The following is a 57,671-nucleotide window of genomic DNA, read 5'->3' as shown; positions in this document are numbered from 1 at the left end:
TCGTCCTGACGGCCTCCGGCGGACCGTTCCGCACCTGGAGCCGGGCGCAGATGGCCGATGTCACCGCCGATATCGCCCGCGCCCACCCCAACTGGTCGATGGGGCTGAAAATCTCGATCGGCAGCGCCTCCATGTTCAACAAGGCGCTGGAGATGATCGAGGCGAAGCACCTCTTCGACGTCAGACCGGAGCAGATCGAGGTGGTGGTGCATCCGCAGTCGATCATCCATTCGATGGTCGGTTATGTCGATGGATCGGTGCTGGCGCAGCTTGGCGCGCCGGACATGCGCACGGCGATCGGCTACGCGTTGACCTATCCCGAGCGTTCGCCGCTCAATGTCGACCGGCTGGATTTCGCAAAGCTGTCGCGGCTCGATTTCGAGGCGCCGGATGAAGAACGCTTCCCGGCGCTGCGGCTGGCCCGCACGGCGCTGACGCGCGGCGGCCTGCAGGGTGCGGTGATGAATGCGGCCGAGGAGGTGGCGTTCCACGCCTTTGTCGGCGGGCGCATCGGCTTCCTTGCCATGGCCGATATTGCCGAGGCGGTGATGGACAGGCTCACCCATCTGCCGCCGGCCGCGTCCATGGACGATGTCTTTGCCGCGGACGAAGAAGCCCGGCGGGTGGCCGCCGGGCTCATCGGATAGTCCTGGCTTACGCCGCGCTGTCAGGCGACGGCGCGGGCGAGCGCACAGCGCGACCAGAGCGAATGCAGGGCGCTTACAAGATGCTCGATATCGGCATCCGTGTGCAGCGGGGTCGGCGTGATGCGCAGGCGTTCGGTCTTCTTCGGCACCGTCGGGTAGTTGATCGGCTGGACGTAGATGCCGAAATTGTCGAGCAGCAGGTCCGAAATCCACTTGCACTTGGCCGCGTCGCCCACCATGACCGGCACGATATGGCTCGGATTGGGCATATGCGGAATGCCGTTGCGGTCGAGCAGGCTGCGCAGCTTGCGCACGCGTTCCTGGTGGGCAAAGCGCTCGACCTGGCTTTCCTTGAGATGGCGGATGGCAGCAGCCGCGCCGGCGGCGATCGTCGGCGGCAGCGAGGTCGTGAAGATGAAGCCGGAGGCGAAGGAGCGCACGAAGTCGCAGAGCGCCGCCGAGCCGGCGATGTAGCCGCCCATGACGCCGAAGGCCTTGCCGAGCGTGCCCTCGATGAGAGTGAGGCGGTGCATGAGGCCGTCGCGTTCGGCAATACCGCCGCCGCGCGGGCCGTACATGCCGACGGCGTGCACTTCGTCGAGATAGGTCATCGCGCCATATTTGTCGGCGAGGTCGCAGATCTCCTTGATGGGGGCGATATCGCCATCCATGGAGTAGACCGATTCAAAGGCGATCAGCTTCGGCGCCTTCGGGTCGGCGGCGGCAAGCTTGGCTTCGAGATCCTTGAGGTCGTTGTGCTTCCAGATCACCCGCTCGCATTTCGAGTGGCGGATGCCTTCGATCATCGAGGCGTGGTTTCCGGCATCGGAAAAACAGATGATGCCGGGGATCTTGGAACAGAGCGTGCCGAGCGCGGCCCAGTTGGACACATAGCCCGAGGTGAAGAGAAGCGCCGATTCCTTGCCGTGCAGGTCGGCGAGCTCGCGTTCGAGGAGGACGTGGTAGTGGTTGGTGCCGGAGATGTTGCGGGTGCCGCCGGCACCGGCGCCACAGTGATCGATGGCGAGCTTCATAGCCTCGGTCACCTTGGGGTGCTGGCCCATGCCGAGATAGTCGTTCGAGCACCAGACCGTGACGTCCTGCGGGCCGTTCGCCGTATGGCGGGTCGCTTTCGGGAAGTTGCCCTTCTGGCGTTCCAGGTCGGCGAAAACGCGGTAGCGGCCTTCCTGATGCAGGCCGTCCAGCTCGTTCTTGAAGTAGGTCTCGAAGTCCATCCAGAGTCTCCTGTCCGGCGGGAACCCGGACATCATCGTCGTTGGCGGTCGTTCAATCGGCTATATCAGGCGCCCGTTTCCCGCAACGGTATATGCTGCGGCAAATCGGCGCCACCTTTGAACCATTCCAATGTATCATAAGCCCCCAAAGGCCATTTCCTGTTGATGCATGTCAAGTCTGCATGAAAAAAGGACGGCCTCAACCGTCCTTTTAATCGAACAGTTTCACGTTTTTCGAGGGGTCAGGCGGCGGCGACGGCGCGCTTGGCCATGACCTTCACGAGATTGGCGCGGTATTCCGCGCTGCCGTGGATGTCCGAGAGTAGCTCGCCGGCATCGACGGTCATGATTGCTGCGGCATCGGGCGACCAGTTGGCGGACAGCGCCGCTTCCAGCCCGGCATGGCGGAAGACGCCGTTGGAGCCGGCACCCGTCACCGCCACCCGCACGCCGCCATCCCCCGCCTTCGCCACGAAAACACCGGCCATGGCGTAGCGCGAGGCCGGGTTAGGAAATTTGGAATAGGCGGCTCTTGCCGGTGCGTCGAAGGTCACGGCTACGACGATCTCACCGTCTTCCAGTGCGGTCTCGAAGAGGCCGGTGAAGAAGTCGTCGGCTGGGATCTCCCTGGCATTGGTGACGATCGTCGCACCCAGCGCCAGCACGGCGGAGGGATAGTCGGCGGCGGGGTCGTTGTTGGCGATGGAACCGCCGATCGTGCCCATATGCCGCACATGCGGGTCGCCGATATGGGAGGCGAGCTGGCAGATCGCCGGGCAGACGGCCTTTAACTCCGCCGAGGTCGAGACCTCGTAGTGCGTCGTGCCGGCGCCGATCCTCACCCGGCCGCCGTTGACGGAAATCCCCTTGAGGTCGGCTATGTGGCGCAGATCGACGAGGTCGGACGGTGCCGCCAGCCGCTGCTTCATGGTGGGGATGAGCGTCATGCCGCCGGAGACGTACTTCGCCTCGTCGGAGGACGACTGCAGCTTGACGGCCTCGGCGACCGAGGAGGCGCGATGGTAATTCGTGGCGTACATGGCTTCCTCCGTCAGTTGCCGGCTGCCAGCGCCGCTGCCCAGACCTTCTGGGGCGTTGCCGGCATGGTGAGGTCGTTGTTGCCGATGGCGTCGGTGATGGCGTTCATCAGCGCCGGCGGCGAGCCGATGGCGCCGGCCTCGCCGCAGCCTTTGATGCCGAGCGGATTGTTCGGGCAGGGCGTCACCTGGTGGGAGACCTGGAAAGAGGGCAGATCGTCGGCGCGGGGCATGGTGTAGTCCATGTAGCTCGCCGTCAGGAGCTGGCCCGTCTCCGGATCGTAATGCACGCCTTCGAGCAGGGCCTGGCCGATGCCCTGGGCGATGCCGCCATGCACCTGGCCCTCGACGATCATCGGATTGATGATGTTGCCGAAATCGTCGGCGGCAACGAACTGGATGATCCTGGTCTTGCCGGTTTCCGGATCGACCTCGACCTCCGCGATGTAGCAGCCGGCGGGGAAGGTGAAGTTGGACGGATCGTAGAAGGCGCCTTCCTTCAGGCCCGGCTCCATGCCGGAGGGCAGGTTGTGCGCGGTATACGCGGCAAGGGCCATCTGGAACCACGGCACCGACTTGTCCGTGCCGGCGACCTTCAGCGCGCCGTTCTCGATGACGATATCGCTCTCGTCAGCCTCCATCAGGTGGGCGGCGATCTTCTTGGCCTTGGCCTCCACCTTGTCGAGCGCCTTGACGACGGCGGACATGCCGACGGCGCCGGAGCGCGAGCCGTAGGTACCCATGCCCATCTGCACCTTGTCGGTGTCGCCGTGCACGATGGAGACGCTGTCGATCGGCACACCGAAGCGCTCGGCGACGAGCTGGGCGAAGGTCGTCTCATGGCCCTGGCCGTGGCTGTGCGAACCGGTCAGCACCTCGATCGTGCCGACGGCGTTGACGCGCACCTCGGCCGATTCCCAGAGGCCGACGCCGGCCCCGAGCGAACCGACCGCCGCCGACGGGGCGATGCCGCAGGCCTCGATGTAGCAGCTCATGCCGATGCCGCGCTTCATGCCACGGCTTGCGGCCTCCGCCTTGCGGGCCGGAAAGCCGTTCCAGTCGGCAGCCGCCATGGCGGCCTCGAGCGAGGCTTCGTAGTCGCCGGCATCGTAGTTCATGATGACGGGCGTCTGGTGGGGGAAGGAGCGGATGAAGTTGATGCGGCGAAGCTCTGCCGGCGAAACGCCGAGTTCGCGCGCCGCTGTCTCCATGGTGCGCTCGAGCAGGTAGGTGGCTTCCGGTCGTCCGGCGCCGCGATAGGCGTCGACGGCGACCGTGTTGGTATAGACCGCGCGCACATTGGCGTGGATCGCCGGGAAATCATACTGTCCGGAGAGCAGGGTTGCGTAGAGATAGGTCGGCACGGCCGAGGAGAAGAGCGACATGTAGGCGCCGAAATTGGCGATGGTATCGACCTTCAGCGCTGTGACGCGGTTGTTCGCATCGAAGGCCATCTTGACGGTCGAGACGTGATCGCGGCCATGCGCATCCGTCAGGAAGGCCTCGGTGCGGTCGCTCGTCCATTTTACCGGCACGCCCGAGCGCTTCGAGGCCCACAGACAGACGATCTCTTCCGGATAGATGTAGATCTTCGAGCCGAAACCGCCGCCGACGTCGGGCGCGATGACGCGCAGCTTGTTTTCCGGCGCCACATTGTAGAAGGCGCTCATGACGAGACGCGCGACATGCGGGTTCTGGCTCGTCGTGTAGCAGGTGTAGTGGTCCTCGGCCGAATCGTAGATGCCGAGCGCAGCGCGCGGCTCCATCGGGTTCGGGGCAAGCCGGTTGTTGACGATCTTCATCTCCGTGACATGGGCGGCCGCGGCGATGGCCGCGTCGGTGGCGGCGCTGTCGCCGATCTCCCAGTCATAGATGAGGTTGCCGGGGGCTTCCGGATGGAGCTGCGGCTGGCCGGCTTCCAGCGCCTTCACCGCATCGGTGACGGCCGGCAGCACCTCGTAGTCGACCACCACGGCCTCGGCCGCATCGCGTGCCTCGCCCAAACTGTCGGCGACAACGACGGCGACGGCATCGCCGACATAGCGCACCGTCTCGTGCGCGATCGGCCGCCAGGCGCCCATCTTCATCGGCGAACCGTCCTTGGAATGGATCATCCAGCCGCAGATCAGATTGCCGATGCCGTCGTCGAGCATCTGCTTGCCGTTAAGCACGGCGATGACGCCGGGCATGTCCGCCGCCGCTGCCGTATCGATGCTCTTGATCTTCGCGTGTGCATGCGGCGAGCGCACGAAGGCCGCATAACGCATGCCCGGCACGGACATGTCGTCCGTGTAGCGGCCCTGGCCCATGAGAAACCGCTTGTCTTCCTTTCGCGCGACGCGCGCGCCGATGCCTTCGACACCCATCTTCATCTCCTCCAGAGAAATGAGGCAGCAGGTGTTGGCCAAGGGGCGTTCGGGCTTTCACCGTCGCACAATTGGCCGCCCTGCTGGCTTCTGCCTATTGCGTAACGCCTACTGCGCTGCCTGCTGGCCTGCCGCGCCCATTTCCTCGGCGGCGGCCAGGATGGCCTTGACGATGTTGTGGTAGCCGGTGCATCGACAGATATTGCCTTCGAGGTTGTCGCGCACCGTCTGTTCGTCGAGTTTCGCGCCGTAGCGGTTGATCATATCGACCGCGGTCATCACCATGCCGGGCGTGCAGAAACCGCATTGCAGGCCATGGTTGGCCTTGAAGGCGGCCTGGACGGGGTGCAGCTCGCCATTGGCCGCAAGGCCTTCAATGGTAAGGATCTCGGCGCCGGCGGCCTGGGCCGCGAGGATCGAACAGCTCTTCACCGCCTTGCCGTCCATATGCACGACACAGGCCCCGCACTGGGAGGTATCGCAGCCGACATGGGTTCCGGTAAGACTGAGCTGGTCGCGGATGAAATGGACAAGCAGCGTGCGGTCCTCGCACTCGCGGCTCACCTTTCGGCCATTGACGGTCATTGCCACTTTCGCCATGCGTTCCTCCCTGGCGGTTCATTGTCCGCTGGAACGATCGATCCGACGTCACATGCAGCTGGCGTCCTCGCGACGCGGGCCTGGGATCAAACGACACCAGCATTGTCTCTTCGCGTGCACTGCATTCGTAGCGGGATGCCGCCTGGCTGTTCCTCCAACCGCCGGTGCGACATCAACAATCATATCATTTGACGTTTTGCGGCGGCGATCAACCGGTACTTTCAGGCAATTGCGAAATTTCTCGTGACCGGTCGAAGTGTCGGGACCAATCAAACGAAACGGAAACGATATTTATTCGCGCGCCAAAAAAATACTTCAACGCCATGGACTTCCCGATTTCCGGGTATATTTTCGATCTCGGACAAACCTCACCGTTGAAGACGGCCGCGGTATGTTGCCTGAGTAGAAGGGGATAGGGCGGACCCGGCAAACGCGGCCGCCGCTCAACTTTGGAGAACATCTTCATGAAGAAAGTCATTGCGCTCGTTCTGGTCGGTCTGGCCGTGGCCGGCTGCACGCAGACGGAAAAGGGTGCGGGTATCGGCGCCGTCTCCGGCGCGATCATCGGCGGTGCCATTACGGGCGACGTTCGCGGTGCAGCCGTCGGCGCGGCCATCGGTGGCGTTTCGGGTGCCGTCATCGGGTCCGTCGCAGAACAGCCGGGCCAGTGCTACTACCGTGACCGCTACGGTCGTCGCTATATCGACCGTTGCCCGTCAGGTTACTAAGGCCTAGACTTGCAACCTATGCGAAGCCCCGGAGTGTCTCCGGGGCTTTTGCTTTGACGAGTGTGGCGTAAAATCACCGCTCCAGTGCTTCAAATCTTGTTTCCATCCGTGTAAAACCGCCGTTAACATTACGGAAAACCTAACGCGTTAGGGTCTTTTCCTGCCTGAAAGCTCCGTATGAGACGGGGCGCCTGAAGTTTGTGACGGAAGCTGTCGGTTTGCCGCGCGCACCGCACCTGAAGGAGAAAGGCGACGGATAGCTGCGGATGCGGGATAAAGTGAACCGGCCGGAAAAGAGTTTTGCGTTTCTGAGAGCTGGCACCGCGCTTGCGGTTGCGGCCTCCCTGCTGTGCGGCCCCTTGTCTGCCGGGCCAGCCTCTGCCTTCGAAATTTTCGGCATGAAATTCTTCGAGGACGACGAAGAGGCTGCCACCGCCGTCATCGATCCCGTGAACTACACGCTGACGCTCGATCCCGGAACGGATGATGACGACCTCAAGGACGCGATCGAGAACACCGCGCGCCTGAAACAGGACGAGGGCAAGCCGGTGTCCGGCGATCTCGGCCTTGTCATCAAGGCCCGCGACGACCGCGACCGCATCCTCGCTGCGCTTTATGAGAAGGCGCGTTATGGCGGTGTTGTGAATGTGACGGTTGCCGGCCAGGATCTCGATTCCCTGCCGCCCAACCCTGAATTCAACCACAGCGGCGCCATTCCGGTGACAATCACCGTCCAGCCCGGCCCGGCCTTCACCTTTGGTGACGTCGCCTTTGCCGGCGACGCAGAGGGGCGCAATCCGGCCGACTATGGACTGGTGCCCGGTGCGCGGGCCGATTCCACCCTCATCCTGAAAGCAGGCGAGAAGGTCGTCGTTGACCTGAAGGCCGAAGGCCGGCCTCTTGCCAGGCTCGTCGAACGCAATGCGACGGCGGACCACAAGACGCAGACCGTCGACGTTGTGATCTCGGCCGAAGGCGGACCGGTCGCGCCCGTCGGCGAAGTCGGCGTTTCCGGCACCAAGACGGTCGATCCGGCCTTCGTGCAGCGTTATTCGCGCATCAATGCCGGCCAGCCCTATTCGCCGGAAGCGCTCAACAAGGCGGCGGAGCGGCTGCGCACGCTCGGCGTCTTCTCCAGCGTGACGATCCGCGAGGCCGACAAGCTGGCGCCGGACGGTTCGTTGCCGATGACGATCGAGGTCTCCGAAGGCAAGCACCGCTATTTCGGTGTTGGTGCGCAATATTCGAATACGGACGGCCTCGGCCTGCAGGGCTATTGGGGGCACCGCAATCTTTTCGGGGAGGCCGAATCCCTGCGCCTGGAAGGATCGGTCAACCGCATCGGTGAGTCGGATATCAGCAATCTCGACTATTCGGCCGGCATCCTCTTCTCCAAGCCCGGCGCGTTCGGGCCGGCCTCGACCTTCAATGCCAGCCTCAAGGCCTCGATCGTCGATCCCGACGCCTACAAGGCGTTCACCACCACGGCGGCGGCCGGTGTCACCATCGAGCTTTCCGACAGGGACACGGTCAGCGCGGGCGGCGAGGTGATGTGGAGCGATGTCGAGGACGCCTTCGGCAACAACAACTATCTCACCGTCGCCATCCCGATCGAATATGTACGCGACACGCGCGACGACAAGCTGAATCCGACGGAAGGCTATCGCGCGATGATCAACGCGAAGCCCAGCTACGAGATCGATCGGGGCACCTTCTTCTCCAGCTTCGAAGGCGCGATCACCGGCTACCAGGCATTCGGCGAGGAAAAGCGCTTCGTTTTGGCCGGGAAGCTCGCTGCCGGCACGATCATCGGTGGCGACGAGCTGTCCGATATTCCGGCGACGCGGCGCTTCTTCCTTGGCGGCGGCGGCACGGTGCGTGGTTACGGCTATCAGGAGATCTCGCCGCGTGACGGCCGCAACAAGCTGCTCGGCGGCCGTTCCTATGTTGCGGCCACGGCCGAGGCGCGCATCGGCGTCACCGAGACGATCGGCGTCGTGCCCTTCATCGATGTCGGCACGGTTTCGACAGACGAAGTGCCCGACTTCAAGGATATCAGGGCTGGCGCCGGTATCGGCCTTCGCTATGCGACGCCGTTCGGCCCGCTGCGTCTCGACGTCGCGGTGCCGCTGAAGAAATATCCCGGTGGAACGTCCTTCGGGGTCTATGCCGGTATCGGCCAGTCCTTCTGACTGTCGCCCCAATTTTCGTCTAGACTCTTGATTGCTCGCGCGATTCGGATTCAAGACGTTGTGGAGCGACCCCGGCGCTCCCCCGCACGCGAAATGGATGACGCATGAACAGGCTGTCCCGAATTCTCCGCGCCACGCTCCGTTTTATCGGCTATGGCCTTGCCGTTCTTGTGGTTCTTCTTGCCGGTCTCGTCGGTTTCATCGGTTTTACCGATGCGGGTGCGCGTTTTGCCGTGTCGCAGGCGGAGAAGATCGCCGCTGCGAGCGGTCAGGTGATCTCGATCAGCGAACCCTCCGGCCTTCTCACCGGCAAGCTCCGCGCCGGCTCGATCGCGCTTGGCGATGCCAGGGGCACCTATGCGGAGATCCGCGACCTCGCGGTCGACTGGTCGCCGCTCCAGCTTCTCTTCTTCAGCTTCGAAGCCGAACGTGTCTCCGCCTCTTCCGTCTCGCTCCTGCGTCTGCCCGAGCCAAAGGCGGATGCGGAGCCTTCCGACACGCCGTTCACCCTGCCCGTGGAAGTACATGTCGGCGCGCTTGATGTGCCGGAACTCTTTGTGTCGGGCACGGTCGCCGGCCGGGACCAGCGTATCGTCGTCTCCGGCAGCGGTGATGCGACGGCCGAAAGCGTTGCGGTCAAGCTCTCCGCTTCGGAAAAGGCGCGGCCGGATGCACGCGTCGCCGCCGATATCGTCTTCAACCCTGCCGACAACGAGCTTCGTCTTGAGGCCGATGTCGCCGAGCCGAAGGGCGGGCTGCTCGCGGCGCTGCTCAAGCTGCCGAACGACCCTGCCGTCACGATCCGCCTTACGGGCGACGGTCCGCTTTCCGAATGGACGGGCCGGCTGTCTGCTGCGCTCGACGGCACGGAAATGCTGCGGGTCGACGGACGCCACGACCTTGCGACGAACGGCCTGCACACGATCGCCCTCAGTGGCGGCGGCACTTTCGACGCGCTGATGCCGCCGCAGCTTCGCCCGCTCTTTGCCGGTGAAACGGGCATCGACGTCGTCGCCGCCTTCGACGGTTCGGACATGTTGCGCATTGAGAAGGGCTCGATCTCGACGGGCGCCATGACCCTTGCCGCCTCGGGTACGGTCAGCGCCAAGGGTGCCAACGACCTCGACGTCAAATTTTCGGGCAAGGACGGGCCGGTCGATTTCCGTTGGCCGCTCGCCGAGGGCGATGCGCGCGTGCTGATCGAAGGTGCCGATCTGTCGCTGACGGGCGAGGCGACCGCGGCAGCGCTCGAAGCCAATGCAACGGTCGTTTCGGCCGAACTGCCAGCCGGGCGGGTGGAGAACATCCGCCTGACGGCAAAAAGCGAAGCGTTCAATGTGGCGAGCCAGTCCGGCCGTATCGATGCCGTGCTCGAAACCGGCATGACGGCCTTTGCCAGTGCTGATGTCGACCGTACGGTGAAGGGGCCGGCGAAGCTGGTAGCGACGCTCACCGTCTCGCCTGACGAGATCGCCTTCGATCCCGCGACGCTCGAAAGCGCCAGCATCGGCGGTACGCTGTCGGGCCGCTATGGGTTGAAGAGCCGTGAGGCCGATGTCAATTTCCGTCTCTTCGCGCTGCCGGCCGTGCTGCCGCCGGCGCTGGCCGGCAAATTCGACACGACGATTGCGATGGAGGGACGGGTCCAGCTGGCGGGCGATGGTGCCGTTCAGGTTTCCGGGCTTCAGGTCAAGTCCGGTACGCTGGAGACGGCGGGCACGGTCTCGCTCGGTAACGGTGCGCTCGATGCCGCCTTGACCGGCAAGGTACTGAACCTTGGCAGGCTGCTCGCCGATGCGGCGGGCGAAGCGGCCTTCGAGCTTTCCGCCACCGGTCCCGTTGCGGGGCTCGATGTGTCCGCCAAGGTCACGTCGAGCGGGGCAACCCTCTCCGGCCGCACGCTCAGCGACCTCGTGGTCACGCTGACCGGCAAGGCCGTTGCCGACAGCCCGTCCGGCGAATTGACGGCGACCGGTGCGCTTGATGGCCAGCCGATCAACGTGCGCTCCAGCATCACCTCGGAAGGCGGTCGCATTGCCGTGCCGGTGCTGGAAGCGGAAATCGGTCCCAACACGCTGAAGGGCTCGCTCACGCTGGCGGAGAACTTCATGCCTGACGGCACGATCCGCTTCGATTTTCCTGATCTTAGCCTTCTCGCCGCCATGGCTGGCCAGAAGGCGGCGGGCGATCTCTCCGGGCAGGTGGAAATCGCGACCGGCAATGGCCGAACGTCGGCGACCATCCAGGCCTCCGGTTCCGCCATCCGCCGCGATGCTCTCAGCATCACCAAGCCGGCGGTCGATCTCACCATCGCCGACCTCGCCACCGCGGCGATTACTGGCACGGTGCGCGCCGAGCGGGTGGCCTCGGGTGAGAACCGGCTCGAAGCGCTAAAGCTCGGTTTTTCGCGCGAAGGGCAGGCGACCAATTTCGATCTTACCGGCCGCCTCGACGGTGCGCCGCTTCTAACGAAGGGCAAGGTCATCCAGCGCGACGGTGGGCTGGATGTCGCCCTGCAGGCCTTCGAGGCCGCACCGCGGCGCATTGCCTTGAAACTGGCCAAGCCGACGACGATCGGCGTCACCAACGGCGTCGCCTCGCTCGACGGGCTGACGATCCAGGCCGGCCGCGGCTCCATTGCGGTCACGGGCCGCGCGGGTGAAGCGCTCGATCTGTCCGTTCGCCTCTCCGCGCTGCCGGCTGCGCTGGTCAACAATTTTGCCGACGGCCTTGGTGCGGAAGGCACGATCGGCGGCACGGTTACGGTTAAGGGACGCGCGGCGGCGCCCGTCGTCAACTACGCGCTGGACTGGGGCGGGGCGGTAACGAGCCAGACCCGCGGCGCGGGCATCGGCGCGCTCACCATCACTGCCAAGGGGGAATTTTCCAACAACCAGGTCCGGCTCGATACGGTGCTTTCGGGCGGTGGCGGTTTGTCCTTCCGCGGCGGCGGTACGGTCGGCATCGGCGGGGCGACGCCGCTCGGGCTCAAGTTCAACGGCACGGTGCCGTTCGGCCTGCTGCAGGGTCAGCTGTCCGCCCAGGGCTTTGTCCTGACCGGCAATGCCAATGTCGATCTCTCCATCGGCGGCACGGCGGCCGCACCCTCGATTACCGGCAGCATCACGGCCGGCGGCGCGCGGCTTGTCGATGTGCGCCGCAACCTCGCGGTGGAGAACCTGACGGTCCGCGTTACGATGGACGGGCGGCAGGCAGTGATCGAGACGGTCTCCGGCAAGCTTGCCAGCGGTGGCCAGCTGTCAGCCAGCGGGCGCGTCGGCATCGACCCGGCGAGCGGTTTTCCGGTCGACGTCGCCGTCAAGCTCGGCGACATCACCTATGTCGACGGCACGCTGGTGACGGCGAATGTCGCAGGTGACCTGACGCTGAAGGGACCCGTGGCGGGGCTTTCGCTCGGCGGCAAGGTGCGCATCAACAAGGCGAACATCACCATTCCCCAAAAGCTGCCGGCCTCGCTCTCCGAAATTGACATCAAGCACCGCAATGCGCCGGCCGACGTCAAGCGCATGACGGCGGACGTGCAGCGCGACCAGGGCAGCAGCGGCGCTTCGCGCGGCATCGCGCTCGACCTTACCATCGAGGCGCCGGGCCAGCTCTTCGTGCGCGGCCGCGGCATCAATGCGGAACTTGGCGGCAGCCTGAAGATCACGGGTACGTCCGCCTCGCCGGTCGTTTCCGGCGGTTTCGAATTGGAGCGTGGACGCATGGAGATCCTGACGCGCCGTCTCGATTTCACCAGTGCCCATATCGGTTTTGCCGGCGGCCTTGTGCCGACGGTCAATCTGGTGGCCGGCAGCACGGCCGGCTCGACGGAAATCACGGTGACGGTGGCGGGCCTTGCCAACAACCCGACCGTTACCTTCGCCTCTTCGCCTTCGCTGCCGCAGGACGAAATCCTGGCGCAGCTGATCTTCAACCGCTCCATGTCGAACCTCTCGGCGGTGCAGATCGCCCAGCTTGCCTCCGCCGCCAGCCAGCTCGCCGGCGGCAGTTCGACCGGTCTGCTTGACAGCCTGCGCAGCAAGCTCGGCGTCGACGATCTCGACATCACGACGGATGCGGAAGGCCGGGCGGCGGTCTCGGCGGGGAAGTATCTCAACGAGCGGACCTATATCGAGTTAAAGCAGGACCCGGAGACGAACGGCGCCAAGGCGGTCATCAACCTCGATGTCGGCCGTGGCCTGAAGCTACGCGGCGAGGCGGGCAGTGGCGGCAGCGCAGGCGCGGGTATCTTCTACGAGAAGGAATATTGAGGGCATTGCTGAGGCTGACGGGCGCTCCCGCCTGGATGGGATGATTGCCGGCTCCTGCAAATGGTAGGGTCGGAAAAAGTGCAAGGCTCCGTGGCGACGCGGAGCCTTTTGCATGCAGGGCGCAACAAATCGCGGCGCGTTTGAAAGATTTTAACCAGAGCGTGCATAGGATCGGGACACGAAGCAGATGAAACTGGAAAGATCCCGATGTCCTCCATCAAGACGACCGGCTTTGCCGGCGACACGCTCGAAATCATCGCATTCCGCCTGCACGATCAGGAATTCTGCGTGAAGACGACCACGATCCGCGAAATCCGCGGCTGGGCGCCGTCCACGCCGATCCCGCACTCGCCGCCTGACGTCATCGGCGTGATGAACCTTCGCGGCACGGTGATCCCGATCATCGACCTCGCTCACAAGCTCGGCATGAAGAGCACCGAGGCAAACGAGCGCAGTGCCATCGTGGTCGCCGAAGTGCACAGCATGGTCGTCGGCCTCGTCGTCGATCGGGTCTCCGACATCCTCACCATCCGCAGTGAGCAGATCCAGCCGGTGCCGGAAGTGACGACCTCCTTCGACAAAGTCTATGCGGAGGGCATCATCGCCCATGAAAACGGCATGATCTGCTTCCTCAACCTTGCGCGCATGTTCAAGGAGCGCGAAGTGGAGGACATGGCGGCCTGATCCGCCCGCTTTATCGCTGAAATCCTGAGACCGCCGTACGATTGTACGGCGGTTTTTTTATGTTTCTCGGCTTGTGCAACTTTTGCGTGTTTCAGGACTCGCCGTCTGGAGCGCCTACCTGACGTTACGTAAGCATCATGTTTTCAGGTATGCTATAAGTCATTGTTATATAATAGATCTAAAATATCGCTGTTTGTTTTTCATCAATTCTTAAGTCTGTGTCGCCATCTTTGATTGCAGATGCGCATTCCGTCGCTCTGGCATGATGCCTCTCGCGAAGATTGTACTTACCGTTGCCAGCGTATGACCGTTAAAGCGGGTCATATCTGGGCATCAACACACGACGATCACCACGCGCACAATTTTGAAGAAGACCGTGGTCATCGCACAGAGGGACAGGTCATGCTTTCATTTGCGAAATCCATGGATGCGGGCCACATCTTCGACGCGCTGTCGCGTTCACAGGCCGTGATCCAGTTTGATCCCAAGGGAACCATCCTCACCGCCAACGAGAATTTCTGCCGGGCGCTCGGCTACGACTTGAAGGACATCGTCGGTCAGCACCATCGCATGTTCTGCGAGGCGGCCTACACGGCCAGCGAGGAGTATCGCCAGTTTTGGGCACATCTCGGACGTGGCGAATACGATTCGAACAGCTACAAGCGCCTGCGCAAGGACGGCAGCGAAATCTGGATCCAGGCGACCTACAATCCGGTCTTTCGCGGCGGCAAGCCCTACAAGGTCGTCAAGTTCGCCAGTAACATCACCGAAGCGAAGAGGCGTGCGGCGGAGGATGCGAGCAAGCTCGACGCGATCTCCCGTTCGCAGGCCGTGATCGAGTTTACGCCGACCGGCGAAATCCTGCACGCCAACGAGAATTTCTGCACCGCGCTCGGTTATGATCTGTCCGAAATCCGCGGAAAGCATCATCGCATGTTCTGCGATCCGGCCTATGTGCAGACCGCGGCCTATGCGGATTTCTGGAAGAGCCTTGCCGAGGGCCGCTTCATCTCCAACGAGTTCGTGCGTTACGGCAAGGGTGGTCGCGAGATCTGGATCCAGGCGGCTTACAATCCGATCCGCGACCTTTCCGGCCGGGTCTACAAGGTGGTCAAGTTTGCCACCGATGTTACCGAGCGCATGTCGGCGATCAAGGCGCTCGGCATGGCGCTGAAGGCATTGGCCGGGGGCGATCTGACGCAAAATCTCGCAACGCCTTTCGTGCCGTCCATGGAAACGGTGCGCAGGGACTTCAACGAAGCTGTCGCCGGCCTTCATGATGCCATGCGCACCGTCGAGACCAATGCCAATGCGATCGCGTCGGGCGCACAGGAAATCCGCTCTGCCGCCGACGATCTGGCAAGGCGCACCGAGCAGCAGGCGGCCTCCGTGGAGGAAACTGCGGCCGCTCTCGACGAGATCACCACCACGGTCGGTGATTCGAGCCGGCGGGCCGATGAGGCAGGAACGCTGGTAAGCAAGACACGGGCGGGTGCGGAAAAATCCGGCGTGGTCGTCCGCAAGGCGATCGACGCGATGGGGCAGATCGAGCAGTCCTCGCGTGAAATCTCCAACATTCTCGGCGTCATCGACGACATCGCCTTTCAGACCAACCTTCTGGCGCTGAACGCCGGTGTCGAGGCGGCGCGGGCGGGCGAGGCGGGCAAAGGCTTCGCCGTCGTGGCGCAGGAGGTGCGGGAACTGGCCCAGCGGTCGGCCAGCGCCGCCAAGGACATCAAGGCCCTGATCGCCACATCGGGCGAGCAGGTCAAGAGCGGTGTGGCGCTGGTCGATGAGACCGGACGGGCGCTTCAGGAGATCCTGGCGCAGGTCCAGGACGTGCACACCAACGTGGCGGCGATCGTCGAGGCGTCGCGCGAGCAATCGACCGGGCTTCGAGAGATCAACCAGTCGGTCAATGCGATGGACCAGGCGACGCAGCAGAATGCGGCCATGGTCGAGGAAAGCACGGCCGCCAGCCATGCCATGGCGCGCGAGGCGGATGCGCTGCATGCGCTCATCCGCCGGTTCCAGCTTGCCGGCAACACTGCCCAGCCGGTCCAGCGGGCACCCACGCCTGCACCGGTATCACAACTTCATGCCGTGGCCCGCACCCTGCGGGCGCCGCGAGGCTCCACGGCGCAGGCAGCGGAGAACTGGGAAGAGTTCTAAGCGGTCCGCGGCATGAAAAACGGCCGGCAGCGATGCCGGCCGTTTGCGTTTGAGGATTGGTCAGGGGGCTGTTGGAGCCTTCGCTCCGGCCGCAGCCGGGATTTCGGCTGGCGGCGGGCGGTGGATCATCGGCACCGCCGCGAGGACGAGGGAATCAAGGCCTTCGCCGGCGTGGTTGTCGACGATATCGAAGAGTTGCCGGCGCATGCGCGGCTCCCAGAACTTGTTGATATGGGTCGCCACGCCGTTCGGGCCCTCGCTCTTGGGCTGTGAGTGGAAGAAGGTGGCGATCTGGTTCGCCATCCTGGGAATCTTGCTGCCTTCCGACATTCCTGTCTCCTAACCGTTGCCGACCTGGCGTTCCGCACCGGAGACGATGCGCTCCGCGCCGGTGAAAATCTCGAATTCTTCGCCCCGCACCAGCGCGACCAGCGTCATGCCGGCGTCCTCGGCGGTGCGGATGGCGAGCGCCGTCGGCGCGGAAATGGCGATGATGAAGGGGCTGCCGATGACTGCCGTCTTCTGCACCATCTCGACGGAAACGCGGCTCGTCACCACGACGGCGCCGGTGCCGCCTGCATGGCCTGTGCGCCGTGCAGCGCCGACGAGCTTGTCGAGCGCATTGTGCCGGCCGACATCCTCGCGCACGGCGATAAGGCCTTCGCCCGGGACATAGAACCCGGCGCCATGCACGGCGCGCGTCACCATATGAAGCGGCTGTTGACCGTTCAGGAGGCGCACTGCCTCCACCACGTCCTCCGCGCCGAGCGTGAGGGACGACGCCCGCACCGAGGGCGTCACGCGCACGGCCTGCTCGATCGATTCGATACCGCACAGGCCACAGCCGACCGGGCCGGCCATGTGGCGCCGGCGGGTGGTCAGGGCGTCGTTCTGTGCGTCCGCCAGCTGGATCTGCACATCAATACCCTTGTCTTCGGCCAGCACCTCGATAGCCTCGATCTCGCAAGGGTCGGTGATAATGCCCTCCGTCAGGCTGAAGCCGATGGCGAAATCCTCGAGGTCGGCGGGCGTTGCCATCATGACCGCATGGGTCGAGCCCGCATAGGAGAAGGCAACCGGGGTCTCCTCCGGCACGAAGCGCTCGCTTTCCGCGAGCCGCCCGTTGCGGCGGGCGATCTCGGCGACCTTGGTCGTGGTGGAAAAATCCGGCACGCCGCTATCCTACTCCGCTGCCTCCAGCTTGCCCCTGATCCGGCGCGAGCGGCGGGCCAGTTCGTCATATTCGACCTGCCAGTCGGACGGGCCGTTCGACGGCGAGATCTGCACGGCGGTCACCTTATACTCCGGACAGTTGGTCGCCCAGTCGGAGAAATCGGTGGTGATGACGTTTGCCTGCGTCGTCGGGTGGTGGAAGGTCGTGTAGACGACACCCGGCGCGACGCGGTCGGTGACGAGGGCGCGCAATGTCGTCTCGCCGGCGCGGCTGGCGAGACGCACCCAGTCGCCATCGCGGATCCCGCGGTTTTCCGCATCGTGCGGGTGGATCTCCAGCCGGTCCTCCTCGTGCCAGACGACGTTTTCCGTGCGCCGCGTCTGGGCGCCGACATTGTACTGGCTGAGGATGCGGCCGGTGGTAAGCAGCAGCGGGAAACGCGGGCCGGTCTTCTCGTCCGTTGCGACATATTCCGTGCGGATGAACTTGCCTTTGCCGCGCACGAAGCCGTTGATGTGCATGATCGGCGAACCTTGTGGGTTCTTCTCGTTGCAGGGCCACTGCACCGAGCCGACCTTTTCCAGATAGTCGTAGGAAACGAGGGCGAAGCTCGGCGTCGTTGCGGCGATCTCATCCATGATTTCGGAGGGATGGCTGTAGTTCCAGGCAAGGCCCATGGCCTTGGCGAGGTTCTGGGTGACCTCCCAGTCCGCATAGCCGTTCTTCGGCGTCATCACGCGGCGCACGCGGTTGATGCGGCGTTCGGCATTGGTAAAGGTGCCGTCCTTTTCGAGGAAGGTCGAGCCCGGCAGGAAGACATGGGCGTAGTTCGCCGTCTCGTTGAGGAAGAGGTCCTGCACGACGACGCATTCCATGGCGGCAAGGCCGGCGGAGACGTGCTTGGTGTCCGGGTCGGACTGGAGAATGTCCTCGCCCTGGATGTAGATGCCTTTGAACGTGCCTTCGACGGCGGCGTCCAGCATGTTGGGGATGCGCAGGCCCGGCTCGTTGTTGAGCGTCACGCCCCACAGCTTCTCGAAGATCTCGCGCGTCGCATCGTCGGAGATGTGGCGGTAGCCCGGCAGTTCGTGCGGGAAGGAGCCCATGTCGCACGAGCCCTGCACGTTGTTCTGGCCGCGCAGCGGATTCACGCCAACGCCTTCGCGGCCGATATTGCCGGTCGCCATGGCGAGGTTGGCGATGGCCATGACAGTGGTCGAGCCCTGGCTGTGTTCGGTGACGCCGAGGCCATAGTAGATCGAGCCGTTGCCGCCGGTGGCGAACAGGCGGGCGGCGCCGCGCAGCGTTTCCGCCGGCACGCCGGTGAAGGCTTCGGTTTCCTCGGGGCTGTGGCGCGGCTCGGCGACGAAGGAGGCCCAGTCCTCGAATTCCGACCAGTCGCAGCGCTCGCGGATGAATTTTTCGTCGAAGAGACCCTCCGTCACAATGACATGGGCGAGCGCCGTGACGACGGCGACGTTCGTGCCGGGCTTCAGCGGCAGGTGATAGGAGGCCTTGATGTGCGGCGAGGAGACGAGATCGATACGGCGCGGATCGATGACGATCAGCTTGGCACCCTGGCGCAGGCGCTTCTTCAGGCGCGAGGCGAAGACTGGATGGCCGTCCGTCGGGTTGGCGCCGATGACGATGACGACGTCGGTATGCTCGACGCTGTCGAAGTTCTGCGTGCCGGCGGAGGTGCCGAAGGCCTGGCCAAGGCCATAGCCCGTCGGCGAATGGCAGACGCGGGCGCAGGTATCGACATTGTTGTTTCCGAAACCGGCGCGGATCAGCTTCTGGACGAGGAAGGTCTCCTCGTTGGTGCAGCGCGAGGAGGTGATGCCGCCGACCGAATCACGACCGTACTGGTACTGGATGCGGCGGAATTCGGCGGCGACATGGGCATAGGCCTCATCCCAGGTCACCTCGCGCCACGGGTCCGAGATCTTCTCGCGGATCATCGGGTTGAGGATGCGCTCCTTGTGGGTCGAGTAGCCATAGGCGAAGCGGCCCTTGACGCAGGAATGGCCGCGGTTCGCCTGGCCGTCCTTCCAGGGCACCATGCGCACCAGTTCCTCACCGCGCATCTCCGCCTTGAAGGAGCAGCCGACGCCGCAATAGGCGCAGGTGGTGACGACGGAATGCTCCGGCTGGCCGATCTCGATGACGGATTTTTCCGTCAGCGTCGCCGTCGGGCAGGCCTGCACGCAGGCGCCGCAGGAGACGCATTCGGATTCGAGGAAATGCTCGTGCATGCCGGGCGAGACGCGGCTGTCGAAGCCGCGGCCCTCGATGGTCAGTGCGAAGGTACCCTGAACCTCCTCGCAGGCCCGCACGCAGCGCGAGCAGACGATGCATTTCGACGGATCGTAGGTGAAATAGGGGTTTGATTCGTCCTTCGGCATCCAGCGGGCATTGGCTTCGCCATTGTTGCGTGCCTTGACGTGGTTGTCGCCCTCGTAGCCGTAGCGCACGTCGCGCAGGCCCACGGCTCCGGCCATGTCCTGCAGTTCGCAGTCGCCATTCGCCGCACAGGTGAGACAGTCGAGCGGATGGTCGGAGATGTAGAGCTCCATCACGCCCTTGCGGATGTCCTTCAGCCGGCCCGTCTGGGTGTGGACGACGAGGCCGGGCGCCACCGGGGTCGTGCAGGAGGCCGGGGTACCGTTGCGGCCCTCGATCTCGACGAGACAGAGCCGGCAGGAGCCGAAGGCATCCACCATGTCGGTGGCGCAGAGTTTTGGCACCTGGATACCGGCCTCCATCGAGGCGCGCATGATGGAGGTGCCCTCTGGAACGGTGATCTCGTTCCCGTCGATGGTGAGCGTCACCATCTTTTCCGAGCGGGAGGCGGGAGTGCCGAAGTCGATTTCTGGAACGAGGGGCATGAGAACCTCCGGGTCAATCCGTTGCGCCGCTGATGGCGGCGACTTCATTTGTTGCTACGACTTCGTCTCGGCGAGCGTCGCCGCGACGAGTGCATTGGCATGGCCATGGCCGAGGCCGTGCGTTTCCTTGAGGAACGCGACGATCTGCATGTGCGCCTTGCCGTCCTGTGCGCGGATGATCTCCTTCCAGTGCTCGATCGGCTGACCGTAGGTCTTCTCGATCGAAGGGAAGTAGGATGCCGGGCCTTTGACCTTTTCCGGTGTGCTCATTCCGCCGCCTCCACCATCGGGGCCGGGGAAAAATCCTCCGGGAAATGCGTCATGGCGCTCATGACAGGATAGGGCGTGAAGCCGCCGAGCGCGCAGAGCGAACCGAACTTCATGGTGTTGCAGAGGTCGGCGAGCAGTTCGCGGTTCTTCTCCGGCTCGATGCCCTGGGCGATCTTGTCGGCGGTCTCGACACCGCGCGTCGAGCCGATGCGGCAGGGCGTGCACTTGCCGCAGCTTTCGACGGCACAGAACTCCATGGCGAAGCGTGCCTGCTTCAGCATGTCGACCGTGTCATCGAAGACAGTGATGCCGGCATGGCCGATGAGGCCGTCCTTCGCGGCGAAAGCCTCGTAGTCGAAGGGCGTGTCGAACAGGGCGCGCGGGAAATAGGCGCCGAGCGGGCCGCCGACCTGCACGGCGCGAACCGGCCGGCCGGTGGCGGTGCCGCCGCCGATCGTGTCGACGATCTCGCCGAGCGTCAGGCCGAAGGCGGTTTCATAGAGTCCGCCATGCTTGGCGTTGCCGGCGATCTGGATCGGGATGGTGCCGCGCGAGCGGCCCATGCCGAAATCGCGGTAGTAGGCGGCGCCCTTGTCCATCACGATCGGCACGGAGGCAAGCGAGATGACGTTGTTGACCACGGTGGGGCGGCCCATGAAGCCCTGGAGGGCCGGCAGCGGCGGCTTGGCGCGCACGATGCCGCGCTTGCCCTCCAGGCTGTTGAGCAGTGCCGTCTCCTCGCCGCAGACATAGGCGCCCGCGCCGACACGGATCTCCATGTCGAACGCCCTGCCGGAGCCGAGCACGGACGGACCGAGCACGCCGGCGGCGCGCGCGACGATAACGGCGTCGTTCATCACGGCGATGGCGTGTGGATATTCGGAACGGGTGTAGACGTAGCCCTTGGTGGCGCCGGTGGCGAGGCCGGCGATCGCCATGCCCTCGATCAGAACGAAGGGATCGCCCTCCATGATCATGCGGTCGGCGAAGGTGCCGCTGTCGCCCTCGTCGGCATTGCAGACGATGTATTTTTTGTCGCCGGGGGCATCGAGCACGGTTTTCCACTTGATGCCTGTCGGGAAGCCTGCGCCGCCGCGGCCGCGCAGGCCGCTGTCGGTGACTTCCTTGACGACATCAGCAGGAGCCATCGCGATGGCCTTTTCGAGGCCTCGCAGACCGCCATGGGCCCTGTAGTCCTCAAGCGAGACGGGATCGATGACGCCGCAGCGCGCGAAAGTGAGGCGGGTCTGGTTCTTCAGGAACGGAATCTCTTCCGTTCCGCCAAGACAGAGCGGGTGGGCCTTGCCGTCCAGCAGGCCGGCGTCGAGCAAGGAGGGCACGTCGGCGGGTTTGACGGGGCCGTAGGCGATGCGGCCTTCAGCCGTCTCGACCTCGACCAGCGGCTCCAGCCAGTGCATGCCGCGCGAGCCGTTGCGCACGATCGTGATGTCGAGCTTGCGGGCCTCCGCCTCACGGGAAAAGGCCTGGGCGACGCGGTCGGCGCCAAGCGCCAGCGCAGCGGCATCGCGGGGAACATAGATGCGAACGGTCATCGGCGTGCCTCCGCGACGAGTTCCTTCGCCAGATCCGCATCGACCCGTCCATGCACCTCGCCGTCGAGCATTGCGGCGGGTGCGCAGGAACAGAGCCCGAGACAGTAGATGGGTTCGAGCGTGACGGCGCCGTCCAGCGTCGTCTGGTGGAAATCGATGCCGAGCAGCGCCTTCACGCGCTCCGCCAGTTCATCTCCGCCCATCGATTGACAGGCCTCGGCGCGACAGAGCTTCAGCACATGCCGTCCGGTCGGGTGGTCGCGGTAGTCGTGGTAGAAGGTGACGACGCCATGCACCTCGGCGCGCGACAGGTTGAGCTCGCGGGCGATCACCGGCAGGCTCTCCTGCGGCACGAAGCCGAACTCCGCCTGAATTTCGTGCAGGATGGGAAGAAGCGGCCCTTCGAGTCCCTTCAGTTCGCTGACGATCGCCAGCGTTCTTGCGCCGACATCGCTGCCGGATACGTGCACATTCATCGTCAGGCCTCCCAACCGACACGAATGAACCGCAAGGTGTCAGGGGTTCCATCGCGCCGATACCATTGAAACTGCTCGGCGAAGACCGGAACCCTGTCGATCCACGCGCTTGTTCTAACAGCTTCTCAGCCGGGAGACGACCGGTCAATAAAGCAAAGCCGTTGGCCGATAGAAAAATCCTATTAATCGATCCCCTTTTCCGCCAGCACACGGGCCTCGTGCAGCAGGGCGGATACGAGCGGGGTAAAGGGCTCGCGATGGGTGGCGACAAGGCCGACGGTGTGGTGCGGCTCGGGATCGACGAGGGAAACTATACTTATTTCGTCAGGAAATCCAAATGATTTTGCAACATTTCGCGGCATGATGCTCGCCCAGCGCCCCGTGCGCACATGGGAGAACAGCACGATCATCGAATTGGCCTCCAGCGAGGGCTCCACCGAAACGCCGGCCTCGGCGAAGTGCCGGTTGATGATGCGACGGTTCTGCATGTCGGCGGTCAATAGGCAAAGCCGAACGCTCCCGGCCTCCTGCCAGGTCACGGTCTTGCGATCGGCAAAGGGCGTGCCGCGGGCGGTGACGAGGCAATAGTGCTCGTGCAGCAGTGGTACGCTGGTAACGCGGCCGAGCGGCTCGTTTTCGAGATAGGTGAGGCCGGCGTCGATCTCCAGATTCTCCAGGAGGCCGAGGATCTTGATGGAGGTGGTGGAAACGATGGAGAAGGTGACGTCCGGGTGCTTTTCCTGGAAGGGTGCGGTGATGCGGGGCACCATGGCGAGCGTCGTCGGAATGGCGGCAAGGCGGATATGGCCGGAAAGACCCTTGCGCGCCGCGCGCATCTCCTCACGCATGGTGCGCGTGTCGCCGACAATGCGGCGGGCCCATTCGAGCACGCGCTGGCCTTCCGGCGTCAGGCCCTGGTAGCGCGAGCCGCGCACGACCAGCATCACGCCCAGCTGGTCCTCCAGCTGGCGGATCGCCGCCGAAAGCGTCGGCTGCGAGATGCCGAGTTCTTCCGCCGCCCGGGCGAAATGTTTCTCGCGGGCGAGCGCAATGAAGTATTCGAGCTTGTCTATCATCCCGTCCCTCCGCGTCCTTGATACAAAAGAACAGTGGCGGCACCAATGCCCCGCGCCCTATATCTGGGGCGAATGGATGCGCACGAGGAGAAAGCGATGACGTTCCAGGCATTGTTGGTGGAAAAGGGGGCGGATGGCGCGGTTTCCGCATCGATCCAGGACCTGGAGGATTCGCGGCTTCCGGCCGGCGATGTCACCGTTGCCGTCGAATATTCGACGCTCAACTACAAGGACGGGCTCTGCATCACCGGCAAGGGCGGTCTGGTGCGCAGCTTTCCGCACGTGCCGGGCGTCGATTTCGCCGGCACCGTCGAAGCCTCCGATGATCCGCGCTACCGGCCAGGCGATCGTGTGGTGCTGACCGGCTGGCGGGTCGGCGAGATCTGGTGGGGCGGCTACGCGACGCGCGCGAAGGTCAAGGCCGACTGGCTGGTGCCGTTGCCGGCGGAGCTTTCGACCCGGCAGGCCATGGCGATCGGCACGGCTGGGCTTACCTCCATGATGTCCGTCATCGCGCTGGAAAAGGCCGGGCTCTCTCCGCTGAAGGGCGAGGTCCTGGTAACGGGTGCGGCCGGCGGCGTCGGTTCGGTGGCGGTCGCACTGCTGGCGCGACTCGGCTATTCGGTCGCCGGCGTGACGGGGCGGCCGGAAACGGCGGACTACCTCAGGGAACTCGGCGCCGAAACCATTGTCGACCGCGGTGAATTGTCTGGAGCGGGTAGCAAGCCGCTCGAATCGGAGCGCTGGGCCGGCGCCGTCGACGCGGTCGGCGGCGAGATGCTGGCGCGCGTGCTCAAGCAGATGAAATATGGCGGTGCGGTCGCCTCGGTGGGCCTTGCGGCCGGCGCGGCGGTGCCGTCCTTCACGGTCATTCCGTTCCTTTTGCGCGGCGTCAGCCTGCTTGGTATCGATTCGGTCATGCGGCCCTATGACCAGCGTGTCGACGCCTGGAACCGCATCGCCGCCGACCTTCCGATGGACAAGCTGGAGGCGATGGTGGTGGAGCACCGGCTTTCCGACCTGCCGGCGCTGGCCGGCAAGATCCTTGAGGGCAAGGTGAAGGGCCGCGTCGTCATCGATCTCAACGCCTGACCGGTGCCAACGGCCGGCTGGCTTCAGCAGATCAGCTGGCCGCCGTTCACTTCCAGTACCTGGCCGGTGATGTAGCCGGACAGCGCCTTCGAGGCCAGGAAGAGATAGGCGGGGGCGCAATCCTCCGCGGTGCCGAGCCGCTGCAGCGGGATGGTCTTTCGCGTCGCCTCCAGCTTGTCGGCCGACGAGTAGCGTGAATGGAAGTCGGTGGTGATCGTACCCGGCGAGACGCAGTTGACACGGATGCCATCAGGCGCGAGCTCGCGCGCCAGGCCCTTGGAATAGGTCGACACGAAAGCCTTGGTTGCCGAATAGATCGCCGATCCGGGGCTGCCCCCGGTCAGCGCCGAGATCGAAACCGTGTTGACGATGGCGGCGCCCGGTGCCCGGCGCAGCGATGGCAGCAGCGCGCGCGTCACCTCGACGACGGAGGTCTGGTTGAGGCGCACGACGGTTTCGTATTGCTCGTCCGTCAATTCGGCGGCGGGGAAGCGGCCGACCATGGTGCCGGCATTGTTGATGAGCACGTCGATATGCGGGAAGAGGCTGTCCACCCGCTGCAGGATCGCGCCGATGCCGCCTTCGACGAGGAAGTCGGAATAGACGATGTGGGCACGGGCTTCTGCGACGGCGTTTTCCAGGAAATCGGGCAGCGGGCCGGTGGGCGCTCGCCCGCCATGCAGCAGCACATGGGCGCCGCAATCGAGGAACTGCCGCGCGATCTCCAGACCGATGCCGCGCCCTGCACCCGTCACGACGACATTGGCGCCCTTGAACAAGGCTGGATGAAACATGTGCTTTCCTCCTGATGCTGGCCGCAACCTGCTGCCTGCCCAGTATCACAAAAAGTGGGGCGCACTCCAAGAAGGCGGGGCAGATCAATTGATGTGCTTTCGTTTTTGCATATTATGAAAACAAACGAAAGCAATGGGAGGAGCCGATGTTTCTGACAGGTCGCCAGGCGGAGATCCTCGATCTCGCCAAGGCCGAGGGCCGCGTGCTCGTGGAGGACCTTGCGGCGCGCTTCTCCGTGACGCCGCAAACCATCCGCAAGGATCTCAACGATCTCTGCGACAACAAGGTCCTGACGCGCATCCATGGCGGGGCGTTGTTCCCGAGCGGCAACGAGAACGTCAAATACGAGGCGCGCCGCTCCATCGCTGCGCCGGAAAAACAGGCGATCGGCCGCGCCGCCGCCGCCATGATCCCGGACAATTCCTCACTCTTCATTAATATCGGCACGACGACGGAAGCCGTGGGGGAGGCGCTGCTCGAGCACAAGGAGCTGATGGTCATCACCAATAATATCAACGTCGCCAATCGCTTGCGCGTCTATCCCTCGATCGAGGTGGTGATCGCGGGCGGTGTCGTGCGTGGGGCGGATGGCGGCATCGTCGGCGAGGCGGCGGTCGATTTCATCCGCCAGTTCAAGGTGGATTACGCGGTCATCGGTGTTTCCGCGATCGACGAAGACGGTGCGCTGCTCGATTTCGACTATCGCGAGGTGAAGGTGGCGCAGGCGATCATTGCGAATGCACGCCACGTCATTCTGGTTTCGGATTCGACGAAATTCGAAAGAACGGCGCCGGTCCGCATCGGCCACCTCTCGCAGGTCCATACCTTCATCACGGACAGCTGTCCTTTCGAGGGCATTCGCAGCATTTGCCAGGAGCATGACGTGCGTCTCGTGGAGACGGCTTCTCCCCATTGAACGGGGAAATGGCGTTTTCACCCGCATTCGTTTGACATTCGAAATGTTTTCGTTTTAACTCCACTGGCTTTCGCAACTGCGCAAATTTGTGCGATGCGAAATGGGAGGGGACTTTGAACGGCGACGTGATCCGCGATATTTTCGTTATCGGTGGCGGCATCAATGGCTGCGGCATCGCACGCGATGCGGCGGGCCGTGGATATTCGGTCGTGCTTGCCGAGATGAAGGATTTCGCGTCGGGCACGTCCTCGGCCTCCACCAAACTCATCCATGGCGGCCTGCGCTATCTCGAACACTACGAGTTCCGTCTGGTGCGCGAGGCGCTGATGGAGCGCGAAGTGCTCTGGGCCATGGCGCCGCACGTCATCTGGCCGATGCGTTTCGTGCTGCCTTTCCAGAAGGGCGGTCTGCGTCCCGCCTGGCTCATCCGCCTCGGCCTGTTCCTTTATGACTATATTGGCGGGCGCAAGCTTTTGCCGGCCACCCGCACGCTCGACCTAGCGAAGGACCCGGCGGGCGGGCCGCTGAAGAAACTCTTCCGCAAGGCTTTCGAATATTCCGACGGCTGGGTGGACGATGCGCGCCTCGTTGTCCTGAATGCCCGCGATGCTGCCGATCGCGGTGCGGATATCCGCACCGGCACGAAGGTCGTCACTGCCCGCCGCGAAAACGGCCACTGGAATGTCGAGACGGAGAATGTCGAGACGGGGGCGCGTGAAACCGTCCGCGCGCGCATGCTGGTCAATGCGGCAGGTCCCTGGGTCGACAAGGTTCTCTCCTCTGCCTTCGGTCGCAACGACGTGCACAATGTCCGCCTCGTGCAGGGCAGCCACGTCGTCGTGAAGAAGAAGTTCTCCGATCCGCGCGCCTACTTCTTCCAGAACCCGGACGGGCGTATCATGTTCGCCATTCCCTACCAGGAAGAATTCACGCTGATCGGCACGACCGACCGGGACTATCAGGGCGATCCCCGAGATGTTCGCATCAGCGACGCGGAAATCGATTATCTTTGCGCCTCGGCGAGCGAGTATTTCGCCGAACCCGTAACGCGGAACGACATTGTCTGGACCTATTCCGGCGTGCGTCCGCTCTTCGACGACGGCGCCAGCAAGGCGCAGGAAGCGACACGCGACTACGTACTGAAGGTCGAGGGCAGCGATGGTCAGGCACCGTTGCTCAACATCTTCGGCGGCAAGCTCACCACCTACCGGCGTCTCGCCGAATCGGCGCTGGAAAAGATCGGGGATGCGATCGGCGTGAAGGGGGATCGCTGGACGGCCGGCTCGCGCCTGCCCGGCGGTGATTTCAAGGCCGACGGGTTCGATGCCGAGGTGAAGGCGCTTTCCGCGCGGTTCGCCTTCCTCACTCCGGCCCATGCCCGCCGGCTCGTGCGGCTTTACGGCACGCGGGCGTCGGTGATGCTGGATGGTGCGAAAGGGATCGACGACCTCGGGCGGCATTTCGGCAGCGATCTCTATGAGCGCGAAGTGCGCTGGCTGATGACGGAAGAGTGGGCCCGGCATGCCGAGGACGTGCTGTGGCGGCGGACCAAACGCGGATTGCATCTGACGGCTGACGAAGCGGCCGCGCTGGAAGAGTACATGGCGGTCGCACAGGCGGCCCCCCACTAGCGGCCTTTTCCGGTGGCTGGGAGGAACGACGGAGACAGGAATGCTGGAACTTAAGAACATCACGAAGGTGGCGGGGGCGGAAACGCACATCCATCCGACCAACCTCGTGCTCGAGCGCGGCTCGCTCAACGTGCTGCTCGGCCCGACGCTGTCGGGCAAGACCTCGTTGATGCGGCTGATGGCCGGCCTCGACAAGCCGACATCCGGTTCCGTCTGGTTCGATGGCAAGGACGTGACGGGCGTGCGCGTGCAGGATCGTGGCGTCGCCATGGTCTATCAGCAGTTCATCAACTACCCGGCGCTGACCGTCTATGAGAACATCGCCTCGCCGATGCGCATCAAGGGTGCGGATACGGCGACGATCGATCGGGAAGTGCGCAAGGCGGCGGATCTTCTGAAGCTGACGCCGTATCTCGACCGCACGCCGCTCAACCTCTCCGGCGGCCAGCAGCAGCGCACGGCGCTTGCCCGCGCCATCGTCAAGAATGCCAGCCTCGTGCTGCTCGACGAGCCGCTCGCCAACCTCGATTACAAGCTGCGCGAGGAATTGCGCCTCGAACTGCCGAAAATCTTCGCCGCCTCCGGCGCGATCTTCGTCTATGCGACGACGGAGCCCTCCGAGGCGCTACTTCTCGGCGGCAACACGGCGGCACTCGCGGAAGGTCGCATCACCCAGTTCGGTCGCACCATCGACGTCTATCGCCGCCCGAACGATCTTCTGACCGCCCGTACCTTCGCAGACCCGCCGCTCAACACGATGCAGGTGCTGAAGACCGGCGACCGGTTCGAGATCGGCGGCAAGTCCGTGCTGCCGGTGCCGGCGCATCTTTCCGCCCTGCCGGATGGCCCCTGCACCATCGCTTTCCATCCCCATCACCTGGCGCTCACCAGCCAGCATCCGGCATCTGCAAGCCTTCAGGTGCGCACGGCGATCTCGGAAATCGCCGGCTCGGAAAGCTTCATTCACATCGAGTTCGAGGGCAGCCGCTGGGTCATGCTCTCGCCGGGCATCCACGACATCGAGCCGGACGCGGTCATCGCCGTCCATGTCGACACGCGCCACCTGATGGCGTTCGGCACGGATGGCAGGGCGATCGCGGAACCTGCGGCCGCGGCGGCCTGAGGAGGAGACCATGGCACGCATTACCCTTGACCATATCCGTCATGCCTACGGCGAAAAGCCGAAGTCCGAGGCGGACTACTCCCTGAAGGAAGTCCATCACGAGTGGAACGACGGTGGCGCCTACGCGCTGCTCGGCCCTTCGGGTTGCGGCAAGACCACGCTGCTCAACATCATCTCCGGCCTGTTGCAGCCGTCGGAGGGACGCATCCTGTTCGATGGCAAGGATGTCACGTACCTCTCGACGCAGCAGCGCAACATCGCGCAGGTCTTCCAGTTCCCGGTCATCTACGACACGATGACGGTCTACGACAATCTGGCCTTTCCGCTGCGCAATCGCGGCGTTGCGGAGCCCGAAGTCGACCGCCGCGTGCGCGAAATTCTGGAAATGATCGATCTCGCCGGCTGGGCGAAGAAGACCGCGCGCGGCCTTACCGCAGACCAGAAGCAGAAGATCTCGCTCGGCCGTGGCCTCGTGCGCAACGACGTCAACGCGATCCTCTTCGACGAGCCGCTGACCGTCATCGACCCGCACATGAAATGGGTGCTGCGCTCGCAGCTGAAAAAGCTGCACCGGCAGTTCGGCTTTACCATGGTCTATGTCACGCACGACCAGACCGAGGCGCTGACCTTCGCCGACAAGGTGGTCGTCATGTATGACGGCCAGATCGTGCAGATCGGCACGCCGGCCGAGCTTTTCGAGAAGCCGAGCCACACTTTCGTCGGTTACTTCATCGGCTCGCCGGGCATGAATGTGCTGCCGGCCGTCATCGACGGCAGCAGCATCAAGGTCGGTGAACAGACGCTTGACCTCGACTACAAGCCGCAGGTCGCTGCTGGTGCAAAAACCGAACTCGGCATCCGTCCGGAGTTCATTTCGTTGTCGCGGGACGGCATGCCGGTTTCGATCAGCAAGGTCGAGGATATCGGCCGGCAGAAGATCGTGCGTGCCGAATTTGCCGGCAAGCCGATCGCCATCGTCGTCCCTGAAGACGGGGAAATCCCGGCCGAGCCGCGCGTGTCCTTCGATCCTGCGGCCATCAACATCTATGCCGATTCGTGGCGTGTCGGCAGGGAGGGCTGACGATGAACAAGACCTGGAACAACAAGGCCTGGTTCATGGTCCTGCCGGTCCTGCTGCTCGTCGCCTTCTCGGCGGTGATCCCGCTGATGACGGTGGTGAACTATTCGGTTCAGGACACGTTCGGCAACAACCAGTTCTTCTGGAACGGCGTCGGCTGGTTTTCCGACGTGCTGGAATCCGATCGTTTCTGGCAGGCGCTCGGCCGCAACCTGCTGTTCTCCGGCATCATCCTGTCCATCGAGATCCCGCTCGGCATCCTGATTGCGCTCAACATGCCCAAGAAGGGGCTTGGCGTACCGGTCTGCCTCGTGCTGATGGCGCTGCCGCTGCTCATTCCGTGGAACGTCGTCGGCACGATCTGGCAGGTTTTCGGCCGCGTCGATATCGGCCTGCTCGGCCGCACGCTCGATGCGCTCGGCATCAGCTACAACTACGTCAACAACGTCTTCGACGCCTGGCTGACGCTGATCGTCATGGACGTCTGGCACTGGACGAGCCTTGTCGTGCTCCTGTGCTATGCCGGCCTCGTCTCGATCCCGGAGGCCTACTACCAGGCGGCCAAGATCGACGGCGCGTCGCGCTGGGCCGTGTTCCGCTACATCCAGCTGCCCAAGATGAAGCGCGTCCTTTTGATCGCCTTCCTGCTGCGCTTCATGGATAGTTTCATGATCTATACGGAGCCCTTCGTCGTCACCGGCGGCGGCCCGGGCAACTCGACGACCTTCCTGTCGATCGACCTCGTCAAGATGGCGATCGGCCAGTTCGACCTCGGCCCGGCCGCGGCCATGTCCATCATCTACTTCCTGATCATCCTGCTGCTGTCGTGGATCTTCTACACGGTCATGACCAGCAGCGACGAACAGGCGTGAGGGAGGAAACCATGACCTCACAGGCAACCACTGCAAGCTCCATCCAGGCAAGCGCCACAACCAGTGCCGGTGCAAAGGCCGGGGCCGGCTCGAAGCGCAGCCTCTCCTGGCTCGTGCCGACGCTCTACATCGTCTTCCTGATGCTGCCGATCTACTGGCTCGTCAACATGAGCTTCAAGACGAACCAGGAAATCACCGGCGCCTTCTCGCTCTGGCCCCAGTCGCCGACGCTCCGGAACTACGCGGTCATTTTTACCGATCCGGCCTGGTACAACGGCTATCTCAACTCGATCATCTACGTGGTCTTGAACACGGTCATTTCGGTCGCCGTGGCGCTGCCGGCGGCCTACGCCTTCTCGCGTTACCGCTTCCTCGGCGACAAGCACCTGTTCTTCTGGCTGCTGACCAACCGTATGGCGCCGCCCGCCGTTTTCGCGCTGCCGTTCTTCCAGCTCTATTCCGCCTTCGGCCTGATCGACACGCATATCGCCGTTGCCATCGCGCACTGCCTGTTCAACGTGCCGCTCGCCGTCTGGATTCTTGAAGGCTTCATGTCCGGCGTGCCGAAGGAAATCGACGAGACCGCCTATATCGACGGCTACTCGTTCCCGAAATTCTTCGCCAAGATCTTCGTGCCGCTGATCGCATCGGGCATCGGCGTCGCCGCCTTCTTCTGCTTCATGTTCTCCTGGGTCGAGCTGCTGATTGCCCGCACCTTGACGACGACGGACGCCAAGCCGATCGCCGCCACGATGACGCGTACGGTTTCGGCTTCCGGCATGGACTGGGGCGTGCTCGCTGCCGCCGGGGTTCTGACCATCATTCCCGGCGCGCTCGTCATCTATTTCGTCCGCAATTATATCGCCAAGGGCTTTGCCCTGGGGAGGGTCTGATGGCCGCTGTCGTAAGCCGCACCAACCGCTGGCCGGTGGCGCTTGCCGCCGTGCTTGCCACCTACGCCGTCCTCACCGGCCTCCTTGTCATGGCGATCCCCGTCAAGGACGGCGCACGCGACTGGTTCGCCTCGCTCATTCCGGGCGGCTGGATGGCCTGGTCGTTCCCGACGGCCATGTTCTTCCTGACGATCTTCACGCTGATCGCGCTGATGGCGGTGTGGGAATATGCCCGCCCGGGTGGATCCCCGCGCGTCGGCATCCTGCGCTTCGAGACGACCCGCGGCGACCGGCTCTTCGTGTCGCTGCTCGGCTCGGCGTTCATTCATCTCGCATGGCTGGGGCTCGTCGGCCCCAACCTGTGGTGGGCTCTTGCCTTGTCTGTGGTCTACGCCATCGGCGTTTTCCGCTTCGTCTAGGCAAAGAAAATGGGGGCCCCGGGGAGATAGGGGCCTTCGCAGATGCAATCGCAAAACCCCAAGGGAGGATCAATATGCGAAAGCAACTTCTGACGACGACGGCAGTCATGCTGCTGGCGTTTACCGGCTCCGCATTCGCGGACATGGATGCCGCGAAGAAATTCCTCGATGCGGAAATCGGCGACCTGTCCACGCTCGACCGTGCCGGCCAGGAAGCGGAAATGCAGTGGTTCGTCGATGCGGCAAAGCCGTTCGCCGGCATGGAGATCAAGGTCGTCTCCGAAACGATCACCACGCATGAATACGAATCGAAGGTCCTTGCGCCGGCCTTCACCGCCATCACCGGCATCAAGATCACCCACGACCTGATCGGCGAAGGCGACGTCATCGAAAAGCTCCAGACGCAGATGCAGTCGGGCGAGAACATCTACGACGCCTATGTCAACGACTCGGACCTGATCGGCACCCATTGGCGCTACCAGCAGGCCCGCTCGCTGACCGATTTCATGGCGAACGAGGGCAAGGACGTCACCAACCCGACGCTCGACCTTGATGACTTCATCGGCAAGTCCTTCACGACCGCGCCTGACGGCAAGCTCTACCAGCTGCCCGACCAGCAGTTCGCGAACCTCTACTGGTTCCGCTACGACTGGTTCAACGACGAGAAGAACAAGGCGGACTTCAAGGCGAAGTATGGCTACGATCTCGGCGTTCCGGTCAACTGGTCCGCTTACGAGGACATCGCCGAGTTCTTCACCGGCCGCGAGATCGACGGCAAGAAGGTCTATGGCCACATGGACTACGGCAAGAAGGACCCGTCGCTTGGCTGGCGCTTTACCGACGCCTGGCTCTCGATGGCCGGCAACGGCGACAAGGGCATTCCGAACGGCAAGCCCGTCGACGAATGGGGCGTCAAGGTCGATGAGAACTCCCGTCCGGTCGGCTCGTGCGTTGCCCGCGGTGGTGACACCAACGGTCCGGCTTCCGTCTACGCCATCCAGAAGTACCTCGATTGGCTGAAGGCCTACGCACCGGCAGCAGCCGGCGGCATGACCTTCTCCGAATCCGGTCCGGTTCCCTCGCAGGGTGAAGTCGCCCAGCAGATGTTCACCTATACGGCGTTCACCGCCGATTTCGTGAAGGAGGGCCTGCCGGTCGTCAATGCGGACGGTACCCCGAAGTGGCGCTTTGCCCCGTCGCCCCATGGCGTCTACTGGAAGGACGGCATGAAGCTCGGCTACCAGGATGTGGGTTCCTGGACGCTCTTGAAGTCGACGCCTGACGATCGCGCCAAGGCCGCCTGGCTCTATGCGCAGTTCGTTGTCTCCAAGACGGTCGACGTCAAGAAGAGCCATGTCGGCCTGACGTTGATCCGCGAATCCTCGATCGCCCACAACTCCTTCACGGAGCGGGCGCCGAAGCTTGGCGGTCTCATCGAGTTCTATCGTTCGCCGGCCCGCGTTCAGTGGTCGCCGACCGGCACGAACATCCCGGACTACCCGAAGCTGGCACAGCTGTGGTGGCAGGCGATCGGCGATGCATCCTCGGGTGCCAAGACCGCGCAGGAAGCCATGGATTCGCTCTGCGCCGAGCAGGAAAAGGTGCTGGAGCGCCTTGAGCGCGCCGGCGTCATGGGCGACATGGGTCCGAAGCTCGCCGAAGAGCACGATCTCGAATACTGGAACAAGGATGCCGTCGCGAAGGGCAACCTTGCGCCGCAGCTGAAGATCGAGAACGAGAAGGAAAAGCCGCTCACGGTCAACTACGACGAACTCGTCAAGAGCTGGCAGAAGTAAGGCGAACCGGCCGCGGGCGATCTTTTTGCCCGCGGCCTATCCTTTCTGGCGTTTCCGGCACGGTCGCGATGCGGCCCTGCCGGACGTGCCGTATCATCCGATCCCCTTTGCCCGCGTGCCGAAAGGTGTGCGGGCCTTTTCGTTCAGCCGAGCCGTTTCACCCAGAGCGTATCGATGATGGAGGGGAAGAGCGTATCCAGCATGTCCGTCTCGCTGGCGCATTCGGCAATGCGGGAAAGCTTCTTGTCGAGCGTCAGGTGGGCAAAGCCGTGCGCCGTCGACCAGATGCCGATCAGCACGGCCTCGCCCTCGGCATCGAGTTCCTCGCCTTCCTTCTGGCCGCGCAGGGCGAGCACGGTTCGCGCGAGCGCATTCCAGGCTGCTCCTGTCGCCTGGTCGAGCGAGGGCTGGTCGTGCAGCAGCATGTCGTGGCGGAACATCAGGTGGAAGCGTCCGGGAAAATCCACGGCAAAGCGCACATAGGCGACGCCCTGGGCCTTGAGGCGCTCGGCTGTGCTGCCGGTTTCGCCGGCAGTCGCCAGACGGCGCGCAAGCTCCGCCCAGCCGAGGGCGGCAACTTCGGTGAGAAGGCCGGCGGCGCCACCGAAATGGTGCGAGGGTGCGGCGGGTGAAACCCCGGCCCGCCGGGCCGTTTCGCGCAAAGTGAACCCTTCGAGGTCGCGTTCGGCAAGGAGTTCGTCGGCGGCGCGGATCAGCGCGTCGCGCAGGTCGCCGTGATGGTAGCCGCGCTCGGCAGTTTTTTTCTCGTTCATGGCAGGCCTCGCAGATATGTCATCTTTACAGTGTAAAGATTGTGCGCTAGCACAATGTAAACACTGTTCAGATTTCTGCGAGGTATCATAGTGCGTGTAGCCGATGTGGCAATCGCCGAGACGAGGCGGGAACCATGGACCCTTTCGCAGATGCCGGATCAGGCCGGTCGCCTTGCCGTGGTGACCGGCGCCAATAGCGGCCTCGGTTTCCTGACCGTTCGGGAGCTTGCGAGGAGGGGCGCCGACGTGGTGATGACCGCGCGGGATTCGGACCGGGGGGAGCGGGCGCTGACCCGCCTTCGCGCCGAGCTTCCCGGTGCCAAGGTCGTGCTCCGCCGGCTCGATCTTGCCGATCTCGCCAATGTCGCGGCCTTTGCTGACTGGCTCGCCGCCGAGGGCCGGCCAGTCGATCTCCTCGTCAACAATGCCGGTGTCATGATGCCGCCGCGCGGATTGACGCGGCAGGGCCACGAGACCCAGTTCGGCGTCAATCACCTTGCCCATTTTGCACTGACGCTACACCTGCTGCCGCTGCTTTCTGCGGCGCCCGGTGCACGCGTCGTCACCGTCAGTTCCGAGCTGCATCGCCGCGGCCGCATCCATTTTGAGGATATCAAGGGCGAGAAAACCTATGGCCGCCTCGCCTTCTACGCCCAGTCGAAGCTTGCCAACGTACTTTTCGCGCTGGAGCTCGATCGCCGGCTCAAGGCGGCCTGCTTGCCGCTCCTCAGCGTGCTCGCCCATCCCGGTTACTCCAACACCAATCTCCAGACCAATGCGACATCCGGCGCGCTGCGTCTTTTCATGCGCATCGGCAACCGATTCCTCGCGCAGAATGCAGAGCAGGGTGTGCTGAACCAGCTCCATGCGGCAACGGCTGCTGGTCTTCGCGGCGGCGAGTTCATCGGCCCGGATGGGTTTCGCGAGATGCGCGGTGCGCCCTCGCATGTGCATCCGCTGCCTCCCGCGACCGATCCCGCCCTTGCCGCGCGGCTGTGGCGGTTGTCGGAAGACCTTACCGGCCTCATCTTTCCTTCTGTTGTGGAGCACCAGCAATGACCGCCCTGACGATGGACGCCTATCATTTCTTCCGCGCCTGGATGCGCGATCCGCTGCGGGTCGCCTCGGCCACGCCGTCCGGCAAGGCATTGGCGGATCTCATCGTGCGGGAGATCGGGCCGCAGACCGGCCGGGTCATCGAGCTTGGGCCCGGAACGGGCGTCTTCACGCGGGCGCTGCTGCGACGCGGTGTTGCGGAGGAGGACATCGTCCTCGTCGAAATGGGGGTGGAATTCGCGGCGCTGCTGCAGCAGCGCTTCCCGAAGGCGCAGATCGCCTGCACGGATGCGGCGCGCATCGCGCGGTTCTGCCCCATGCCCGCGGGTGCGGCGATCAGCGGCCTGCCGCTGCTCTCCATGCGGCCGGAGAAGGTTTTTGCAATCCTTGCCGGCACCTTCGCGCGGCTTGGCGAGGGGGCTTCGCTCTATCAGTTCACGTATGGCCTCCGCTGCCCAGTGCCGCGCGCCGTGCTCGACAGGCTTGGCCTCTCCGCTGTCCGGATCGGGGGCACGCTGCGCAACGTTCCGCCTGCCTTCGTCTACCGGATCGGCCGCAAGGCTTAGATCTACGAAAGACCGTTTGCCGGATTCCATGCATTGCGCAGCGCGGGGTCTTCCGCTAAGAGACCCCGCGGTTTCTCCCGCGCGCTCGCGCGATTATTTGGAATAGCGGTATACACTCATGGCACGCATCGTGATGAAATTCGGCGGAACGTCCGTCGCTGACCTCGACCGTATCCACAATGTAGCCCGCCACGTGAAACGTGAGGTCGATGCCGGCCATGAGGTCGCGGTCGTCGTTTCGGCCATGTCCGGCAAGACGAACGAGCTCGTCGCCTGGGTGCAGAACATGCCGAAGGTCACGGGTGCCAACTCGCCCTTCTACGACGCGCGCGAATATGACGCGATCGTCGCCTCCGGTGAACTCGTCACCGCCGGCCTTCTTGCTATCGCACTCCAGTCGATGGGCATCGATGCCCGATCCTGGCAGGGCTGGCAGATCCCGATCAAGACCGACAACGCCCACGGCGCTGCCCGCATCCTCGACATCGAAGGCGCGGAAATCATTCGCCGCATGGGTACCGGCCAGGTCGCTGTCGTCGCCGGCTTCCAGGGCCTCGGCCCGGACAACCGCGTCGCGACGCTCGGCCGCGGCGGTTCGGACACGTCGGCCGTCGCCATTGCCGCTGCCGTAAAGGCGGATCGCTGCGATATCTACACCGACGTCGACGGCGTCTACACGACGGATCCGCGCATCGAGCCGAAGGCCCGCCGCCTCAAGAAGATTGCCTTCGAGGAAATGCTCGAAATGGCCTCGCTCGGGGCGAAGGTTCTGCAGGTGCGCTCGGTCGAGCTTGCCATGGTGCACAAGGTACGCACCTTCGTTCGTTCCTCTTTCGAGGATCCCGATGCGCCGGGCATGGGCGATCTTCTGAACCCGCCCGGTACGTTGATTTGTGATGAGGATGAGATCGTGGAACAGGAAGTCGTAACCGGCATCGCCTATGCCAAGGATGAAGCGCAGATCTCGCTCCGCCGCGTCGCCGACCGGCCGGGTGTGTCGGCCGCGATCTTCGGTCCGCTCGCCGAGGCGCATATCAATGTCGACATGATCGTCCAGAACATTTCCGAGGACGGCTCGAAGACCGATATGACCTTCACCGTTCCGTTCGGCGATGTGGAGAAGGCGCTCAAGGTTCTCGACGGCGCCAAGGAGAAGGTCGGCTTCGACGTGATCCAGCACGAGACGGGCCTGGTCAAGGTTTCCGTCATCGGCATCGGCATGCGCAGCCATGCGGGCGTTGCCGCCTCGGCTTTCCGCGCGCTCGCCGAGAAGGGCATCAACATCAAGGCGATCACAACGTCCGAGATCAAGATTTCCATCCTGATCGACGGTCCTTATGTTGAACTCGCCGTTCGGACTTTGCATTCCGTCTACGGTCTCGATAAGAAGTAAGGACCGGCCGACTCGGCGCCGATCCATGGGATCGCCGGCGTAGCCCGCGCCGGCGGAGTAACGTCATTTTCGGGAGACGCCACGCGATGAGAGACCTCTCCGCGGGTCCGCGCGTTCTTCTCAAGCGGCTGCGCGAACTCATGGCGGAGCCGCTTGAGCCGCAGGAGCGCCTTGACCAGATCGTGCGCCAGATCGCGCAGAACATGGTCGCGGAAGTGTGTTCCGTCTACGTGCTGCGCTCCGATGGCGTGCTCGAACTCTATGCGACCGAAGGTCTCAATCCCGGTGCCGTCCACCTTGCCCAGCTCAAGATGGGCCAGGGCCTCGTCGGCACGATTGCCGCGTCCGCGCGGCCCCTGAACCTTTCTGACGCGCAATCCCATCCCGCCTTCACATACCTGCCGGAAACGGGCGAAGAGATCTACCACTCCTTCCTCGGCGTTCCTATCTTGCGCACCGGCAGGGCGCTCGGCGTGCTTGTCGTGCAGAACAGGGCGAGCCGCACCTACCGCGAAGACGAGGTGGAGGCGCTCGAAACGACGGCGATGGTGATTGCGGAAATGGTGGCGACCGGCGAGCTGAAGAAGCTCACCAAGCCCGGCCTCGAGCTGGACCTGTCCCGCCCCGTCGCGATCGAAGGGGCGAGCTTCGGTGAGGGTATCGGTCTCGGTTATGTCGTGCTGCACGAGCCGCGCATCGTCGTCACGAACCTTTTGAACGAGGATTCCGAACACGAGCTCGGTCGCCTCGCCGAAGCGCTGGGGTCCTTGCGCATTTCCATCGACGACATGCTGTCGCGCCGCGAGGTGTCGATGGAGGGCGAGCACCGCGAGGTGCTGGAAACCTATCGCATGTTTGCGCATGACCGCGGCTGGGTGAGGAAGCTCGAAGAGGCGATCCGCAACGGCCTGACCGCGGAAGCGGCGGTCGAGCGCGTGCAGAGCGAGACCAAGGCGCGCATGATCCGCCTGACGGACCCGTACCTGCGCGAGCGCATGCACGATTTCGACGATCTCGCCAACCGGCTTCTGCGCCAGCTTACCGGCTATGGTGCGAAACTCTCGGCCAGCAGCTTCCCGAATGATGCGATCGTCGTTGCGCGCGCCATGGGGGCCGCGGAACTACTCGATTATCCGCGGGAGAACGTGCGCGGCCTGGTGCTCGAGGAGGGCGCCGTCACCAGCCATGTGGTGATCGTCGCGCGCGCCATGGGCATTCCGGTGGTCGGCCAGGCGGCGGGTGCCGTGGCGTTGGCGGAAAACGGCGATCCGATCATCATCGATGGTGACGACGGGCGGGTGCATCTGCGACCGCTGCCGGACCTCCAGCGCTCCTATGAGGAAAAGGTGCGCTTCCGCGCCCGCAGGCAGGAGCAGTACCGGGCGCTGCGCGCTGTCGAGCCCGTCACGAAGGACGGCCGCGCGATCAATCTCCAGATGAATGCGGGTCTGCTCGTCGACCTGCCGCATCTCAATGAATCCGGCGCATCCGGCATTGGCCTTTTCCGCACCGAGCTTCAGTTCATGATCGCCTCGACCATGCCGAAGGCCGAGGAGCAGGAGTCATTCTATCGCAACGTGCTGAAACATGCCGGCGGTCGGCCGGTGACGTTCCGCACGCTCGATATCGGCGGCGACAAGGTGGTGCCTTATTTCCGCGCGGCGGAGGAAGAAAACCCGGCGCTCGGCTGGCGGGCCATCCGCCTGTCGCTCGACCGGCCGGGCCTGCTGCGCACCCAGCTGCGTGCCATGCTGCGCGCTGCGGCGGGCGCCGACCTCCGGCTGATGCTGCCGATGGTGACCGAGGTTTCCGAATTGAAGGAGGTCCGCGACCTCTTGCAGAAGGAAATCCAGCGCCAGTCGAAGATCGGCGAGCAGTTGCCGAAGAAGCTGCAGTTCGGCGCCATGCTGGAAGTGCCGGCATTGCTCTGGCAGCTCGATGAGTTGATGGCGGAGGTCGATTTCGTCTCTGTCGGCTCGAACGATCTCTTCCAGTTCGCCATGGCGGTCGACCGTGGCAATGCCCGCGTCTCCGATCGGTTCGACACGCTCGGCCGGCCGTTCCTGCGAATCCTGCGCGATATCGTGCGCGCCGGCCTGCGCAACGACACGTTGGTGACGTTGTGTGGGGAAATGGCGAGCAAGCCGATCTCGGCCATGGCGCTGCTTGGCATCGGCTTCCGCTCGGTCTCGATGTCGCCGGCAGCGATCGGCCCGGTCAAGTCGATGCTGTTGTCGCTGGATGCGGCGAAACTCGAAGCGGTGCTGACACCGGCGCTCGACGATACCAGGCCGACGGCCTCGGTCCGCCAGATCCTTACTGACTTTGCGGCCGAGCACGGCGTTCCGCTTTGAATTTTTTGACGGGAGTTTGAACGGTGGCGAAGCTTCCCGTTGAAAAGATGCGTGAACTCGAGCGCCGTTTCGGCGAGATCGAGGCGCGCATGTCGGCGGGGCCGGATTCGGAGACCTATGTGCGTCTCGCCTCGGAATATTCCGAGCTCCAGCCGGTCGTGACGAAGATCCGCGAATACCAGAAGGTCAGCGGTGAGATCGCCGATCTCGACGTGCTGCTTGCCGACAAGGCGACGGACCGGGAGATGCGCGACCTTGCGGAAATGGAACTGCCAGAGCTGAAGGAGCGGTTGGAAGGCCTCGAAAAGGAGATGCAGATCCTGCTTCTCCCGAAGGATGCCGCCGACGAAAAGAGCGCGATCCTCGAAATCCGCGCCGGTACCGGCGGTTCGGAAGCTGCGCTTTTCGCCGGCGATCTTTTTCGTATGTACGAGCGGTATGCCGCGGCCCATGGCTGGAAGGTGGAGGTCCTGTCTTCCAGCGAAGGCGAGGCTGGCGGTTTCAAGGAAATCATCGCGACGATCACCGGGCGTGGCGTTTTCGCCAAGTTGAAGTTCGAATCGGGCGTGCACCGCGTCCAGCGCGTTCCGGAGACGGAGGCGAGCGGGCGCATCCACACCTCGGCGGCGACCGTCGCCGTGCTGCCGGAAGCAGAAGAGATCGATATCGAGATCCGGCCGGAGGATATCCGTATCGACACGATGCGCTCGTCAGGTGCCGGTGGCCAGCACGTCAACACGACCGACTCGGCCGTGCGTATCACCCACCTGCCGACTGGCCTCATCGTGACGAGTTCGGAAAAGTCACAGCACCAGAACCGCGCCAAGGCCATGCAGGTGCTGCGCTCACGGCTCTACGACATCGAGCGCCAGCGCGCGGAAAGCGAGCGCTCCGCCGATCGCAAGAGCCAGGTCGGTTCCGGGGACCGCTCCGAGCGTATCCGAACCTACAATTTCCCGCAGGGCCGTGTGACGGATCACCGCATCAACCTGACGCTCTACAAGCTCGACCGCATGATGGTCGGCGAGATCGACGAGGTGGTCGATGCGCTGGTCGCCGACTACCAGGCCGGCCTTCTGGCTCAGCTCGGCGAACAGGGCCGATGAGCGGTAAGACGCTTGCCGAGGTCCTGGCCACGGCGCGGCGCCGGTTAGCCGAAGCGGGGATCGTCGATGCTGCGGGCGACGCGCGAACGCTGCTTGTGGGCTTGCTGGGCCTGACGCCGACATCCTTCATAACGCGGGGTGATCAGCCTTTGGGGGAGGCCGAGCGGCAGACCATTGATGACGCGCTTGTCCGCCGCATCGCACGCGAGCCGGTCCACCGCATCCTTGGCCGCCGGGCCTTCTCGCGGCTCGACCTGGTGCTGTCGCCGGAGACGCTGGAGCCGCGGCCGGATACCGAAGTCCTCGTCGATGCGCTGGTGCCGCATGTGGAACGGATCGTGCGCGAGATGGGTGGTTGCCGGATTCTCGACCTTGGAACCGGAACAGGTGCGATCTGTCTTGCCCTTCTGGATCTCGTGCCAGTGGCGACCGGGATCGGCGCCGATCTTTCGGTCGGTGCCCTTGAAACGGCGCGGCGCAATGCCGATATCAATGGCATCGCCGACCGGTTTGAGACGGTCGAGAGCGACTGGTTTGCAGCCGTGACCGGGGTGTTCGACATCATCGTGTCAAATCCCCCCTATATCGTCAGTTCCGTGGTCGAAACGCTGGACGATGAGGTCCGGCTCCACGACCCGATGCTGGCACTGGATGGTGGAGACGACGGGCTCGATGCCTATCGCGCAATCGCTGCCGGCGCGGGCGCTCATCTAAAGGAAAACGGCCTGGTGGCCTACGAGATCGGCTACGACCAGAAAGACGCGGTCACGGCCATCATGCGCGAAAGCGGCTTCTCGCGGATCGACGCAATCCAGGATCTTGGCGGCAATGACCGTGTTCTTCTCTTTTCAAAGACGGCCGCCCTGTAATTTTGCTGCACAAGCGCAGCAAATTCTGCGGCTGCAAAGAAAAGGCTTGGAATCGGGAAGGAAGCGGGCTAGGTTGCGGGCACGCACTGGGCAAGCGGTCATGACACAAAGGATTCGTTCCTGCATGACCCGATCGCGAGGATTGCTCTCTCGAAGAGTTGCTAGGGTTGAAGACTGCCTAGTGCGGGTACCTGTTAATTTGACGTCTTACGGCGACAGGACCACCGACCGGCGTGGTTTGCCCGCGGGTAAGGACGCTTGATCTGGCATGGCCTGATCAAGCGTGCAGACACATGATCATCAAGACACGATACGTTAGGTGAGTGACATATGAGGCCAGGACAGCAAAACAAGCGCGGCCGCGGGCGTAACAACAACAATAATAACAACAATAACAATAACAACAATAACCACCGCAAGGGTGGCAATCCCCTGACGAGGACCTACGACAGTTCGGGTCCGGACGTGAAGATCAGGGGCACCGCCCAGCATATCGCCGAGAAATATTCAGCGCTTGCCCGGGACGCCCAGAGCGCCGGCGACCGCGTCATGGCGGAAAATTATCTGCAGCATGCCGAACACTACAACCGCATCATCGCAGCCGCTCAGGCGCAGATGCAGGAGCGCTTCCCGCGGGATGAGCGTTCGGACAATGCCGAGCGGACCGACTTTAATGACCGCGATGGTTTCGACCGGGATTCCGACGAATTCGATTCGGCGCCCGTCGATGAGCCCGCACCCGTTGCCGTCGCTGCGCCGGCTCCGGTCGCCAAGGCTCCTGTTGCCAAGGCCCCTGTCGCCGTCGAGCAGCCCGTTATCGATGGCACCGGCCCGCAGCCGGTGATCGAGGGTACGCCGGCTGAAGTTTCGCTCGAAGACGAAGCTGCAGCGCCTGCCACGGGCCGCGCGCCAGCCCGTCGCCGCAGCACGCCCCGCCCGCGCCGTCCGCGCCGCGGCGAGGCCGAGGCTGAGGCTGGCGGTGAGGGCGCACAGCCCGCCGGTGATGCCGCTCCGGCTCTCGAAGCCTCGGAATAACGGCATTTCGATACGGTAGAGGAACCCGGCCCCGTGCCGGGTTCTTGCGTTTTGCAAGGCGCCTGCGAAAAATCTCGACCGGTTGCCGGACGCTCCCTTTAATTCGGAAAAACCTCCACCATATTCGCTTCAGGCGATTGACCGGTCGCAAGGCCGGGCGGGTCGCATGTATGAAAGGTTCGCCTTGATGGGAGCCTTATCCTGAATCATCGACCGGTGCCTTGATGGGCCGGCCGAGTCCTGGAGGTAATGATGAACATTGAAAAATACTCCGAACGCGTTCGCGGTTTCCTGCAATCCGCCCAGACAAAGGCGCTTGCCGACGGCAACCCGCAGTTCACGCCTGAACACGTCCTGAAAGTGCTGCTCGACGACGACCAGGGCATGGCAACATCGCTGATCGAGCGTGCCGGCGGCAATGCGCGCGAAGCGCGGATCGCCAACGATGCCGCCCTTGCCAAGCAGCCGAAGGTGTCCGGCGGCAACGGTCAGGTCTATCTTTCCCAGCCGCTTGCAAAGGTATTCTCCACCGCCGAAGAGGCCGCGAAGAAGGCCGGCGACAGTTTTGTCACCGTCGAGCGCCTGCTTCTGGCACTTGCGATCGAAAAATCCGCGGCGACGTCCGAGATTCTTGCCAAGGCCGGTGTCACGGCGACCAAGCTCAACCAGGTCATCAACGACATCCGCAAGGGGCGCACCGCCGATACGGCGAGTGCGGAGCAGGGTTTCGATTCGCTCAAAAAGTTCGCCCGTGACCTCACCGCCGATGCGCGCGAAGGCCGGCTCGACCCCGTCATTGGCCGCGACGATGAAATCCGCCGCACGATCCAGGTCCTGTCGCGCCGCACGAAGAACAATCCCGTCCTCATCGGTGAACCCGGCGTCGGCAAGACGGCGATCGCCGAGGGTCTTGCCTTGCGCATCGTCAACGGCGATGTGCCGGAGAGCCTCAAGGACAAGAAGCTGATGGCGCTCGATATGGGCGCGCTGATCGCCGGTGCGAAGTATCGCGGCGAGTTCGAGGAGCGTCTGAAGGCTGTCCTTGCCGAAGTGCAGGCGGAAGACGGCGAGATCATCCTGTTCATTGACGAGATGCACACGCTTGTCGGCGCCGGCAAGGCGGATGGGGCGATGGACGCCTCCAACCTGCTGAAGCCCGCGCTTGCCCGCGGTGAACTGCACTGCGTCGGTGCGACCACGCTCGATGAATACCGCAAGCATGTCGAAAAGGACGCGGCCCTTGCCCGTCGGTTCCAGCCCGTGATGGTGGACGAGCCGACTGTCGAGGACACGATCTCGATCCTGCGCGGCCTGAAGGAGAAGTACGAGCAGCACCACAAGGTCCGGATCTCCGATTCGGCTCTCGTTGCCGCCGCGACCCTTTCCAACCGCTACATCACGGATCGCTTCCTGCCGGACAAGGCGATCGACCTGATGGACGAAGCCGCCTCGCGGCTGCGTATGCAGGTCGATTCCAAGCCGGAAGAGCTCGACGAACTCGACCGCCGTATCATTCAGCTGAAGATCGAGCGCGAAGCCCTGAAGAAGGAAACCGACCGCTCGTCGCAGGACCGGCTTGAAAAGCTCGAAGTCGATCTTGCCGCGATCGAGGAGGAAGCCTCTGCGCTCACCGCGCGCTGGCAGGCGGAAAAGTCGAAACTCGGCCGCGCCGCCGACCTCAAGCGCCAGCTCGACGAGCTGCGCAACGAACTCGCCATTGCGCAGCGCAAGGGTGAGTTCCAGCGCGCCGGCGAGCTCGCCTACGGCATCATCCCGAAGCTCGAAAAGGAGCTGGAGGAGGCTGAAGGTCGCGATGCCGGTGATGTCGATCCGATGGTACAGGAGGTCGTGACCCCCGACAACATCGCCCATGTGGTCTCCCGCTGGACGGGCATTCCCGTGGACAAGATGCTGGAGGGCGAGCGCGACAAGCTCCTGCGCATGGAGGACGAACTCGGCAAGTGGGTCGTCGGGCAGGGCGACGCCGTTCAGGCAGTCTCCCGTGCCGTGCGTCGCGCGCGTGCCGGCCTTCAGGATCCGAACCGGCCGATCGGCTCGTTCATCTTCCTCGGCCCGACCGGCGTCGGCAAGACGGAGTTGACCAAGGCGCTCGCCCGCTTCCTCTTCGACGACGAGACGGCGATCCAGCGCATGGACATGTCGGAATACATGGAGAAGCACTCGGTGGCCCGGCTGATCGGCGCGCCTCCCGGTTATGTCGGCTATGAGGAAGGCGGTGCGCTCACCGAATCCGTTCGCCGCCGGCCTTATCAGGTCGTGCTGTTCGACGAGATCGAGAAGGCGCATCCTGACGTCTTCAACGTGCTCCTGCAGGTCCTCGACGACGGCCGCCTGACCGATGGCCAGGGCCGCACCGTGGACTTCCGCAACACGATGATCATCATGACCTCCAATCTCGGCGCGGAATATCTTACCGCGCTCGGCGAGAACGAGGACAGTGACAGCGTGCGCGACCAGGTCATGGATGTGGTGAAGATGGCATTCCGGCCTGAGTTCCTGAACCGGGTGGACGAGATCATCCTCTTCCATCGCCTCAAGCGGTCGGAAATGGGTGCGATCGTCGATATCCAGCTGGCGCGGCTGCGCAAGCTCCTGGTCGATCGCAAGATCGTTCTCGACCTTGACGAGGAGGCTGTGCACTGGCTGGCCGAAAAGGGGTATGATCCGGTCTATGGTGCACGCCCCCTGAAGCGCGCGATCCAGAAGCATCTTCAGGACCCGTTGGCGGAAAAGATCCTCGCCGGCGACATCCCCGACGGTTCGACCGTCAAGGTGACCGCCGGTTCCGACCGGCTGCTCTTCTCCCCGCGGGGTGCCGCGGTGAGCAACGCCGCCTGATACGGCTACGATCCTTATAAAATCGAAGCGCGGGTTCTGCCCGCGCTTCTTGCGTTTCGTGTCCCTCCTGCCGGCTGTTCCCTGTCTTCGAATGCAAAATCTTTCCCTTTCTGGGGAACATGCGCTAAGGGCATCAGCCATGACCATGCCGGTATCGACAGACCCGAAATTCGTCGTCCTTCTAGGAGGCGCGCTCGCCGTGACGCCGCGTCTTCGCACGGACGTGGCTGGCGCGCGCGTTATTGCGGCGGATGGCGGCATGCGGCATGCGCAAAGCCTCGGCGTTGTGCCCGAACTCTGGGTGGGCGATTTCGATTCGACCTCGCCGGAGCTTGTCGCCGCCTGGCCGCAGGTCGAGCGCCAGCCCTATCCCGCTGCCAAGAACGAAACCGACGGGGCGCTTGCTGTTGCGGTCGCGACCGAGCGCGGGGCGCATACTATCCTGCTTGCCGGCGCACTCGGCGGGGAGCGCAGCGACCATGCGCTGATGCATCTCCTGCACGCCGTCTTCCTGGAAGAGCAGGGCTCTACCATCAAGCTCACGTCGGGCGAGGAGGAGGCCTGGCCACTGCTGCCGGGCCGCCGCGCCATCGATCTTCCGAAAGGCAGTCTCTTCTCCATTCTCGGCCTTGCCCCGCTTTCGGGCCTCACCATCGACAATGCGCGCTATCCGCTGAAGGACTTTTCGCTGCCCTTCGGTTCGTCGCGCACCATTTCCAATGTGGCGGAAGGTCCGATCCGCCTTTCGCTTGCGACCGGCCGCGCCATTCTCATCGCCCGGCCCTACGACCTTTCAGGAGCCTGACCCTTGGCACCGCCTATTCTCAAACTCGACGACATTTTCCTCAGCTTCGGCGGCACGCCGCTGCTTGCCGGCGCCAGCCTGCAGGTGGAGCCGGGCGACCGCATCTCTCTCGTCGGCCGCAACGGTTCGGGCAAGTCGACGCTGATGAAGATCGCCGCCGGCCTTGCCGAAGCGCAGTCCGGCGAGGTCTTCCGCCATCCTTCCGCGACGATCCGTTACCTGCACCAGGCGCCGGATTTCGATGGCTACGACACGGTTGCGGCCTATGCGGAGGCGGGCCTCGGGCCGAGTGACGATCCCTACCGCGTCACCTACCTGCTCGAACATCTTGGGCTCAACGGCAGCGAGGATCCCAAGTCGCTGTCGGGCGGCGAGGCGCGCCGGGCGGCGCTGGCCCGGGTGATGGCGCCCGAACCGGATATTCTCCTCCTCGACGAGCCGACCAACCATCTCGACCTTCCGACTATCGAATGGCTGGAAGGCGAGTTGCAGTCGACCCGCTCGGCCCTCGTCGTCATCTCGCACGACCGTCGTTTCCTCGAAAAGGTGTCCAACGCCACCGTCTGGCTCGATCGTGGCCAGTCGCGGCGGCTCAACCGCGGCTTCGGTCATTTCGAGGCCTGGCGCGACGAGGTGCTGGAGGCCGAGGAGCTGGAGCAGCACAAGCTGGGCAAGGCGATCGAGCGCGAGGAGCACTGGCTGCGTTACGGCGTTACCGCCCGGCGCAAGCGCAACATGCGCCGCCTCGGTGCGCTTCACGATCTGCGCGCCCGCTATCGCGGCCACAAGGGGCCACAGGGGAGCGTACAGGCCAGCGCTTCCGATGCGCAGGAATCCGGCAAGCTGGTCATCGAGGCGGAAAAGATCACCAAGACCTATGGCGAGCGCACAATTGTCGCGCCGTTCTCTATCCGCGTCCACCGCGGCGACTGTATCGGTCTCGTCGGCCCGAACGGTGCGGGCAAGACGACGCTGCTCAAGATGCTCACCGGCGAGCTCGAGCCCGACAGCGGCACGGTGAAACTCGGCACGAACCTGGAAATCGCCACGCTCGACCAGCGTCGCGAGGACCTGAATCTCGATGACACGCTTGCCCATTATCTCACGGACGGGCGCGGCGAGACACTGCTCGTCAACGGCGAGCAGCGGCACGTCACCGGCTACATGAAGGAGTTTCTGTTCCAGCCCGAGCAGGCCCGCACACCCATCCGCAACCTTTCAGGCGGTGAGCGTGCGCGCCTGATGCTGGCACGCATCCTGTCGCGGCCGACGAACCTTCTCATCCTCGACGAGCCGACCAACGACCTCGACATCGAGACGCTCGACCTGTTGCAGGAAATCGTCGCCGGTTTTGCCGGCACTGTGCTGCTCGTCAGCCACGACCGCGACTTCCTCGACCGCACCGTAACCTCGACCATCGCGCCGGCCGACCCGGAAAACCCGGATGGCCGCTGGATCGAATATGCCGGCGGCTATTCCGACATGATGGCGCAGCGTCGCGGCGCAATCGAGGAGAAACGCAAGGCGGAAAAGGCCGAGAAGGCGAGGGCCGCCGAGGCGTCATCCGCCGCGGCCCCGGCGGAAAGCAAGGGTAAGGCAAAGCTCTCCTACAAGCAGAAATTCGCCCTCGAGAACCTGCCGAAGGAAATGGAGAAGGCGGAGAAGGAGATCGCCGCGCGCGAGGCGAAGATGGCCGACCCGGCCCTCTTCACCAAGGATCCCGCCACCTTCAACAAGCTGGCGGCGGAGATGGAGAAGCTGCGCCATTCGCTGACGGCGATGGAAGAGGAATGGCTGGAGCTGGAGATGCTGCGCGAGGAGCTGGAGGGCTAGGAAACCTTGAAATCATGGATGTCGGCGCCGTGTTCCATCCGAAACAGCGCTGCGTCCTGGTCCATGAGACAGTCTGATCACTGGATGAGAGGAGTTCATCCTGTAACCCGAAAGAGATCAGGAGAGTCCCATGCGCAAGTTCATCATCTCGGCCGTCGTCGCCGTCGTCGCAGCCGTTTCCTTCGCCGCCCCGTCCGAGGCCGGTTACTATGGCTACGGCCACAAGAGCTACGGCTGGAAGAGCTATGGCCACGGCCACCACGGCTACAGGAAGCACTATCGCGTCAAGCGCCACTATGGCCACTATGGCCATCGCTGGGGCGGCGACTGGGGCGGCAAGGTCTACTACAAGAAGCGCTACTACAGCTACTACTGAGCTGCCCGACTTCTCTCAAGCAGCAAGGCCTGGATGCCAGCCGCATCCGGGCCTTGCCCGTTTCCGGGCATGGATTGATTCGTGGCGCAAGGAGCGCTATTTAAACGCCTCGTGGTGATTTGGCCGGCCGGCTTGCAGCCACGTTAAACAAGTCGCTAAAGGGCCGCGCGAGGAAAAACCTTCCGTGGGCCGGTTGCGACACTGTTGCGGCCGGTTTTTGTTTTTCGATCGAGTGAGACATGCCCATCAAGATTCCCGATACGCTCCCCGCCTTCGAAACCCTCGTTCACGAGGGCGTGCGGGTGATGACCGAGACGGTGGCGATCCGGCAGGATATCCGCCCCTTGCAGATCGGGCTTCTCAATCTCATGCCGAACAAGATCAAGACGGAAGTGCAGATGGCGCGCCTCGTCGGCGCCTCGCCGCTGCAGGTCGAGCTGTCGCTGGTGCGCGTCGGCGGCCACCGGGCGAAGAACACGTCGGAAGAACACCTGCTTGCCTTCTACGACACGTGGGAGGAGGTGCGGCATCGCAAGTTCGACGGTTTCATCATCACCGGCGCGCCGATCGAGCTGCTGGATTATGAGGACGTCACCTATTGGGACGAGATGAAGCAGATCCTCGACTGGACGAAGACCAATGTCCACTCGACGCTGAATGTCTGCTGGGGCGCCATGGCGGCGATCTACCATTTCCACGGCGTGCCGAAGCACACGCTGGAGGAAAAGGCCTTCGGCGTCTACCGTCATCACAATCGCAAGCCTTCCTCGGTCTATCTCAACGGCTTCTCCGATAATTTCGAGGTGCCGGTCTCGCGCTGGACGGAGATCCGCATCGAGGATATCCGGGCGGTGCCGGAGCTCGACATCCTGCTTGATTCCGACGAGACGGGTGTCTGCCTCGTGCGGGAGCAGGCTGGAAACCGTCTCTACATCTTCAACCATGTGGAATATGATTCCACCTCGCTCGCCGACGAATATTTCCGCGATGTCTCGGCCGGCGTGCCGATCAAGCTGCCGAAGAACTATTTCCCGCATAACGATCCGTCGTTGCCGCCGCAGAACCGCTGGCGCGGCCATGCACATCTGCTCTTCGGCAACTGGATCAATGAAATCTACCAGACCACGTCCTATGACCTGGAAAAGATCGGAACAGGAGCCTGACCCATGAGCGGTGTCGTCATTCGCCCATTGCACAAGGATGATGAAGGCGAATGGCGGCGTCTGTGGACCGCCTATCTCGCTTTCTACGAGACGGTGCTGCCGGAGGAGATCTACGCTACCACCTTTGCCCGGCTGACGGGCGAGGGGGCGGAGGGCGAATATCGCGGCCTCCTCGCCACGCTCGACGGCAAGCCCGTGGGCCTTGCGCATTACCTGTTCCACCGCTCCTGCTGGACGGTCGGCAATGTCTGCTACCTGCAGGACCTCTTCGCCGATCCTGGCGTGCGCGGCTCCGGTATCGGCCGGGCGCTGATCGAGGGCGTCTATGCCAAGGCGAGGGAAGCAGGCTCGCCTGAGGTCTACTGGATGACGCAGGAGTTCAATTCGACGGCGCGCCAGCTCTATGATCGCATCGCCGACAAGACCCCCTTCATCATCTACCAGAAGTCCTTCTGAGCAGGGCGACAGAAAAGTCATACTTTTCGATTGCGAATGGAGGGGAATTGCAGCAGGTTGCCGCGCGAGACCGGGCGACCAGCGGAGGAGAGCGGGTGTGGGCAGCCGAAATGAAATCTTCGGGCGATTGGAGAACGGCGAACCGGTCGAGCGCATCCGCCTAGTCGGCGGCGGTCTGACGGCGCATGTCCTCACCTGGGGCGCCGTCATTCAGGATCTGCGGCTCGAAGGGCATCCCGCGCCACTGGTTCTCGGTTTCGAGGACCTTGCCGGCTATCTCGACCACTCGCCCTATTTCGGGGCGACGCCTGGTCGTTGCGCCAACCGTATCAAGGGTGGGCGCTTCTCGATCGACGGCGTGGATTTCCGGCTTGAATGCAACGAAGGTGGCGTCACCCATCTGCACGGCGGTAGCGATGGCATCGCCCGGCAGAACTGGCGGATTGCCGCACAAAGTCCGGACTTCGTCACCCTGTCGATGATCGATCCAGCCGGCCGCGCGGGCTATCCCGGCACCTGTGCCATTTCCTGCACTTACCGGCTTGCCGGTGACGGCGTGCTCTCTGTCGTCTACGAGGCGACGACGGATGCGCCGACCCCCGTCAACCTCTGCCAGCACAGCTATTTCAACCTCGACGGCGGGGCAGATGCGCTCGGCCATGAGATTCGTCTTGCGGCGGAGCACTACCTGCCCGTTGACGAAAGGTTGATACCGACCGGTGACGTCCGCCCGGTCGCCGGCACGCCCTTCGATCTGCGGCAATGGACGCCGCTGGACCGGCAGACGCAGGACGGCGGGATCGCCTTCGACCACAATTTCTGCCTCTCGTCTGAGCGGCAGGCGAAACGGCCGGTGATCGAGGTCCGCAGTCCGCAGTCCGGTGTTTCGCTGGCGGTGCTGACCACCGAGCCGGGTGTGCAGCTCTATAGCGGTGCCCATGTCGCCCCGGCCGCCCCGGGGCTGGAGGGCCGCCGCTACGGGGCTTTCGCCGGTTTCTGCCTCGAAACCCAGGTCTGGCCGGATGCCGTCAACCATGGCCATTTCCCGAATGCCGTTCTCCGGCCCGGTGAAACGTTGCGGCAGGAGACGGATTACATTTTCCGCAAGGGGTGAAATCCTAGATTGTGGTGCCGGAAGGCAATAAAATCGAAACCTTTGTGCCTGAAAAACCAATCTCAGGACCCGGCATGATGCGGGGTTGTGCGGGATTGAACGCGCCAGGACAGCGCCGGTCGCCCTCAGGGGACGTTGTCCATGAAAATCTCGGATCTCTCCATTTCCAGAAAAGTTGGTCTTCTCGTGCTCTTGATGGGCATCGCCGCCGGCACGATCGCTGCTGTCGGAGGCGGGGGTCTGCGGGCACTCGGCGCGGCGTTTCAGGACACCGGCGGACGGGAGGAAGTGGCGCGGGAAGCCATGGACCTGCGCATCGACGTCATCGCGATCAGCCGCATGACCTACCAACTGGCGCTTGCACCGGAAAAGGCCGCAGACTTTGCCGCCGAGACGGAAAAGCGCGCCAAGGAAATGCTCGATCGCCTGCCGAAGATCGCCTCGACTGCCGATGCGGAGGAGGCAAAGCTGCTCGATGGCGTGCGCGCATCGCTGGCGCCCTATTTCGAAGATATCCGGGCCATGGTGGCCGTTGCCGGCTCGCCGCAGGGCCAGGACCGTGCCGTCATGCTAGCCGCGCTCGACAAGGCGCTGGAGGGGCAGAAGGCCGTTACCGTTGCGCTCAAGCTCTACACTACCCATTCGGCCGAAACGCTTTCGCAATCGCGCGCCGATGCCATCGCGCGCTCGACGACGACGCAGGTCGTGCTTCTGGCCACTGCCTTCATCTGTATCGTCGCGGGTATGCTGCTCAGCACGCTGCTCGCCCGCACCGGCATCGTCCGCCCGATCCAGCTTCTGACCGGCGTGATGTCCAATCTTGCGGCCGGCAAGCTTGACGACGCCATTCCCTGCACGGAGCGCAAGGACGAGATCGGCGCCATGGCGCGCACGCTCGATGTCTTCCGCGCCAACGAAGCGCATATGCGCGAGATGGAGGCGCAGGAAGCTGCCCTGCAGACACAGAGCAGGGACCTGCAGTCGAATATCAGCACGATCGTGGCCGCCGCCGCTGCGGGCGACTTCACCCGCCGCATCACCAAGGCCTATGAGGACGAGGACCTTCGCCGCTTCGCCGCCGGTGTCAACGAACTGGTCGAGAATGTCGACCGGGGCGTCAGCGAAGTGCGCCGCGTGATCGCCTCGCTCTCCCATGCCGACCTGACGCAGGAAATGGCCGGTCATTTCCAGGGCGATTTCGCGGAGCTCCAGGCGAATGTCAACGGCGCCATGCTGACGCTGCGCAGCACGATGACAGGCATCCTTTCCACTGCCGGCACCATTACCGGCAATTCACGCGAGCTTTCGGCCGCCGCTGACCAGCTCGCCCATCGCACGGAGCAGCAGGCGGCCTCGCTGGAGGAAACCGCTGCCGCGCTCGAGGAAATCACCACGACGGTGAAGACCTCGACGACTCGTGCGCTCGAAGCCTCCGAGATCGTGCGCGAGACCAAGCACAGCGCGGAAAAGTCCGGCGGCATCGTGCAGGACGCCATCGATGCCATGGGGCGCATCGAGCAGTCGTCGCAGAAGATCAACCAGATCATCTCCGTCATCGACGAGATCGCCTTCCAGACGAACCTCCTGGCGCTGAACGCCGGCGTCGAGGCTGCCCGTGCGGGCGAGGCAGGCCGCGGCTTTGCGGTCGTCGCCCAGGAAGTGCGCGAGCTCGCCCAGCGCTCGGCCAATGCTGCCAAGGAGATCAAGACGCTGATCAACGCTTCGGCGGGCGAGGTGAAGGGTGGCGTGGCGCTGGTGCTGTCGACCGGTGACGTGCTCTCGGAAATCAAGGACCTCGTCAATCGCGTCAACGACCATGTCGTCTCGATTACCCGGGCGGCACAGGAACAGTCTGCGGCGCTCGGCGAAATCAACACGGCCGTCAACCAGATGGACCAGATGACCCAGCAGAACGCTACGATGGTGGAGGAGACGACGGCGGCGAGCCAGGTGCTTGCCAACGAAGCCGCCCAGCTCCAGGCTGCGCTCTCGCAATTCCACATCGGCGACGGCCGGGGCAGCGCCACCTACCAGCGCCGAGCCGCATAAGGTCTTTCCGTATCATACGCCCAAGGGCCAGCGACCGGGATCGGTCCTGGCCCTTCGTCCTTGTCGGGGTGCTGGACGTCTTCTTCGGGCCGTCCCAGAGGGCACTGTTCGCGCTGTTTGCGTTCGGCGTGATGCTCGTCCACATGTTTCCTGCGCACTGGCTCGGCGGACCGGAAACAGGGAAAGAGCAGATATCGAAACCTCGGCTTGCAGGCCCACCGGTCGGTAAATCCACGCCACGATCGCACCTTCGTCATGTCCTCAATCGCGTTTGAGGTCGCCCTTGACCGCGATTGGCATCATGATGATCGCCAACAACGCCAACGGATTCATGCTGCCCCGTGCTCTTCGTTCCCCTGCCTTTCGTCGTCGCCCTCCTGCTCCTCTCCCGCTTCGTCGCGCTCCTGCGCCAGCAGGATGGCGGCAATCGGCCGTTCCTGGCCTTGATCGCCCTCTGCATCCTGCAGTCGGTCGCCGTCGGCCTGCGCTGGGGCTATGATGTGTCGGCGGCGCGATATGTCCTGCCCGTGCTGGCGGGTGGCCTGCCGCCGCTGGTGCTGGCGAGCTTTCAGAGCTTGATCCACCGCGACCGGGCGGAGATTCCCTGGCTCAATGCTGCGCCGCCGGTGCTCATCCTCGCCCTTCTGGTGTTTGCGCCCTATCTCATCGATGGCGCACTCGTCGTCATCTTCGTTGGCTATGCCATCATCCTGCTGCGGCTCGCCTATGCCGGGCCCGACGGGTTGGACGAGGCGCGGCTCGATGGCGCAGCCGGCGCCCACAAGGCGCTTCTGATTGCTGCGGGTTCACTTTGCCTCTCTGCCTCTTTCGATATTGCCGTACTGCTCGATTTCGAATGGAGCCGGGGCGAGAACGTGCCGATGCTCGTCGGCAATGCCAATCTGCTCGTTCTCTTCCTTGTCGGTGTCACTGCGACGGTCGCAGCACGCGCCCATGCCCTGCCATCTGTTCCCGAGGAAAGGGACGAGGGTAGCGGGACGAACGAGCGGGACCGAGACGTGATGGAGCGGATTGATCGGCTTCTCTCGGAGCAGAAACTGTTCCGTGACGAAAATCTGACGCTTGCGCGCCTTGCCCGACGGGCGAGCGTTCCGGCCCGGCAGATTTCCGGTGCGATCAACCGTCTGACCGGCAGGAATGTCTCGCAATACATCAATGATTTCCGCATCGCCGAGGCCTGCCGGCTGCTGCGCGACACCGATATGCCGGTGATTTCGGCCATGCTCGAATCAGGCTTCCAGACCAAATCGAACTTTAATCGAGAATTCCGTCGGGTCACCGCCCGCAGCCCCGCCACCTGGCGCGCCGAAAACCGGCCACCATCGCCGTGAGCCAGCTGACATTCTCATTGGGGAAAACACAAAAGCCTCGGCGAACCGAGGCTTTGGACCATTGGAAAGAATGGAGCGGGTGAAGCGATTCGAACGCTCGACCCCAACCTTGGCAAGCAAAGAATTATTCTGTTCGCGCATTCCGTGTCTATATCGCACAGTTCACTGGAGTGCGCAAGAGTGCGCGTTTCGGCGGGCTCGGCGATCTCGCTCCATGTTGAACTGCGCAGCACCTCTGCGAAACGGAAAGCAATCGCACGAAGCAGTAACACGGTAACCTCGCAGTGACCGGAACATCAAAGGGGCGTGATGAACAACACTCCATGCACAGGTCACATCAAAACGCCGAGTTCCATCTTACGAGCTACTCTCGTGGCCGATTAGTTGAAATAGTCATTAGGGGGTGTAGCAATCTTTCATAGGTTCATCGTACAGTTGCGCATACCTTCAATCACAGGTGCTTCATGACGACCGAAAGCCTTAAAGGAACAATCTTTTTATCCCACTCCAATAAAAATAAGAGCTTCGTGGAGAAGGTAGTAAATTCGCTTGACGCTTCCAATACGTTTTACGACATAAAGTCGATGGACGCAGGGCAGCAGACACTGGAGGCGATGAAGTCAGGCATCGAATCGACGGCGGTGTTTGTCCTTTTTCATTCGGTTGAAGGTCACAGCCCATGGGTAGACTTAGAAAAATCATTGGCAGAAATACATTCAATTATTAATCCTGCGACAAGGGTGCTTGTATGTCCACTTGGAGACGCCAGTTACCAAACTCTACCACCGTGGATGTCGAGATATTTCACCACAACCCCCGCATTCAAGCCTAACGACATCGCGCGCACGATCAGGCATCTATACCAGAAGTATTTGGATGAACTTCACCCTGACTTGGTGAGACAGCATCCTGGACGTGAAACTCTTCAACGGGAGATAAGCCTAGCGTTGATGCGATCTTCGGCGGCAACCGGTAAAGTCGTGAATGCCGTCGTACTCACAGGCGTGCAGGGAATGGGCAGGGGCACGTTGGCTGCGGACCTCGTCAGGGATGCCTACCGCGGGATGCGGCAGGCCGGCCCCGTGTTCGAGGTTCCCCCTGGTGGCGACGGAACTGATTGGCACCTCCAGTTTTTTTCTGATCTAGCTGGCGGCCTTACCAGTGATCAAGCTGAAGAGCAAAAGCTGGCATTCGCCTCTCTATCATATCAAGAGCAGGCGACATTTTTGCTTAAGTCTTTGGAGCATTGGGCAGCTCTCAATCAGGTCGTGACAATAAGACATAGGTGGGGACTAAGAAATAAGGGCAACACCCTCCCGCCTTGGTTCAAAGAACTACTCATCCAACTCCAAACGAGGCCGCAAATTAGACTGATCCTCATTTCGGAAAGGCAGTTGCCACGCGCGGAGGTTGAGGCTCTTGGAAACGTCCAGCAGTTTCATCTGGAAGAACTGGATGAAGCGACCATTCAATTTATCTTAACTCTACGTGTCACGCCAAGGTTTCTTGATCCTTTACGTCTTCCGGAGATCGCCGAGAAGATCAACGGTCATCCGGCCACAGCAAATTTCACTGCGTACTTGATTAACAGTGGAAGAAGTATGGAGTCTCTCGCGCTGGCACCGGATGCAGTCCTCGCCTTCCAAGATAAAGTCCTTCAGGAACTGTATGAAAAGAATGTATTGTCAGAAATACAGAAGAGAATATTGAAGCTATTGAGTTGGTTTCCGAGGCTTTCAACTTCAATAATCTGCGAAGCTTTCAGCGAGACCTCCAAGCAAACCGTAGTTGAAGAACTTTGGGAAATGTCAGATTTCTCGCTCGTTGATCAATCTGAGGGAGGGAAATACAAGGTTCCCGCAGTTGTCTCGAGCACATATAGGAGAAAGCAAAATACAATTGATGTAGAAATATTTGAAAAGATAGCCGCTATTTTAAAGAATCAATTCGATGAGGATCGCCTCGATTACGATCTCATTGAGTCCCTGCTTCTGGCTATCATCTCCGCTGGCGAAACTATCTCACCGAAACTCCTTCAAATTTTGACGCCAGGCCGGATAGAGCCTGTAGTTGAAAGTTTGTATTACGAGGGAATATCAGCCGGAGGAGAACTTGCGAAGGTGTCGTTTAATCGTTGCCACGCTCTTTCCAAGTTGGCGATGAGCATGAAGGGGTCGGATGACAGTATAGAAAATATTCTTTTCTTCGGAGCTGACGCGAAAGTTAGGCTTGGAGTTAGGCCGGATGATATGATTGAATTCATGAGGCGAAAAGCATTCGTTACCGCAGAATATATAGACGCAAGTTATTTATTCCATTCGAACAGAGATTTTGACACCGCCTCAAATATACTATCAAAGAGCCTGCAAGCGGCCGGCTTCAAGATACGCAATGTTAGACTGCTTACGAGGATATATCTTCGCACGGGCCAGTTTCAATCAGCGCTTGAGAGTCTGACTCGAAAAGCCTTCAACGATATCGGTACCTTGCAAGTCGCCTTGTGATCAGGCGAATGTGGGCGATGA

At 63.1% G+C, this 57,671-nt stretch carries 45 protein-coding genes and 1 riboswitch (1 of these 46 running past the window's edge); of the genes, 32 read left to right on the top strand and 13 right to left on the bottom strand.

Annotated features, from left to right (window positions below):
* Positions 1-647 carry the 3' portion of a 1-deoxy-D-xylulose-5-phosphate reductoisomerase gene (dxr, locus tag AKG11_RS26440; RefSeq protein WP_050746083.1) on the top strand. 529 nt of this gene lie to the left of the window's left edge, so the window shows 647 of its 1,176 coding nt (coding positions 530-1,176); its start codon lies beyond the left edge, outside the window; its stop codon occupies positions 645-647.
* A gap of 20 nt (positions 648-667) precedes the next feature.
* On the opposite strand, the gene hemA is transcribed toward dxr, so the two are convergent.
* The 4 genes from hemA to AKG11_RS26420 form a co-directional block, all read right to left on the bottom strand.
* Positions 668-1,882, bottom strand: a complete 1,215-nt coding sequence (hemA, locus tag AKG11_RS26435) for a 5-aminolevulinate synthase (protein WP_050746082.1) — start codon at positions 1,880-1,882, stop codon at positions 668-670.
* A 242-nt stretch (positions 1,883-2,124) separates the two neighbouring features.
* Positions 2,125-2,922, bottom strand: coding sequence for an FAD binding domain-containing protein (locus tag AKG11_RS26430; protein ID WP_050746081.1), 798 nt, complete (start codon positions 2,920-2,922; stop codon positions 2,125-2,127).
* Positions 2,923-2,933: 11 nt separating this feature from the next.
* Positions 2,934-5,285, bottom strand: a complete 2,352-nt coding sequence (locus AKG11_RS26425; protein WP_050746121.1) for a xanthine dehydrogenase family protein molybdopterin-binding subunit — start codon at positions 5,283-5,285, stop codon at positions 2,934-2,936.
* Positions 5,286-5,393: 108 nt separating this feature from the next.
* A complete protein-coding gene (locus AKG11_RS26420) occupies positions 5,394-5,885 on the bottom strand; it encodes a (2Fe-2S)-binding protein (RefSeq protein ID WP_024271108.1) in 492 nt (163 codons plus the stop codon).
* A gap of 464 nt (positions 5,886-6,349) precedes the next feature.
* On the opposite strand from AKG11_RS26420, the gene AKG11_RS26415 reads away from it, so the two are divergent.
* The 5 genes from AKG11_RS26415 (at position 6,350) to AKG11_RS26395 (ending at position 15,935) form a co-directional block, all read left to right on the top strand.
* A complete protein-coding gene (locus tag AKG11_RS26415) occupies positions 6,350-6,613 on the top strand; it encodes a YMGG-like glycine zipper-containing protein (protein WP_024271109.1) in 264 nt (87 codons plus the stop codon).
* A gap of 266 nt (positions 6,614-6,879) precedes the next feature.
* A complete protein-coding gene (locus AKG11_RS26410; RefSeq protein ID WP_050746080.1) occupies positions 6,880-8,805 on the top strand; it encodes an autotransporter assembly complex protein TamA in 1,926 nt (641 codons plus the stop codon).
* 104 nt (positions 8,806-8,909) lie between these two features.
* The gene (locus tag AKG11_RS26405; protein ID WP_050746079.1) at positions 8,910-13,079 is read left to right on the top strand and encodes a translocation/assembly module TamB domain-containing protein; all 4,170 of its coding nucleotides are present in this window, start codon (positions 8,910-8,912) and stop codon (positions 13,077-13,079) included.
* Between the two features lie 207 nt (positions 13,080-13,286).
* The gene (locus tag AKG11_RS26400) at positions 13,287-13,763 is read left to right on the top strand and encodes a chemotaxis protein CheW (protein WP_024271110.1); all 477 of its coding nucleotides are present in this window, start codon (positions 13,287-13,289) and stop codon (positions 13,761-13,763) included.
* A gap of 402 nt (positions 13,764-14,165) precedes the next feature.
* Entirely contained in the window at positions 14,166-15,935 is a 1,770-nt protein-coding gene (locus AKG11_RS26395; protein WP_050746078.1) for a methyl-accepting chemotaxis protein, read from the top strand.
* 60 nt (positions 15,936-15,995) lie between these two features.
* Here AKG11_RS26395 and AKG11_RS26390 read toward each other — a convergent pair whose 3' ends face one another.
* The 7 genes from AKG11_RS26390 to AKG11_RS26360 form a co-directional block, all read right to left on the bottom strand.
* Positions 15,996-16,265 carry a formate dehydrogenase subunit delta gene (locus AKG11_RS26390; protein ID WP_050746077.1) on the bottom strand — a complete coding sequence of 90 codons (270 nt, stop codon included), beginning with the start codon at positions 16,263-16,265 and terminating at the stop codon, positions 15,996-15,998.
* A gap of 9 nt (positions 16,266-16,274) precedes the next feature.
* A complete protein-coding gene (gene fdhD / locus AKG11_RS26385; RefSeq protein ID WP_050746076.1) occupies positions 16,275-17,108 on the bottom strand; it encodes a formate dehydrogenase accessory sulfurtransferase FdhD in 834 nt (277 codons plus the stop codon).
* A 9-nt stretch (positions 17,109-17,117) separates the two neighbouring features.
* Positions 17,118-19,997 (bottom strand): formate dehydrogenase subunit alpha, encoded by a 2,880-nt coding sequence (fdhF, locus tag AKG11_RS26380; RefSeq protein ID WP_050746075.1) that lies wholly within the window; start codon positions 19,995-19,997, stop codon positions 17,118-17,120.
* A gap of 54 nt (positions 19,998-20,051) precedes the next feature.
* On the bottom strand, positions 20,052-20,267 hold the full coding sequence (locus AKG11_RS26375; RefSeq protein WP_024271113.1) for a DUF4287 domain-containing protein: 216 nt from the start codon (positions 20,265-20,267) through the stop codon (positions 20,052-20,054).
* Entirely contained in the window at positions 20,264-21,820 is a 1,557-nt protein-coding gene (locus tag AKG11_RS26370) for a formate dehydrogenase beta subunit (RefSeq protein WP_050746074.1), read from the bottom strand. Before AKG11_RS26370 ends, AKG11_RS26375 begins: the two co-directional genes overlap by 4 nt.
* A complete protein-coding gene (locus AKG11_RS26365; protein WP_023515338.1) occupies positions 21,817-22,296 on the bottom strand; it encodes a formate dehydrogenase subunit gamma in 480 nt (159 codons plus the stop codon). Before AKG11_RS26365 ends, AKG11_RS26370 begins: the two co-directional genes overlap by 4 nt.
* Positions 22,297-22,478: 182 nt before the next feature.
* Positions 22,479-23,372, bottom strand: a complete 894-nt coding sequence (locus AKG11_RS26360) for a LysR family transcriptional regulator (protein ID WP_023515337.1) — start codon at positions 23,370-23,372, stop codon at positions 22,479-22,481.
* Between the two features lie 96 nt (positions 23,373-23,468).
* Here AKG11_RS26360 and AKG11_RS26355 point away from each other — a divergent pair, with 96 nt between their 5' ends.
* Entirely contained in the window at positions 23,469-24,464 is a 996-nt protein-coding gene (locus AKG11_RS26355) for an acrylyl-CoA reductase (NADPH) (protein ID WP_050746073.1), read from the top strand.
* 23 nt (positions 24,465-24,487) lie between these two features.
* Here AKG11_RS26355 and AKG11_RS26350 read toward each other — a convergent pair whose 3' ends face one another.
* Positions 24,488-25,258, bottom strand: a complete 771-nt coding sequence (locus tag AKG11_RS26350) for an SDR family NAD(P)-dependent oxidoreductase (RefSeq protein WP_023515335.1) — start codon at positions 25,256-25,258, stop codon at positions 24,488-24,490.
* 146 nt (positions 25,259-25,404) lie between these two features.
* On the opposite strand from AKG11_RS26350, the gene AKG11_RS26345 reads away from it, so the two are divergent.
* From AKG11_RS26345 to AKG11_RS26310, 8 genes are all read left to right on the top strand, one after another.
* Positions 25,405-26,175 carry a DeoR/GlpR family DNA-binding transcription regulator gene (locus AKG11_RS26345; protein WP_024271114.1) on the top strand — a complete coding sequence of 257 codons (771 nt, stop codon included), beginning with the start codon at positions 25,405-25,407 and terminating at the stop codon, positions 26,173-26,175.
* Between the two features lie 113 nt (positions 26,176-26,288).
* Positions 26,289-27,806, top strand: coding sequence for a glycerol-3-phosphate dehydrogenase (gene glpD, locus AKG11_RS26340; protein WP_023512859.1), 1,518 nt, complete (start codon positions 26,289-26,291; stop codon positions 27,804-27,806).
* A gap of 40 nt (positions 27,807-27,846) precedes the next feature.
* Entirely contained in the window at positions 27,847-28,929 is a 1,083-nt protein-coding gene (locus tag AKG11_RS26335) for an ABC transporter ATP-binding protein (RefSeq protein WP_050746072.1), read from the top strand.
* 10 nt (positions 28,930-28,939) lie between these two features.
* Positions 28,940-30,010: an ABC transporter ATP-binding protein gene (locus tag AKG11_RS26330; RefSeq protein WP_050746071.1), complete on the top strand. Its 1,071-nt coding sequence runs from the start codon at positions 28,940-28,942 to the stop codon at positions 30,008-30,010.
* A 2-nt stretch (positions 30,011-30,012) separates the two neighbouring features.
* On the top strand, positions 30,013-30,879 hold the full coding sequence (locus AKG11_RS26325) for a carbohydrate ABC transporter permease (protein ID WP_023512856.1): 867 nt from the start codon (positions 30,013-30,015) through the stop codon (positions 30,877-30,879).
* 11 nt (positions 30,880-30,890) lie between these two features.
* Positions 30,891-31,772 carry a carbohydrate ABC transporter permease gene (locus AKG11_RS26320; RefSeq protein WP_023512855.1) on the top strand — a complete coding sequence of 294 codons (882 nt, stop codon included), beginning with the start codon at positions 30,891-30,893 and terminating at the stop codon, positions 31,770-31,772.
* Positions 31,772-32,191: a DUF2160 domain-containing protein gene (locus AKG11_RS26315; protein ID WP_023512854.1), complete on the top strand. Its 420-nt coding sequence runs from the start codon at positions 31,772-31,774 to the stop codon at positions 32,189-32,191. Before AKG11_RS26320 ends, AKG11_RS26315 begins: the two co-directional genes overlap by 1 nt.
* Before the next feature lie 74 nt (positions 32,192-32,265).
* On the top strand, positions 32,266-33,987 hold the full coding sequence (locus AKG11_RS26310; protein WP_024271115.1) for an ABC transporter substrate-binding protein: 1,722 nt from the start codon (positions 32,266-32,268) through the stop codon (positions 33,985-33,987).
* Between the two features lie 143 nt (positions 33,988-34,130).
* Here the strand turns inward: AKG11_RS26310 and AKG11_RS26305 are convergent, their stop codons facing one another.
* Positions 34,131-34,760: a TetR/AcrR family transcriptional regulator gene (locus AKG11_RS26305; RefSeq protein WP_050746070.1), complete on the bottom strand. Its 630-nt coding sequence runs from the start codon at positions 34,758-34,760 to the stop codon at positions 34,131-34,133.
* A 90-nt stretch (positions 34,761-34,850) separates the two neighbouring features.
* Between AKG11_RS26305 and AKG11_RS26300 the strand changes: the two genes are divergently transcribed.
* The 17 genes from AKG11_RS26300 (at position 34,851) to AKG11_RS26220 (ending at position 57,650) form a co-directional block, all read left to right on the top strand.
* Positions 34,851-35,819 (top strand): oxidoreductase, encoded by a 969-nt coding sequence (locus AKG11_RS26300; RefSeq protein WP_245290248.1) that lies wholly within the window; start codon positions 34,851-34,853, stop codon positions 35,817-35,819.
* Entirely contained in the window at positions 35,816-36,382 is a 567-nt protein-coding gene (locus AKG11_RS26295; protein WP_050746068.1) for a class I SAM-dependent methyltransferase, read from the top strand. Before AKG11_RS26300 ends, AKG11_RS26295 begins: the two co-directional genes overlap by 4 nt.
* Before the next feature lie 118 nt (positions 36,383-36,500).
* Complete coding sequence (locus AKG11_RS26290) at positions 36,501-37,775, top strand: aspartate kinase (RefSeq protein ID WP_023513159.1); 1,275 nt, start codon at positions 36,501-36,503, stop codon at positions 37,773-37,775.
* A gap of 86 nt (positions 37,776-37,861) precedes the next feature.
* Entirely contained in the window at positions 37,862-40,129 is a 2,268-nt protein-coding gene (ptsP, locus tag AKG11_RS26285) for a phosphoenolpyruvate--protein phosphotransferase (RefSeq protein WP_050746067.1), read from the top strand.
* Between the two features lie 23 nt (positions 40,130-40,152).
* Positions 40,153-41,235, top strand: a complete 1,083-nt coding sequence (gene prfA / locus AKG11_RS26280; RefSeq protein WP_050746066.1) for a peptide chain release factor 1 — start codon at positions 40,153-40,155, stop codon at positions 41,233-41,235.
* The gene (gene prmC / locus AKG11_RS26275; RefSeq protein ID WP_050746065.1) at positions 41,232-42,104 is read left to right on the top strand and encodes a peptide chain release factor N(5)-glutamine methyltransferase; all 873 of its coding nucleotides are present in this window, start codon (positions 41,232-41,234) and stop codon (positions 42,102-42,104) included. Before prfA ends, prmC begins: the two co-directional genes overlap by 4 nt.
* 330 nt (positions 42,105-42,434) lie before the next feature.
* Positions 42,435-43,139, top strand: coding sequence for a DUF4167 domain-containing protein (locus AKG11_RS26270; protein WP_050746064.1), 705 nt, complete (start codon positions 42,435-42,437; stop codon positions 43,137-43,139).
* Between the two features lie 252 nt (positions 43,140-43,391).
* Positions 43,392-45,998 carry an ATP-dependent chaperone ClpB gene (gene clpB, locus AKG11_RS26265; protein ID WP_050746063.1) on the top strand — a complete coding sequence of 869 codons (2,607 nt, stop codon included), beginning with the start codon at positions 43,392-43,394 and terminating at the stop codon, positions 45,996-45,998.
* A 145-nt stretch (positions 45,999-46,143) separates the two neighbouring features.
* Positions 46,144-46,803 (top strand): thiamine diphosphokinase, encoded by a 660-nt coding sequence (locus tag AKG11_RS26260; protein ID WP_050746118.1) that lies wholly within the window; start codon positions 46,144-46,146, stop codon positions 46,801-46,803.
* Positions 46,804-46,806: 3 nt separating this feature from the next.
* A complete protein-coding gene (locus AKG11_RS26255) occupies positions 46,807-48,636 on the top strand; it encodes an ABC-F family ATP-binding cassette domain-containing protein (protein WP_023514142.1) in 1,830 nt (609 codons plus the stop codon).
* A 130-nt stretch (positions 48,637-48,766) separates the two neighbouring features.
* Positions 48,767-49,012, top strand: a complete 246-nt coding sequence (locus AKG11_RS26250; protein WP_023514141.1) for a hypothetical protein — start codon at positions 48,767-48,769, stop codon at positions 49,010-49,012.
* A gap of 101 nt (positions 49,013-49,113) precedes the next feature.
* Positions 49,114-49,191, top strand: a riboswitch (SAM riboswitch).
* A 60-nt stretch (positions 49,192-49,251) separates the two neighbouring features.
* On the top strand, positions 49,252-50,175 hold the full coding sequence (gene metA, locus AKG11_RS26245) for a homoserine O-acetyltransferase MetA (protein ID WP_024271116.1): 924 nt from the start codon (positions 49,252-49,254) through the stop codon (positions 50,173-50,175).
* 3 nt (positions 50,176-50,178) lie between these two features.
* Complete coding sequence (locus AKG11_RS26240; RefSeq protein ID WP_050746062.1) at positions 50,179-50,631, top strand: GNAT family N-acetyltransferase; 453 nt, start codon at positions 50,179-50,181, stop codon at positions 50,629-50,631.
* A 97-nt stretch (positions 50,632-50,728) separates the two neighbouring features.
* Positions 50,729-51,745, top strand: coding sequence for an aldose epimerase family protein (locus tag AKG11_RS26235; protein ID WP_050746061.1), 1,017 nt, complete (start codon positions 50,729-50,731; stop codon positions 51,743-51,745).
* 141 nt (positions 51,746-51,886) lie between these two features.
* The gene (locus AKG11_RS26230; RefSeq protein WP_050746060.1) at positions 51,887-53,794 is read left to right on the top strand and encodes a methyl-accepting chemotaxis protein; all 1,908 of its coding nucleotides are present in this window, start codon (positions 51,887-51,889) and stop codon (positions 53,792-53,794) included.
* A gap of 341 nt (positions 53,795-54,135) precedes the next feature.
* Positions 54,136-55,146, top strand: a complete 1,011-nt coding sequence (locus tag AKG11_RS26225; protein ID WP_050746059.1) for a helix-turn-helix domain-containing protein — start codon at positions 54,136-54,138, stop codon at positions 55,144-55,146.
* A 464-nt stretch (positions 55,147-55,610) separates the two neighbouring features.
* Positions 55,611-57,650, top strand: a complete 2,040-nt coding sequence (locus AKG11_RS26220) for a toll/interleukin-1 receptor domain-containing protein (protein WP_156334139.1) — start codon at positions 55,611-55,613, stop codon at positions 57,648-57,650.
* Positions 57,651-57,671 lie beyond the last annotated feature (21 nt).

This window comes from Shinella sp. SUS2 (genome assembly GCF_001262505.1).
Lineage (GTDB): Bacteria > Pseudomonadota > Alphaproteobacteria > Rhizobiales > Rhizobiaceae > Shinella.
This window is presented reverse-complemented; position numbering and strand designations above follow the sequence as displayed.

What these genes read in the sequence shown, in the direction of transcription:
- metA (WP_024271116.1), top strand. Translation starts at nt 49,252, where the DNA reads ATGCCCATCAAGATTCCCGATACGCTCCCCGCCTTCGAAACCCTCGTT.
- AKG11_RS26290 (WP_023513159.1), top strand. Translation starts at nt 36,501, where the DNA reads ATGGCACGCATCGTGATGAAATTCGGCGGAACGTCCGTCGCTGACCTC.
- ptsP (WP_050746067.1), top strand. Translation starts at nt 37,862, where the DNA reads ATGAGAGACCTCTCCGCGGGTCCGCGCGTTCTTCTCAAGCGGCTGCGC.
- AKG11_RS26330 (WP_050746071.1), top strand. Translation starts at nt 28,940, where the DNA reads ATGGCACGCATTACCCTTGACCATATCCGTCATGCCTACGGCGAAAAG.
- AKG11_RS26345 (WP_024271114.1), top strand. Translation starts at nt 25,405, where the DNA reads ATGTTTCTGACAGGTCGCCAGGCGGAGATCCTCGATCTCGCCAAGGCC.
- AKG11_RS26410 (WP_050746080.1), top strand. Translation starts at nt 6,880, where the DNA reads ATGCGGGATAAAGTGAACCGGCCGGAAAAGAGTTTTGCGTTTCTGAGA.
- AKG11_RS26405 (WP_050746079.1), top strand. Translation starts at nt 8,910, where the DNA reads ATGAACAGGCTGTCCCGAATTCTCCGCGCCACGCTCCGTTTTATCGGC.
- AKG11_RS26295 (WP_050746068.1), top strand. Translation starts at nt 35,816, where the DNA reads ATGACCGCCCTGACGATGGACGCCTATCATTTCTTCCGCGCCTGGATG.
- AKG11_RS26425 (WP_050746121.1), bottom strand. Translation starts at nt 5,285, where the DNA reads ATGGGTGTCGAAGGCATCGGCGCGCGCGTCGCGCGAAAGGAAGACAAG.
- fdhF (WP_050746075.1), bottom strand. Translation starts at nt 19,997, where the DNA reads ATGCCCCTCGTTCCAGAAATCGACTTCGGCACTCCCGCCTCCCGCTCG.
- AKG11_RS26355 (WP_050746073.1), top strand. Translation starts at nt 23,469, where the DNA reads ATGACGTTCCAGGCATTGTTGGTGGAAAAGGGGGCGGATGGCGCGGTT.
- AKG11_RS26260 (WP_050746118.1), top strand. Translation starts at nt 46,144, where the DNA reads ATGCCGGTATCGACAGACCCGAAATTCGTCGTCCTTCTAGGAGGCGCG.
- AKG11_RS26325 (WP_023512856.1), top strand. Translation starts at nt 30,013, where the DNA reads ATGAACAAGACCTGGAACAACAAGGCCTGGTTCATGGTCCTGCCGGTC.
- AKG11_RS26375 (WP_024271113.1), bottom strand. Translation starts at nt 20,267, where the DNA reads ATGAGCACACCGGAAAAGGTCAAAGGCCCGGCATCCTACTTCCCTTCG.
- AKG11_RS26250 (WP_023514141.1), top strand. Translation starts at nt 48,767, where the DNA reads ATGCGCAAGTTCATCATCTCGGCCGTCGTCGCCGTCGTCGCAGCCGTT.
- hemA (WP_050746082.1), bottom strand. Translation starts at nt 1,882, where the DNA reads ATGGACTTCGAGACCTACTTCAAGAACGAGCTGGACGGCCTGCATCAG.
- AKG11_RS26310 (WP_024271115.1), top strand. Translation starts at nt 32,266, where the DNA reads ATGCGAAAGCAACTTCTGACGACGACGGCAGTCATGCTGCTGGCGTTT.
- AKG11_RS26395 (WP_050746078.1), top strand. Translation starts at nt 14,166, where the DNA reads ATGCTTTCATTTGCGAAATCCATGGATGCGGGCCACATCTTCGACGCG.
- clpB (WP_050746063.1), top strand. Translation starts at nt 43,392, where the DNA reads ATGAACATTGAAAAATACTCCGAACGCGTTCGCGGTTTCCTGCAATCC.
- AKG11_RS26360 (WP_023515337.1), bottom strand. Translation starts at nt 23,372, where the DNA reads ATGATAGACAAGCTCGAATACTTCATTGCGCTCGCCCGCGAGAAACAT.
- prmC (WP_050746065.1), top strand. Translation starts at nt 41,232, where the DNA reads ATGAGCGGTAAGACGCTTGCCGAGGTCCTGGCCACGGCGCGGCGCCGG.
- AKG11_RS26415 (WP_024271109.1), top strand. Translation starts at nt 6,350, where the DNA reads ATGAAGAAAGTCATTGCGCTCGTTCTGGTCGGTCTGGCCGTGGCCGGC.
- AKG11_RS26240 (WP_050746062.1), top strand. Translation starts at nt 50,179, where the DNA reads ATGAGCGGTGTCGTCATTCGCCCATTGCACAAGGATGATGAAGGCGAA.
- AKG11_RS26230 (WP_050746060.1), top strand. Translation starts at nt 51,887, where the DNA reads ATGAAAATCTCGGATCTCTCCATTTCCAGAAAAGTTGGTCTTCTCGTG.
- AKG11_RS26270 (WP_050746064.1), top strand. Translation starts at nt 42,435, where the DNA reads ATGAGGCCAGGACAGCAAAACAAGCGCGGCCGCGGGCGTAACAACAAC.
- AKG11_RS26365 (WP_023515338.1), bottom strand. Translation starts at nt 22,296, where the DNA reads ATGAATGTGCACGTATCCGGCAGCGATGTCGGCGCAAGAACGCTGGCG.
- AKG11_RS26220 (WP_156334139.1), top strand. Translation starts at nt 55,611, where the DNA reads ATGACGACCGAAAGCCTTAAAGGAACAATCTTTTTATCCCACTCCAAT.
- AKG11_RS26350 (WP_023515335.1), bottom strand. Translation starts at nt 25,258, where the DNA reads ATGTTTCATCCAGCCTTGTTCAAGGGCGCCAATGTCGTCGTGACGGGT.
- AKG11_RS26315 (WP_023512854.1), top strand. Translation starts at nt 31,772, where the DNA reads ATGGCCGCTGTCGTAAGCCGCACCAACCGCTGGCCGGTGGCGCTTGCC.
- AKG11_RS26370 (WP_050746074.1), bottom strand. Translation starts at nt 21,820, where the DNA reads ATGACCGTTCGCATCTATGTTCCCCGCGATGCCGCTGCGCTGGCGCTT.
- AKG11_RS26390 (WP_050746077.1), bottom strand. Translation starts at nt 16,265, where the DNA reads ATGTCGGAAGGCAGCAAGATTCCCAGGATGGCGAACCAGATCGCCACC.
- AKG11_RS26320 (WP_023512855.1), top strand. Translation starts at nt 30,891, where the DNA reads ATGACCTCACAGGCAACCACTGCAAGCTCCATCCAGGCAAGCGCCACA.
- AKG11_RS26420 (WP_024271108.1), bottom strand. Translation starts at nt 5,885, where the DNA reads ATGGCGAAAGTGGCAATGACCGTCAATGGCCGAAAGGTGAGCCGCGAG.
- AKG11_RS26430 (WP_050746081.1), bottom strand. Translation starts at nt 2,922, where the DNA reads ATGTACGCCACGAATTACCATCGCGCCTCCTCGGTCGCCGAGGCCGTC.
- AKG11_RS26335 (WP_050746072.1), top strand. Translation starts at nt 27,847, where the DNA reads ATGCTGGAACTTAAGAACATCACGAAGGTGGCGGGGGCGGAAACGCAC.
- AKG11_RS26400 (WP_024271110.1), top strand. Translation starts at nt 13,287, where the DNA reads ATGTCCTCCATCAAGACGACCGGCTTTGCCGGCGACACGCTCGAAATC.
- AKG11_RS26305 (WP_050746070.1), bottom strand. Translation starts at nt 34,760, where the DNA reads ATGAACGAGAAAAAAACTGCCGAGCGCGGCTACCATCACGGCGACCTG.